Below are 53,585 nucleotides of genomic sequence, written 5' to 3' on the forward strand. Positions count from 1 at the left end.
GATCTTTTGATCTTAAAAACAAGATCAAAAGATCGCAGCCTTCGGCAGCTCCTACAGGGGGACAGCGCATAAAAAAACCCACTGACCGTCGCCGGTTCAGTGGGTTTTGTGTGTCAGGGGTCTAGTTACAGAGCCATGTCACGTGCAGCGTTTTCCTTCGGTGCTTCAGCTTTTTCAGCAGCAGGTGCGGCCGGAGCAGCTACCTGACCGATGACTGGAGGCGTCGGCAGTTCGAGGATCTTGGCGGTGTAAGCCCACTCTGCAGCCACTTTGGCTGGATCGCTGTTCAGCTGAGTGCCGTAGCTTGGCACGATCTGATGCAGCTTGGTTTGCCACTCTGGGCTAGCCACTTTGTCTTTGAAGACTTTCTGCAGCACGCTCAGCATGATCGGAGCAGCGGTCGACGCGCCTGGCGATGCGCCCAGCAGGCCGGCGATGGAGCCGTCTTGTGCAGCAACAATTTCGGTGCCCAGTTTCAGCACGCCGCCAGCGGCTTCATCACGCTTGATGATTTGCACGCGTTGGCCGGCTTGCCACAGGCGCCAGTCTTCGGCTTTGGCGTTCGGGAAGTATTCCTTCAGCGCGTTCATGCGGTCTTCATCCGACAGCATCAGTTGGCCAGCCAGGTACTCGACCAGCGGGTATTCCTTGATGCCGACCTTGGTCATAGGCCAGATGTTGTGGGTGGTGGTGCTGGTCAGCAGGTCCAGGTACGAACCTTCCTTGAGGAACTTGGTGCTGAAGGTCGCGAATGGGCCAAACAGGATCACGCGCTTGCCGTCCAGAACACGGGTGTCCAGGTGCGGAACGGACATCGGCGGTGCGCCAACCGAGGCTTTACCGTAGGCCTTGGCCAAGTGCTGTTCAGCGATGGTCGGGTTATCGGTCACCAGGAACGAGCCGCCTACCGGGAAGCCAGCGTATTCCTTGGCTTCAGGAATGCCCGACTTCTGCAGCAGGTGCAGTGCACCGCCGCCAGCGCCGATGAACACGAACTTGGCGTCGGTTTCGGTTTTAGTGCCGTCTTTCAGGTTTTTGTAGCTGACACGCCAAGTGCCATCGGCATTCTTGGTGATGTCCTCGACTTCGCTCGACAGTTTCAGATCGAAGTTAGGCTTGGTTTGCAGGTGGGCAGCGAACTGGCGGGTGATTTCGCCGAAGTTCATGTCGGTACCCAACGGGCTCCAGGTGGCCGCGATTTTCTGGTTCGGGTCACGCCCTTCCATCATCAGCGGAACCCACTTCTTGATCACAGCCGGGTCTTCGGAGTACTGCATGCCGGCGAACAGCGGGCTCGCTTGCAGGGCTTCGTAGCGCTTTTTCAGGAACTTGATGTTGTCATCACCCCACACGAAGCTCATGTGCGGCGTGGTGTTGATGAACGAGCGAGGGTTCTTCAGAACGCCTTGCTGAACCTGCCAGGCCCAGAACTGACGGGACACCTGGAACGCTTCGTTGATCTCGACGGCTTTCGGGATCGTCACGTTGCCTTTGTCGTCTTCCGGGGTGTAGTTCAGCTCAGCCAGAGCCGAGTGACCGGTACCGGCGTTGTTCCAGCCGTTGGAGCTTTCCAGGGCGACGCCATCAAGGCGCTCGACCATTTCCATCGACCAGCTTGGCTCCAGCTCATTGATCCACACACCCAGGGTGGTGCTCATGATGCCGCCGCCGATCAGCAGAACGTCGACTTTCTTTGCTTCGTCAGCATTGGCGGATGTCATCCCCATCGCCAAAGCCAGACCCAGCAGGGCTGTGTTCACTTTTTTAAACATCTGTTGCACCTATGATAAAACGCCTTCCGCCCGCCGCTGTTATCTGTATGCGATCCGCTTTGATGACGCTCAGGCTAGCGTCGCAGATTCCGGCACACTTCAATTTTGACGGGTGGGCACACAAGGCCGACGTGCTGCATCGACCTCAGTTAATGTCCCTTCTGAACTGACTTTTTATCATTATTGGCTTCAGCTACTTGAGCGACAGGGATTCCGTCAGCCCGCCCGAAGGCAAGCAAACTGAATTAGGTCAAACCAAGTTGGCGCGCAGAATATCACGTCAGGGCAAACCCGCGCGTCTGTTCCCGACTTGAGAGTCTTTTTCCGCTCAGGGGCTTATCGGCCGATAGCAGCTGAACATGACCGTGTGTTTTATCAATAGCGTCAGGGTGACTGGTCTGGCCTCATCGCGGGCAAGCCCGCTCCCACAAAGTTTGATGGTGTTACCAGGTTTGTATTTACACCGCAGAAACTGTGGGAGCGGGCTTGCCCGCGATGGCGTCAGGCCCGACACCATAGAACCGCCCTGCTGTCACAACCGAAACCGATCCACCGACTGCGCCAGCTGCCCTGCCAGGCTCGACAACTCATCGGTGGTTGTCGCCGTTTGCCCGATCACCCGGCTGTTGCCCTCCGACATTCCGGCAATCATTTCCACCTGGTGGGCAATCTCGTTACTGGCCTGACTCTGCTCGCCAATCGTGCGGGTGATGTCGTTGACCAGTTGCGTCGTGCTCAACGTGGCGTCGAGGATTTCGCGGATCGCCCGCTCGACATCCGCCGTCACCGCCATGCCTTTGTCGACCTGCGCCACCCCCGCTTCCATGCTGCTGACTGCCTCGCGCGTGCTGCTTTGAATACGCGCGACCATCGCGGCGATTTCCTGGGTAGAAGCACTGGTGCGCGCTGCCAGACTGCGCACTTCGTCGGCCACCACGGCAAAGCCCCGACCCTGTTCTCCCGCGCGAGCGGCTTCGATCGCGGCATTGAGCGCCAGCAGGTTGGTCTGGTCGGCAATGCTCTTGATCACCTGAATGATGTTGAAGATGCCTTCGGATTCCTGATCCAGCGTGCGGATCACCTGTGCCGACTGTTGCGCCGAACGGGCGATGTCATCCATGTCACTGACCACTTGATGAATCACCCCGCCGCCCTCCTTGGCAAGGTTTTCGGCCTGGCTGGCCATGCTCAAGGCACGTTCGGCGTGGCGGGTGATTTCCTCGATGCTCGCGGTCATCTGGCTGGCCGCGGCAGCCATGGTGCTGGCGGCGACACTTTGCTGCTGGCTGCTGTCGGCGACCTGATGGCAACCGTGACTGAGCTGCTCGCTCATGCCGCTGACGCCATGGGCATTGCTGCGCACCACGTCGATCATGTTGCGCAAATCCCGCTGCATGGTTGCCAGCGTGCGAATCAGGGCGCTGGCTTCATCCTTGCCGGTTGGCTCGTTGATCGGCTCGCTCAGATTACCGTGGGCGATGCTCTCGGCGATGCGGCTGGCGGTTTGCAACGGCCCCGTGATGCTGCGAATCACCCAGCGCCCTTCCACCATTAGCAGCAGCGAACCGGCGAGCAACACGACAGCGAGGGCGATGTTGGCATTGCGGATGGCAGCTTCAGTGGCTTCGCTGGTTTGCCGGGTATTGCTTTCAATCAACTCGCTCAACGCGGCCATCTGCGTTTCGAGCTGGCTGAAGGCGCCGTTGAACGTGCCAAGTTGCTCTTGCGCAGCCTGCGGATTGTCCAGCGCCAGACCGACAATCTGTTCACCGGCATTGATGTAGGTGTCGAGGCTCGGCTTGATCTGCTCCAACGCCGTGCGCAACGTCGGCTTGATCGGCAGCTTGAGATTCTCCTCCAGCACTTCACGGAAATGCCCCGCATGCTCGTCGATCGAGTCTCGCGCTTCGACTGCCGTGCTGGTGCTTTTGCCCAGCCCGACCAGCATTGCCGAGTAGACATCGGCGCGCAGGGCGTCGTGCATCATGTCGGCTTCCATGTGGTTGCGCAGCGCGCTCATGCTGACCGCGTTATCGCTGACTGCCGTGGCCATCCGCTGATTGCCGACATAGCTGACCAGACTGACCAGCAACGCCGTCAGCAGGCTAGTAACAATCAGCAACACTAAACGCAGTTTGATCGACACCGGGTTTTCCTCCTTGGTCACGCCCGTAAACGCTTGTCAGACCTTCAGTTAAGCCTATCTGCGCAGGTCTGCCGGGCCAGTGCGTGTCAGCAGGTGTCCGCGTGAGGGCTGAATGCCAGAAAACTTTCCGATTGCGTGACAAGTCACACTTTGCACGCAGGCGGCCGAGGCCTTCATCGCCGGTTAATGCCGGCCGGCTATTGAGTCCGTCATTGAAAAACCCTCATGCACAAGGAAACGCTTATGAAACGCGCTCTATGGTTAGGCTTGCTCGGCACCTTCGCCATCGGCACCGCGCAGGCAGCGACGGAAAAAGTCGCCATCAATCTGGTCAGCGCCGACGGTGCGCCGCAGGCGATCGGCTCGGTCACTGTCAGTGAAACGCCGTATGGCCTGTTGTTCACCCCTGATCTGAAATCCCTGCCGGCCGGCATCCATGGCTTTCATGTGCATGAAAACGGCAGTTGCGAGGCGGGTATGAAAGACGGTGTCAAAGGCGCGGCACTGGCGGCTGGCGGCCACTTCGACCCGCAGAAAACCGGCAAACACCTCGGCCCTTACGCCGATGGCCATCTCGGCGACTTGCCGGCGGTTTACGTGACAGCTGACGGCAGCGCCAACTATCCCGTACTGGCGCCACGCCTGAAAAAGATTTCCGAGATCAAGGGGCACGCGCTGATGATCCACGCCGGTGGCGACAACCACGCCGACATGCCCAAACCGCTGGGCGGTGGCGGTGATCGCATGGCGTGCGGGGTGATCTGACGCTTCTCCGTGGAAAAGACCGGGCAGCCCCGCCGTGGCGCTGCCTGCGTCTGCTTTGCAAAAACGCAGACTTTGCCCTGCCATGGAACTCCCGCCCACTAAGCCCCTCTCACATTATGTAGTCCTTCCCTTTTTGCTTCGCGCTTGTGGAGGAACACCGTCATGCGCAAGTTAGTGCTCGTTTCTTCTTTACTCCTATGCCTGCCCGTTGGCTCCGCTCTGGCCAAAGTCGATGCCGGAGATGTCGCTACCTCGGCCGGTGTCTCCGCGTCGCTGTACTCGACCTTCAAGGATCACAAAATGGTGATTCCGGCCCGTGACGACTTGTCTGCATTTGTCGCCAGTGGCGGGGCCATTCGTGGGGTTTATCTTGAATCCGTGCTGCAACAGGTTCGCCAGGACAACCCTGGCCTGAACGCCAGCGATGAAGACCTCGCCAATGCGATTCTGGTGCATTACGAAGGTTTGAATCAGTAGCGCTCACGGATCAGGCAGCCGATGGATGGCCGCTGAAGGCGCATAGGCAAAACTGTCCGACGGCCTCTATGATGGAGGCCATGACGACTTCCGTACCCTTGCGTTCACCCTGCCCGCCCGGCGCCTGCATCTGCGGGCGCGATCCGTTGCTGGAGCAACCCGGCGCGGATCTGCGCATCTTGCGTCTGACCCGCGAGGAAGAAAAAGTCTTGCTCGCGCGCTTGGAAAAACTGAAGAATCTCGATGATCTGAAGCATCTGCAAAAGCGCATGTTCGAGCAGTTGGGTATCCGCGTCGAGGTCGCGCCCGGCTTTCACGAAGTGCGCACCATGCTCGGTATCGAAATAGAGATCGACGAGTTGCCGGGGCTCTGCCGCAAGACGCGCAAGGCCATCCCCACCGCGATTCGTCGTGGCCTGAATAACAACCCCGAAATCGCCTTCGAACTGCTCAACGCCAACGACCTGTTGCGCGACACCTGATCACTTCTTCATGCCGACCCGTTTGCGCATCTCGGCGGTGATGCTCTGGCGGGTTTTCTTCAGATCCGCCCACGGTTCGTCGCCCACTTCGGCCAAGCGTTCGTGGACGTTGTGGATGTTCCACTGATTTCCGCCCTTGATCTCGGCAACCTCTTCGCGAAACAACGGCACCGACACTGGCAGACCTTCGCGAGTGCGCGCTGCGTAGGCGCAAATGGTGGTGGCGCCGAGGCCGTTGCGCAGGTAATCGATGAAGATTCTTCCGACGCGATTCTTCGGCCCCGATACCGCCGAAAAGCGGTCCGGCAACAGCTTGGCCATGTGACTGACAATCGCGTGGCTGAAGTCTTTCACCTCATCCCAGCCCAGCTTGCGCGTCAGCGGTACCACCAAGTGAATGCCCTTGCCGCCGCTGGTTTTCAGAAAGGCCTTGAGCCCCAGTTCATCGAGCACCGTCAAGGTCAGGGCCGTCGCTTCGACCATGCTTTTCCAGGGCAACGCCGGATCCGGGTCAAGGTCGAGGACGAAGCGGTCAGGCTTGTCCAGGTCAGTGGTGGTCGCGTTCCAGGTGTGCAGTTCGACTGTGCTCATCTGCACCGCGCCGATCAGCGCTTCAGCATTGTTGATAAGCATCACCGGTTGCCCGGTGACGTCTTTGTCCAGCGTGGTGATGCCGGGGATCGCCAGGCGCTCGGCGTTCTTCTGAAAGAACAGCTCGCCGGCAATGCCATCCGGCGCACGCACCAGGGCGACCGGGCGATCCTTGAGCTGCGGCAGGATCCACTGCGCAACGCTGGCGTAATACTCGGCCAGTTGCATCTTGGTGGTGCCGCTGACAGCGTCGATCACCCGATCCGGGTGGGTGATGCGCACTTTGCCGCTGGCCAGACCGAGTTGCGATGGCGCCGTGTCAGCTTTTTCCGCAGGCGCTTTTTTCGCCGGTTTCTTCGCAGCGGTTTTGCTCTCGGAAGTCTTCACGGGCTTCGCTCGCTCCTCGGTGATGTCCTTGGCCGGTTTGTCATTGCGCAGACCATGAAACACAGCATGGCGCACCGAGCCGTCCTTGGTCATCTCGGCAAAAGCCACTTCGGCCAAGAGTTTCGGTTTCAGCCAGTGCACGCCTTTGGCTTCGAATCCCGTGGGTGGATTGACCACGGCCGCGCTCTTTGTCTGCAGCGGTTTCAGTTGCGCAAGAATGCTTTTCAGCGTCGCTTCGTTGAACCCGGTGCCGACCTTGCCGGCGTAGCGCAATTCGCCGCTGTCGCGATCATGCAGGCCGAGCAACAATGCGCCGAAGGCACTGCGCGAGCCTTTCGGTTCGGTGTAGCCAACCACGACGAATTCCTGCCGATGTTTGCATTTGAGCTTGATCCAGTCGCCGCTGCGTCGGGACACGTAGGGCGAGCCGAGACGCTTGCCGATCAGCCCTTCCATCTGCATCTGGCAGGCGCTGTTGAGCAAGGCGTCCGGGGTTTCGTCAAACGCTTCGGAATAGCGCAACAGTGGATTTTTCTGGGCGCCGAGGATGGTCGACAGCGCAGCTCGCCGCTCCTCGACCGGCACTTCGCGCAAATCCACGCCGTTGAGGTACGGCAAATCAAACAAGTAGTAGAGGATGTTAGCGCTGCGCCCGACTTCGAAGGCATTTTGCAGTGCCTGAAAATCCGGCACACCGTGTTCGTTGGCGACGACCATTTCGCCGTCCAGCCAGGCCGATTCCAGCCCCAGCGCAGCCAGGGCTTCGGCCTGTTGCGGCAATTTGTGCGTCCAGTCGTGGCCGTTGCGGGTGAACAGTTGCACCTGGTCATGATCGATCCGCGCCATGATCCGGTAGCCGTCGAATTTTATTTCGTAGCTCCACTGGCCTTCCGGCGCACTGTCGACCAGCGTCGCCAGCTCGGGCTTGAGCTGCGCGGGCAGTTTGGCTTTGTGCGCCCCGGTCAGCGTGCCGGTGGCTTTTTTGCGCGCTTTGGCGGCGGGTTTCTTGACCGGTTTGCTTTGCTCGGCAGCGAGTTTGGGTTTGCCGACGATCGTGCGTTCGCTGAGCACACTGTCGGGCTCGGCGACCAGCACGTCGTAATCATCCTGCGGGCGCGCGGCGTTGTCCTGATGCTTGATCAGAAACCACTGCTCCTTTTTCCCCGGCATGTGCGTGCGCACCAGATTCCAGATGCCACCGAGTTTTTCGCCTTGCAGTTCGAACTTGAGTTTGCCCTTGGCGTAGGCCTTTTGCGGGTCCTCCAGCGGAATCCACACGCCGCGATCCCAGACGATCACGTCGCCGGCACCGTAATGCCCTTCTGGAATGCTGCCCTCGAACGTCGCGTAATCCAGCGGATGATCCTCGACATGCACCGCCAGACGCTTGACCTTGGGGTCGAGCGACGGCCCCTTCGGCACCGCCCAGCTCTTCAACGCGCCATCGAGTTCCAGGCGAAAGTCGTAATGCAGGTGCGAAGCGTCGTGCTTCTGGATGCAGAACTGCAGGGCGTGATCCGTGGCGGTTTTACCCCCCCGGCGCTTGGTCGCGGCCGGTTCCGACGTCGCCGAAAAATCGCGCATGCGGTTGTAGTCGTCGAGGTTCCTGTTCATCACACACCTGCCTTGTGTCAACCCAATCGGGTCACGGTCAGCGCCACCACGGCGATCCGGTCAACCCGCTGGTAACCGGGGTTGAGCAATTCCTCGCCGAAGACATCGGGGTCGAGTTCACGATACGTCCAGCCGAAGCGCTTTTCGTCCAGGCGTGGCAATACCGTGTCGAGAAACGGATCCCGACCGTCGACCATCGCCACACCGGTGTAGAGCAACAGCGAGCCACCGGGTGCCAGCCGATTCAGTGCCTGCTCGACAATCCGCAACGACAACCCGGCCCCCAGCGTGCCGCCGCCATGGCGATACGCGCGCCCCGCCGGATCGGCCATGTACGGTGGGTTGGCGACGATCAGATCGAACTCGCCATCGACACCTTGCAGCAGATCGCTGGCGCGTGCCTCGACGTTGGCCACTTCGGCCAGCGCGGCGTTGATCGTAGTCAGGCGCAGCGCAGCAGGGTTGATGTCCAGCGCCAGCACTTGCGCTTCTCGGCGAGCACGACCGATCACGATGGCGCCGACGCCAGCACCACAGCCAATGTCCACGGCGCGATGGATCGGCGCAAAATTCTGCTGCAGATGAGCGTGAATCACTTGGGCGAAACGATAGGTGTCGGGACCGAAAAACACCGCATCCGCCGCGTCAGTGGGAAACGATGAATGCACGAACGGCAAATCGTCGAGACTCGACCAACGCACCCGGCTTTTCAAATGGCCGTCGTATGCATCGATGATCTGCGCGTCTTGCAGTTGCCGTTGCTCATCGGCAGACAACAATCCCGGTTGGAACGGACGCGACCAGCCGAACACATCGCGCAGGCAATCGGCCGCTTGACCTTCGTCGCGCTGATTGACGCGCTGATGCGTGAGCGGCGTCGGGGTGATGAATCGATAACCGTCGGCCTGCAGCCGCCGACCGAGTTGCAGCAACGCCAAGTCGTTGCTGTCGAGTTGTTCTTCCTGAGTCATTGGCGGCTTCCTTAAGACAGGCGGGATTTGAGTTCGATAAAGCGCCGAGTGGCGAGCAACCCGGCCGGGTGTGCATGCCGCGCTGGCGCGAGCCAGGGCATGAGTGTCGCGATCTGCGTGAGGGCGTCCTGACCTTGCAGCGCCGCCATGAGTTGCTGCACATCCGGATCCTGTTCAGGGACCTCGATGGCTGCCGCCATCTGACTGTGCCGCCGCGGCGCTCGCGGTTTTTCCGACGACGTCCAGTCACCGGCAATCCAGTCGTGCACAAGTTGCTTTTCATAAGCATTGAACACGCCGAACATCGCCGCGCCGTCGCCCGCGATCAGTTGCCAGAAGCGACTTGCCTGCGGGTCTTCATGGCGTTTGATCCAGCCTTTGTTCTGCAAGGCCTCAAGGAACCCGGGCAATTGCTCAGGGGTTTGCAGCCATTGATTGACGGTCTGCCCTTCGAAGCGGCAGTAATCGGAATGCATGTGCTGGCCGAATGGGCGCTTGCGCTCAAGCATCGCCAGCAACGCTTGCTCCAGGTCGAAACCTTCGATGATCGCGCGACTGCCCTGCCCCAGATCATTGAGCCGATACCCCAGCGATACCCGGCGCAGAAACTCCGCGCGATCGGCCTCCAGCGGCATCAGGTCGAGGACCGCCTGCACGGCTTTTTGCGCATGGCCGGTGCTGGCATTGTCGATGGTCACGTGCAGGGTGAAGTAGTACGGATCGATCCCCAGTTCACTGAGTTCGTAACTGCTGATCAACAGGTGCAACGGCAGTTGTTCGTAGCCAAGGTTGTAGCCGATCACCTCAGGCAAGTAATCGACACCGGCGATGCCGAGGGCCAGTTGCAAAGCGCCTTGCAGATAGTGTTCATCAGCCGTTGCGCTGCTGTCTTGCAAGTCATGTTCAGCAAGGAGTTTGCGGTAGATCACCACATGGTTTTGCGCGGGGTTGCCGTCGCCGAGTTCTTCAAGATAGGTGGTCAGCAAGTCGCTGAAACGTGGATCCTGCCATTGCGGTAGCAGGCCGGCGAGCCAGGCGCCGTCAACCAGTTTGGTCGGCGCCACGGCTTGCAGAAAGTACAGCGCTTGCGCCTTGCAGGCGAAAAACTGGCGCGGCCCGCCAGCCTTGCGATGTTGCAGGTAATCGGCGTATTGGCGCCCGACGTCGGTGCAATGGTCGGCGACCCACGCGTGCCACGTCGTCGGGTCAGCCGGCAGCGGGTCGGTCAGTTGCGCAGCGTCTTGCAGTTGTTCCTGCAAGAACGCTTGCGCGAGGGCCTGAGGATCATCCTCGCGCAGTAGTGCTTCATATATTTGCCGAAGGTTCCCGGCAGGATTGATCGCTTGCGGCTGGGCCGGCGCAGAGTGCAGGCGTGTCAGGACAGTCATGGCAATGTTCTCGGTCGGTTTTGGCAGGGCGCTGTTTCACACGCCTCTACAGCAGCAGAGGGTGTGCGCCTGCGAAAAATTCAATCGACGTGAAATTTGCCCGGACGGACGGCGACCTACGGCGCTTTCGCAGCCTCAGAAACTGGCGGAACTGCTGGAACTGCTGGAACTGCTGAAACTGCTGAAACTCACTGTAGGAGCTGCCGAAGGCTGCGATCTTTTGATCTTAAAAAACAACGTCAAAAGATCGCAGCCTTCGGCAGCTCCTACATGGGTCAGATCGTGCAATTTGGTTAGATCGTGCAATGAGCTGCAATGGGGTTGGGTTGTGCAATAGGTTACATCGTGCAATGGGTTGGATTCGCGCAGGGGCCAGGGATGGCTAGGGTTTAGGGACGATCATTTTTGGAGGGCAAGGGAATGCCTGTTGCGGCAAAAGGATGTGGTTTGAGGAAGGGGCGGTATTCGGAGGTGGGTCAGGTTTATTTGTTAACGGTTGTCGTAGACCAGCGGGTGGCGGTTTTCGCTGATTGGAGATTGGGGCGGTTGTTAGTTGAGCAATTGCGCTTGGCAGAAGAATCAGGAATGGTGCGGTCGCTGGCCTTTGTGTTGATGCCCGATCACTTGCATTGGTTGGTTGAGCTGAAGCGAGGTTCTTTGGCAGAGCTGATGTGTCGAGTCAAATCTCGCAGTTGTCGTTCGATCAATCTCTGCCGCAGCAGCAATGGGCGGTTATGGCAGCGCGGGTATCACGATCGGGCTTTACGGCGCGATGAGAATCTTCAGGCGACAGCACGGTATATCGTGATGAACCCTCTGCGCGCGGGGTTGGTTCGGCGCTTGGGAGATTATCCGTTGTGGGCTGCGATCTTTTGACGTTGCTTCAGGCCTGACCTTTGGCCTGCTGCTCCAGGTGCACTTGCAAATCCGGATCAATCTGCAACGCCGCCGCCAGTTCATCGAGATAACTGCGTTCGGCGTCCTGCTGGTCATCCACCAGCATCACGCTGGCCAGATACATTTCAGCGGCAACCGCCGGATCACCTTGCGCCGACTGGGCAACTTCATTGGGGTCCAACGGTTTCGCCACTTCGGCGTCAAGCCATTGCTGCAACTGCGGATCATCGGTGTGTTTGCCGATTTCGCTGCTGATCAGGTGTTTTTCCGATTTATCAATCCGCCCGTCAGCCTTGGCTGCCGCGATCAGCGCGCGCAGCACCGCATGGCTGTGTTCTTCCACCTCGGGGCCTGCAAGCAGATTGGCGGTTTGCGGGATCTGTTGCGGCGCCGCGCTGGCCTGGCTGCGTTGCCAGGCTTGATACGCCTGATAGGCCATCATTCCCAGCGACGCGAGTGCCGCGTAATTGCTGCCGCCGGAACGGCTTTGCGTACCGCCCGCACCGCCACCACCGCCCAACGCCCCACCCAATGCGCCGCCCAGGCCACCGCCGGCCCCGCCGCCAAGCAACCCACCGAGCAAACCACCCAGGCCGCCAAGCCCACCAGCAGAGCCCGCGCCACTGGCAGCACCGGAACCGCCGCCGAGCAGGCCACCGAGCAAACCGCCGAGCCCGCCCAGCCCTCCGCCGGCCGAGGCGCTACCTTGTTGTCCAGCCGAGGCCTGGCCTCGCAGCAGTTGTTCGAGCAAATCGCTGGTGTTCATGACGTCATCCTCAGGCATTGGCAGTGACTGCGTCAGGCAACTCTAGACCTCTGCGGCCATAGCGCCAGCACCGTTTGGCCGACACTCAAGGCCTGGGCGGGTTTGGCCCGGGATTTTTTCCAGCCGCCAGCTAAGATTCAAGGGTGGTGAACCTTATCCCGGCCAGACCGGTCGATAGCTGCAACCCCGACCCGGTTTGCCGGCGCCCTTTGCCCAAGGGTGATAACCGGCTTGCTTCACTTTCTGGAGAACGCCCCCGTGATATCGACCGTACACATCGCCAGGCTCAAAGCATGGGGCGCCCATGGTTTTACCGCGACTGGCGTGGTCACAGCTTTCCTGGCCACCCTCGCCCTGCTGGAAAACCAACCGACCCACTGCCTGATGTGGCTGGGCGTGGCGCTGATCGTCGACGGCCTCGATGGTGCGCTGGCGCGCAAGGTCAATGTGCAATCGGTGCTGCCGAGCTTCGACGGTTCGATCCTCGATCTGGTGATCGATTACCTGACCTATGTGTTCATTCCGGCGCTGTTTATCTATCGCTACATTCCATTGCCTGACTACACCCTGCTGCTGACGGTGTCGCTGATTCTGGTGTCGTCGCTGTTCTGTTTCTGCAACGTCAATATGAAGAGCAAGGACAATTACTTTGTCGGCTTTCCGGCGGCGTGGAATGTGGTTGCGCTGTGCCTGTACATCATCGGCCCGGGACCATGGATTACCTTCCTGACGGTGATCGGCCTGGCGCTGTTGACGGTCACGCAGATGAAGTTCCTGCACCCGTTCCGCGTGCGCCGATTCATGCCGATCAATATTGCGGTGACGGCGATCTGGCTGCTGTGCAGCTTGTCGCTGGTGCTCAATCACCCGGTGATCAACCCGCTGGTGATGGGCTTGTGGTTATTGATGTCGGCGTACTTTCTGGGCATCTGCATCTGGCGCACGGCACTGGAGTGGTTTGATCGGCCGCATCTGAAATAAGCCCCTCGAACTCAATACAAAACCTGTGGGAGCTGGCTTGCCAGCGATGGCGGTACACCCGTCGGCAAATAAGTCGACTGAATGTCCGTCATCGCTGGCAAGCCAGCTCCCACAGGGATTTCATTGATCCGGGGAGCGGCTTCAACGTTTGTTGATGACGACTTCCAGGTATTCGCTCGGTACCACCAGCGAACCCTCCCCCGCCCGGTTCGAGCGATTGAGCAACTCCGCCAGATCACTTTCCAGTGCCTGCCCGCTCTCCGGCGGCAACGCTGCGAACGCTTTGTGCACCGGCCCGTACCAATGGCGGAAGATGTCGATGAAGTGCGCCGCCGAGCGATAACGGAAGTTGAATTCCCGCCGGCTGACCCGCACCAGAAATTCGCGATCATCGAAGTGCTTGTGCAGCCACGCGTCCGAGCCCCAGTTCGACGGTGGCTGCGCTCCCGCGGGTGGCGGCAGATGGCGGCCGAGGATTTTGAACATCTGCCCGACGAAGCCTTCCGGCGTCCAGTTCGCCAATCCGATCCGCCCTCCTCGACGACAGACCCTGCCCAACTCAGCGGCAGCCTTGTCCTGATCCGGTGCGAACATCACGCCGAAGGTCGAGAGCACCGCGTCATAACTGTCATCTGCGAACGGCAGCGCCTCGGCGTCGGCGACTTGAAACGTCACGTCCAGATGCTCGGCCCGCGCTCGGTCCTGTCCGCGTTCCAACAGCGCCGCGACGTAATCGGTCGATGTGACCAGACACCCGCGCCGCGCCGCCGCCAGCGTCGCATTGCCGTTGCCGGCGGCGACGTCCAGCACCTGCTCATCGCAACGCAGGTCACAGGCTTCGGCGAGGTTTTCGCCGACGATTTGCAAGGTGGTGCCGATCACGGCGTAGTCACCACTGGCCCAGGCGACTTTCTGGCGTTCCTTCAAGGCAGTCAGATCAATCGGGGTACTCATGAAGTCGAGCTCCGCTGCGTTCTTGTTATGGGTCACAGGGCTGTTCATGACCCTGCTCGGCCACTATCGCGCCGAGTCGTGCCGGCGTCCCTGTCAATCGTCCGGCAACCCTGTAAAACCGCGGCTTTGCCGATGAGTGGCGAGAATTTGTAAAGGCGCTGCAACACCTCCGGGATTGCCAGTGCCGACGGATTGGTTTCTGATGCACGCTCGCCTCTGCAACGGACTCACCTGATGTCACTGCACCTCGATTGGCTGGCTCATCACTTGCACCACAGCGACCACTATTCCCAATGGATTCACCGACAATTTCACTACGAATACGCCCACCAACCGTTAGCCGAATGGCAGCGCGAATTTGCCGAAGGGCAAAGCAACGGCGATTGGTCGTGCCTGATTGCCATGGACGGTGAACAGTTGGTCGGAGGCGCCGCGCTGGCCCGCGATGACTTGGCGCATCGGCCCGATCTGGGGCCGTGGCTGGCCTGCGTGTTCGTCGACCCCGAAGCGCGCGGCCAGGGTTTGGCGGAGCGACTGATTGAGGGGATTTGTCGGGAGGCGAAAGATCGTGGGATCGCGCGTCTGTACCTGCACACTCAGAACAAGCAGGACTACTACGCCAAGCGTGGCTGGCAGGTTCTGGAGCGGTTTCGCGCCTGGGACAACGAACAATGGCTGATGGTGCGCAACCTCTGAACCCGACACATTCCCCTGTAGGCGCAGCGTGCCGCAGCTCCTACAAGGGGGTTGTGACGGGGCGCAGTCGGGCTAGACTCATTCATGACCCAGTCGAGGGGGCCGCAGGGCGCAGCGTACGTCCTGCCCGTATCCCCGACCACCGCCCGGTGGCGCATGCCTCGACCCTCAACGCCGCCGGACTGTGATCCTGTTTCAGGAGCACACACAATGGACGAGGCCCGACTCAACGACTTCATGGGCAAACTGGTCAATGACATGGGCGGCGCGGCGATGCTGGCCAATGTCATCGTCGGCGAAGAACTCGGGCTGTACCGGGCGATGGCCGACAGCCAACCGATCAGCCCCGAAGCCCTCGCTGCAAAAACCACCTGCAACCCACGCCTGGTGCGTGAATGGCTCAGCGCCCATGCGGCGTCCGGCTACATGGAACACCACGACGGCCAGTTTCGCCTGCCGGAAGAACAGGCGCTGGCGCTGGCTGTGGAGGATTCGCCGGTGTACGTCGCCGGCGGGCTCGGCGTGGTGGCGTCGTTTTTCCATGACAAGGACAAACTGGTCAAAGCCATGCGCGGCAACGGCGCCCTGCCCTGGGGCGACCACCATCCGTGCATGTTCACCGGCACCGAACGGTTCTTTCGCCCCGGCTACAAAGGCCACCTGATCGCCGAATGGTTGCCGGCGCTGGACGGCGTTGTCGCCAAACTCGAAGACGGCGCCAAAGTTGCCGACGTCGGCTGCGGTCATGGCGCCTCGACGGTGATCATGGCCCAGGCGTTTCCCAACTCGCGTTTCGTCGGTTTCGACTACCACGCGCCGTCGATCACCGTGGCGACCCAACGTGCGGAAGAAGGCGGCGTCAGCAGTCGGGCGAAATTTTTCCAGGGCACAGCCAAAAGCTATCCGGGCGATGACTATGACCTGATCTGCTACTTCGACTGCCTGCACGACATGGGCGACCCGGTCGGTGCTGCGCGGCATGCCTACGATTCGCTGAAAGACGACGGCACGGTGCTGCTGGTCGAGCCTTTCGCCAACGACACGCTGGACGACAACATCAATCCGGTCGGTCGACTGTTCTATGCGGCGTCAACGTTTATCTGCACGCCAAACTCGCTGTCCCAGGAAGTCGGCCTCGGACTCGGCGCGCAGGCGGGGGAAATGCGCCTGCGCAAAGTCTTCACTGAAGCCGGGTTCAAACACTTCCGCCGAGCCACTCAAACACCCTTCAACCTGATCCTCGAGGCGCGTAAATAAAGGCATGACGACAACCCTTGTGGCGAGGGGATTTATCCCCGATCGGCGACAAAGTCGTCGCAAAACCCGTAACTCGCCGTGCCTGACACACATCATTAACCGATCCCGGGGTCGCTTGGCGATCCCGCAGGAGCAAGCTCCCTCGCCACAATCCGCCCCACCACAGAGGTTGGTGCTAACCTGCTGGCACTGTCCACTTCGGAGTGCTGAGCATGTTCGACAGCCCGACCCAAGAACACCTCGACACGCTGCAACAGGCGATGGCCGACGGCGACTTCCTGGTACTGACCGGGGCCGGCATCAGCACGCCCTCCGGCATTCCGGATTATCGCGACAGCGAGGGCGTACGCCGGGGCCGGCAACCCATGATGTATCAGGAATTCCTCGCCGCCCCCGAATCACGCCGCCGCTATTGGGCGCGGGCCATGCTCGGCTGGCCGCGTGTGCGACAGGCCCAGCCGAACGTCGCCCACGAGGCGTTGGCCACGATGCAGCGCCAAGGCCAGATCAGCGGACTGATCACGCAGAACGTCGATACCCTGCACGATCAGGCCGGCAGCCATGACGTGATTGAATTGCACGGCAGCCTGCACTGGGTGCTGTGCCTGGATTGCGCCCAGCGCAGCGAGCGCGATGCGATCCAGCAGTTGATGGAGGCGCAGAACCCGTACCTGGCCGGCGTCGATGCGGTGCAGGCGCCGGACGGCGATACCTTGCTCGATCCGGCCTTCGAAGCACGCTTTCAGACCCCGCGCTGCCCGCACTGCGCGGGTGAGCGGCTGAAACCGGATGTGGTGTTTTTTGGCGAGAATGTGGCGGCGCAGACGGCGGCGCGGGCCATGGCCGCGGCAGAGAATGCGGCAGGCCTTCTGGTGGTTGGCTCATCGTTGATGGCGTACTCGGCGTTTCGCCTGTGCCGGGTGATTGCCGATCGCGGTAAACCGTTGATTGCGATCAATCTGGGCAAGACCCGCGCAGACGATTTGCTTGACCTGAAAATCGAAGCATCCTGCGAACAGCTCCTGCCCCTGCTCGCCCACCACCTGAATACCCCCCTGTAGGAGCCGCCGAAGGCTGCGATCTTTTGATCTTTAAAACCAACATCAAAAGATCGCAGCCTTCGGCAGCTCCTACAGGGGATATGTGTTTCAGGCGTAGTGTTCCTGCTGAAGAATATCGAACAGTGCCTGCGCCGCCGCCGACAGTTCATTGCCCGGCTCGGTCAGCACGCCGATGGCCCGCTCGACCGAATCAATCAGTGTCAGGCAATGCGCGCCGAGTTCTTGCATCTGCTCGGCGCACAACGCCGGCACTGCGCTCACTCCCAACCCACTGGCGACCATGCGCCCGACCGTTGCCAGTTGGTGGCTTTCGAACTCTACCGGCAACTTCATGCCCCGCGCCTGCAAGTGCTCCTCCAGCATCACCCGCACTGTTGAGGGTCGTTGCAGGGTGATAAAGGGTTCCAGCAACAACGTCTGCCAGTCGATCTCGTTGCGGGCGGCCAAAGGCGAATCCTTCGGCACTACTGCGACGAAGCGATCCATGTACAGCGGCGTAAAGGTCATCGAGGTGTTCTGCATCGGCTCGAAGGCCACGCCCAGTTCAACCTGGCGATCGCGGACCATTTCCAGCACCTGCTCGTTGATCACATCGTTGACCGTGACGTTGACGTTGGGATAGCGCGCCCGAAAAGTCTTGAGGATCGGCGGCAGCAGATTGCCGGCAAACGACGGCATCGCCGCCAGCGTCACACGCCCGCGTTGCAGGCTGAAGCGCTGGCGCATTTCATCTTCGGCGTTGTCCCAGTCAGCGATCAGGCGGCGGGCCAGTGGCAGCAGCGATTCGCCTTCCGGGGTCAATGCGACGTTGCGCGTGTTACGGCTGAACAAACGCCCGCCCAGGCCCTCTTCCAACGCCTTGATGGTCAGGCTGAGCGCCGATTGCGACAGGTGCAGGCGCTCGCAGGCCACGGCGAAGCTCAGGCTTTGCGCGACGGCGAGGAAAGCGCGGATCTGTTTGATGGTCATACTCAAGCCTCAGAATTCTCGATGCATGATCGTTCCCTCGCTCCGCGTGGGAATGCAGCCCGTGACGCTCTGCGTCACTGGACGCGGAGCGTCCATGGAGGCGTTACCACGCGGAGCGTGGGAACGATCAGCCACAGGTATTCGACGATTTCGGTGATTGTTGAGCTTTATTAATCAATTAACCTTAAAAATCAACTTAACAAATATATCCCCCAGCGCGACACTCCAACCATTCGGCTAGCCAGCCGCCCGCAAATAATAAAAGAGGTGCATATGGCAGGTTTCGACAAGCGCGTGAGTTCCTACGAGGAAGCCCTCGCCGGGCTTGAGGACGGCATGACCGTCATCGCCGGCGGCTTTGGTCTGTGCGGCATTCCGGAAAACCTGATCGCCGAGATCAAGCGCAAAGGCACCCGCGACCTCACCGTCGTCTCCAACAACTGCGGCGTCGACGGCTTTGGCCTTGGCGTGCTGCTCACCGATCGCCAGATCAGCAAAGTCATCGCCTCCTACGTCGGCGAAAACAAACTGTTCGAAGAGCAACTGCTCAAAGGCGACATCGAAGTCATCCTGACCCCGCAAGGCACCCTCGCTGAAAAAATGCGCGCGGGCGGCGCCGGCATTCCGGCCTTCTTCACCGCCACCGGCGTCGGCACCCCGGTCGCCGAAGGCAAGGAAGTGCGTGAGTTCAAGGGTCGCAAGTACCTGATGGAAGAATCCATCACCGGCGACTTCGCCATCGTCAAAGGCTGGAAAGCCGACCATTTCGGTAACGTCGTCTACCGTCACACCGCGCAGAACTTCAACCCGCTGGCCGCCACCGCCGGCAAGATCACCGTGGTCGAAGTCGAAGAAATCGTCGAACCCGGCGAGCTGGATCCGACGCAGATTCACACCCCGGGCATCTACGTCGATCGGGTCATTTGCGGCACGTTCGAAAAACGCATCGAACAGCGCACCATCCGCAAATAATTCAGGCTGACGGAGAATAACAACATGGCACTTTCCCGCGAACAAATGGCTCAGCGCGTCGCCCGCGAAATGCAGGACGGCTTCTACGTGAACCTCGGCATCGGCATTCCGACCCTGGTCGCCAACTACATTCCTGAAGGCATGGAAGTCATGCTGCAATCGGAAAACGGCCTGCTCGGCATGGGCCCGTTTCCGACTGAAGAAACCATCGATGCCGACATGATCAACGCCGGCAAACAGACCGTGACCGCACGCATCGGCGCGTCGATTTTCAACTCCGCCGAATCCTTCGCGATGATCCGCGGTGGCCACGTCGACCTGACCGTGCTTGGCGCGTTCGAAGTCGACGTTGAAGGCAACATCGCTTCGTGGATGATCCCCGGCAAACTGGTCAAGGGCATGGGCGGCGCGATGGATCTGGTGGCGGGCGCCGACAACATCATCGTGATCATGACCCACGCATCGAAAGATGGTGAGTCCAAGCTGCTGTCCAAATGCAGCTTGCCGCTGACTGGCGCCGGTTGCATCAAGCGTGTGCTGACCGACCTCGCCTACCTGGAAATCGAAAATGGCGCTTTTGTCCTCAAGGAACGCGCACCTGGCGTCAGCGTCGAGGAAATCGTCGCCAAAACCGCTGGTAAACTGATCGTCCCGGATCACGTACCGGAAATGCAGTTCGCTGCCGAGTGAGGAATTCGAAAATGCAAGACGTCGTCATTGTTGCCGCCACGCGTACCGCGATCGGCAGTTTCCAGGGTGCCCTGGCCAGCGTTTCTGCGGTGGATCTGGGCGCGGCGGTGATCCGCCAGTTGCTCGAACAAACCGGTCTGGACGGTGCGCAGGTTGATGAAGTAATCATGGGCCAGGTGTTGACCGCCGGCGCAGGTCAAAACCCGGCGCGTCAGTCGGCGATCAAGGCTGGCCTGCCGCACGCGGTACCGGCGCTGACCCTGAACAAAGTCTGTGGCTCTGGCCTCAAGGCGCTGCACCTGGGTGCGCAAGCAATCCGTTGCGGCGACGCCGAGGTGATCATCGCCGGCGGCCAGGAAAACATGAGCTTGGCCAACTATGTGATGCCGGGCGCACGCACCGGTCTGCGCATGGGTCACGCGCAAATCGTCGACACCATGATCAGCGATGGTCTGTGGGATGCGTTCAACGATTACCACATGGGCATCACCGCCGAAAATCTGGTCGACAAATACGATATCAGCCGTGAGCAACAGGACGCCTTCGCTGCTGCGTCGCAGCAGAAAGCCGCCGCTGCCATCGAGGCCGGCCGCTTTGTCGATGAAATCACCCCGATCCTGATCCCGCAGCGCAAAGGCGATCCTATTGCATTCAAGGTCGACGAGCAGCCACGCGGCGACACCACCGCTGAATCGCTGGGGAAACTGCGTGCAGCGTTCAAGAAGGACGGCAGCGTCACCGCTGGCAATGCTTCGTCGCTGAATGACGGCGCCGCCGCAGTCATCCTGATGAGCGCAGAAAAAGCCAAAGCCTTGGGTTTGCCAGTGCTGGCGAAAATCGCTGCTTATGCCAACGCGGGCGTTGACCCGGCAATCATGGGCATCGGCCCGGTGTCGGCAACCCGCCGCTGCCTGGACAAGGCGGGCTGGAACATCGAGCAACTCGACCTGATCGAGGCCAACGAAGCCTTCGCTGCGCAATCGCTGGCGGTGGCCAAGGATCTGCAATGGGATCTGAGCAAGGTCAACGTCAACGGCGGCGCCATTGCGCTGGGCCACCCGATCGGCGCATCGGGCTGCCGCGTGCTGGTGACGCTGTTGCATGAAATGATCAAGCGCGATGCGAAAAAGGGTCTGGCGACCCTGTGCATTGGCGGCGGCCAGGGTGTAGCGCTGGCGCTGGAGCGCGCGTAAGCAAGAGTTCAACGGCGGGCGGCGGATCCACGACATCCGCTGGTTGCCGGCAACAAAAAACCCGGTGCAGCTTCGGTTGCACCGGGTGTTTTTTTGTCTGGATTTTGTGTTGTGCTTTAAGGCCCCATCAGTTGTTTGTCATTGGTCATGCGAATCAGCGGGTACAACGCAAACGGCAGTTGCAGACTCAACACCACCTGACTCATCACCAGCAACTTGCCCACCGCGTTATCGCCCATCAACCACACGCCGATAAACGCCGGAATCAGCGCCAGCCCGCGCGTAATCAAACGGCGCTGCCAGCACGGAATCCGCAGATTGAGATAACCCTCCATGATCACCTGCCCGGCGATGGTGCCGGTGAAGGTCGAACTCTGCCCCGACGCCAGCAACGCCACGCCGAATAACACGCTGGCCAGCGCGCCACCGACCAGCGGATCGAGCAAGTGATAGGCGTCCTGAATATCGACCACGTCGGTATGCCCCGACTGGTGAAACGCCGCTGCCGCGAGTATCAGAATCGCCGCGTTGACCAACAACGCCAGCGCCAGCGAGCCGATGGTGTCGATGCGCGCCAGTTTCACTGCGTCCTGTTTGCTCGCCAGATCCTTGCCGATCATCCGGGTCTGCACGATCGAAGTGTGCAGGTAGAGGTTATGCGGCATCACCGTCGCACCGAGAATGCCGATTGCCAGGTACAGCGGCGCCGCGTCGCTGATCGCCGACAGCGAAGGTTTGAAACCCTGGAAGACGTCCGGCCAGTACGGTTTGATCAGCACCAGTTCAACGAAGAAACACACGCCGATAGTCGCGACCAGCACCAACATGATCGCTTCCAGTCGGCGGAATCCACGGTTCTGCAGAGCCAGCACCAGCAGCGTGTCGAATGCAGTCAGGGCAATGCCGAAGGTCAGCGAACAACCGAGCAACAGGTGAAACGCCAACGCACAGCCAAGTACTTCGGCGAGGTCGGTGGCGATTATCGAGATTTCCGCCAACACCCACTGCAAGCGTGCGGTCGGCGTGCTGTAGCGTTCGCGCGACAGTTGCGCCAGATCGCGGCCGGTGGCGATGCCCAGCCGCGAACACAAACATTGCACAACCATGCCCGCCAGACTCGCCAGCAACACCACGAACAACAGGCTGTAGCCAAACCGCGAACCGGCCTCGATCGCAGTCGCCCAGTTGCCCGGATCCATGTAGCCGATCGACACCAGCAAACCGGGGCCGGCGAAACGCAGCGCACGTTTGAAGAAGGGGGCGTTGGGGTCGACCGCGACACTGCCGGCCACCTCTGGTGGGCAAAACGGCGCGGTGGCGATTTTGGGCAAACTGAATTTCACGCACACATCCAGAAACAAGTCGGAAAGACGCAGCTTAGACGTTTCAGCGGTTACGTTGAAGATCAAAAGATCGCACCTGTAGGAGTTGCCGCAGGCTGCGATCTTTTGATCTTATCGGCTCGCGCCCAACAATTGCTCGCGCAATTCGGGGCTACGGGTGCGCGGATCCAGCCAGATGTCGAAAAACGCCCTGGCGAACTGTGGATCATCGATTTCATGCTGCAATTGCTGCCCGACGAAAAACCGTGCGCCCTGCCCCGGCAGATAGACGCCGGTGATGCGCGTACCGGCCTGCACGTCGACGAAGGATTGCTGCATCTGAATCTGCCAACCGGCCAGTTGCGCCGGGCTGACGCGAGGGCCGGCCAGGCGCTTGATTTCATCGAGGCTGGCCTTGACCAGATCATCGCGAGAAATGTTGCGGCGGTAGATCAGTTCCAGCGCAAAGGGCTGCCCCTCCGCCAATGGCCGCGCCGCACTCCAAAGCCGGGCGTTGTAGACATCGAAACCGAATACGCTGAAATCGCCGGTGCCGATGATTTGCGCGCCGGGCACGGCGTCCTGCCAATTGGCCCAGGTCGGCGTCAACAACAGGGCCCACAAGCCTATGCCGCAGCATCCCCGCAACACCTTCGGTGTTCTGTTCATCGCGGCATCGACTCCGGCAAGCCCTGATAATCAGAGCATAGTCGGCTATCCGCCCGAGCACTTTGTATACAATTTTTGTACAACGATGCAGCAATCCACGATCGACGATGCTAACGTGAGCGTCTCTCACTCGACGGAGCCACCTGCGTGCTGATCCTCAAACTGCTGCTGATTCCCGGATTTCTCTTGCTGATTTCTTTGGCGGGCAAGCGTTGGGGGCCGAGTGTGGCCGGGTGGCTGTCGGGGTTGCCGGTGGTGGTCGGGCCGATTCTGTTTTTCCTCGCCATCGAACAGGGGCCGCAGTTTGCCGCGCATTCAGCAGTGGCGGCGTTGTCGGCGATGTTCGCGATGATTGCCTTCTGCATCACCTATGCGCAGGTCGCACAACGGGCGAACTGGCCGTGGGCGCTGGCGATATCGATGACGGTCTGGGCTGTGTTGGCGCTGGTGCTGTCGCTGATTCCACCGTCGCTGCCGTTTTCGGTGGTGGCGGCGGCGGTTGCCCTGCTCGCCTCGCCGTATCTGTTTCCGGATGTGCAACCGGTGCTGAATGGTACGGCACCGAAGTCGGACAAACTGATCTGGCGGATGATTGCAGGAGCGGCTTTGACGTTGCTGGTGACGATGCTCGCCAGCACCGTCGGCGAACGCTGGAGCGGTTTGCTCGCGGTGTTCCCGGTGCTCGGCAGTGTGATGGCGGTATTTTCCCAGCAGACACGCGGCCCGGCGTTTACCGCAGCATTGCTGCGCGCGACGGCGACGGGGATGTATTCGTTTTCGGCGTTTTGCCTGGTGTCGGCGCTGACGTTGCCGAGCATGGGGCTGAGTGGGTTTGCGGTGGGTGTCGCGGTATCGGTGGCGATGCTTGGCGTTACCCGCAAGCTGCTGGCAAAACCTCCTTCCTCTAAAACGCCCCAACCTCAAAGTTGAAACCGTCCCCTGTGGCGAGGGGATTTATCCCCGCTCGGCTGCGCAGCAGTCGTAAAAAAGATGGGCGCGCTGCGCACGCCAGCGGGGATAAATCCCCTCGCCACAGGTAAGTCGCCAACTCAAAACCATGTTCAGACGAGCCGGGCTGGAGTGCCAGTCCTCTGCATGGGATGATCGCCCGCCCAAGCGCGACCATCCCCTGGAGATTCGAATGTCACTGTTGAGCAAAAAAGCCGTTGTCCTTTTACTCGCGGCAGTCGCCGGCCTCGGCGCCATCAATGCTCAGGCGGCCAAGGCCAAGGACACGGGCAGCGAGAAGGTCTCGATGCTCGATGGCAAGTTCACCTTCGTCCTGCCCAAAGGCTTCGTCGCCGACCCGCTGCCGGCCGGCCCAACGGGCGCCAAAGGCACGATGTACACCAACCAGACCACCAAAACCGTGGTCATCGCCGCCGAGAACGTGATTCCCGAAGGCAACAACGTCAAGGACAACGACAGTGCGTTCCTCGACGGCACCGTGTCGGACTTCATCGACGCCCAACGTAAGGCGCTGCCGGACTTCAACAAACTCACCGAGAAAAGTCTGACGCAGAAAAGCAGCGGCCTCGGCCTGCGCCAAGTCGACAGCACCGCGACCCAAGGTGGCGGCCAGACCCTCAACACTACGTTGATGGCCGGCTCCGGCACGCACATGGCCTTGGTTCAGGTGATTTCCCGGGCCAGCGACAAGGCCGGCCACGATAAGCTGGTGAAAACCATCCTCAAGGATTGAGCTGCTGCAACCAACCGTTCAAATCCCGCAGTTCGGCCGCACTGATGCTGTGGCCGACGCCGGGATAAGCGTGAAATTGTGGTTTGTAGTCGAGCTTCTCCAGCATGGCTTTGGCTTCGGTGCCGTCGTGGTACGGCACTCGATCATCGGCAGTACCGTGGCCGATGAAGATGCTCAGCGGCAGCGGTTGTTGTTCGGCCTTCAGCTCGGTTTTTAACACCGGCAACAAGCGCCCGCTCAACGCCGCGATACCGCCAACAGCTGCCGGCGGTCGCAAGCCCACTTCGTAGGTCATCATCGCGCCCTGACTGAAACCGATCAGGTACACCTTGTCCGGGGTGGTGTGATATTTCTTCGCCGCTTGCGCGACAAAATCCCGCAGTTTCTGGCCGCTGACCTTCAGATCATCGGTCTCGCCGTTGTAGGCACCTTCGCCTTTCTTGCGAAACCATTGATAACGTCCTTCGCCCAACGACAACGGTGCCTGCACTGACAGGTAATTGTACTGCGCTGGCAGCTGGAATTTCATGCCGATCAGATCAGCTTCGTTACTGCCGTAACCGTGCAGGAAAATCACCAGCGGACGCGGATCGGCGTCCGCGTGAACTTGCTCGATGTACTTGAGCGGCAGATCGGATTGCAGTGTGGTTTGAGCCTGAACGGCGGTGGACGCCAACAGGGTCAACAGGGCAAACGCCTTCAACATAGAGCCTTCCTTCACAGAGTGTCGGGTTTGCGGGTGAGCCTAACATTCCCCGGCAAAGATCCATATGCGGCGGTGCTTTCGATGCCGACATCGCTGGCAAGCCAGCTCCCACAGGATTTGTGTGAACACCTTCATTCACTGTGGGAGCTGGCTTGCCAGCGATGAGGCCAGCGGATTCAGCGTAAACCCTCAGTCGTTAGTCAGCTTCCCGGTACGAAACGCTACCCGCCCCGCCACTTTCGCCTGCCAGATCCCAGGCTCCGTATAACGCCCACGATCAATCGCAAACAGCACGCCGCTAGTGCCGGCGCGCACGGTGCTTACGCGATCCTGCAACGGATCAACCACTTCGAACAGCGCATCGCCCTTCTCCACCCACTCGCCGGCATTGCGCAGGAAACTCACCACACCATGATGCGGGGCGAACAGGTATTCAGTGCCCTCGAACGGCAAGCCCTCGCAGCAGTCGGCCGGTGCCGCCGGCCATTCGCCGTCGATGAAGCCCTGCTCGGCGAGGAAGCCCAGAATCGCCTCGCAATTGGCCTGCGCCTGATCGACCCGGGTATCGCCCATGCTGCCCAGCTCCAGCGTGGTTGCCAGGTTCGCCGGGGGAATTGCCGCGTCAGGAAAGGTGCGCGCCAGACGCAGCCATGGCGAAGAACAGGATTCATCAAACGAGCTGCCGCCGGAGTCTTCACACAACAGCGCCACACCGGCCTTCAGGCGTGCGGCCAGCGATTGCCATTGTGGCCAGTGTTGCGGCAACGCATACAAGTGAATCGCAGCGTCAAAATCGCAGTGCAGGTCGAGGGTGATGTCAGCGTCGCAGGCATGACGCAGCAGCAGACGATGCAGCGCCTCCAGTTGCGAGGCCGGGGCTGGCAAGTCATCGAAAACCTGGAGCATCGTTTGGCGGATCAGTGCGATGTTGGCGGCGGCATCCGCGCCCAGGCGCTCACCGACCAACGCCGCCACCGGGGTGCTCAGTTCGACGAAAGCGCGATTGAAATTCTTGCCGCTGGCCAGCTCGAAGCGCCCCATGTGCGCGCCCTGCAGATGCTGATCGAGACCAATCGGGTTGGCCACCGGCACCAGCTCGATCACGCCGTGCAAACGCCCTTGCTGCTCAAGTTCGTTTAGGCGCTGCTTGAGTTCCCACGCGGTGCGCATGCCCGGCAACTCATCGGCGTGCAGGCTGGCCTGGATGTACACCTTGCGCGCGCCGGCGCCATAACGAAACACGCTGAGGGAGCGCTCGCTGCCCAAGTGGCTCCAAGGCAGGACATGATCGATACGTTGCATGGGAAGACTCCTCAATAGCTGGATCACACAGATCCGCTGTAGGAGTGAGCCTGCTCGCGATAGCGGTTTTACATTCAGCACCGATGGCACCTGACATACCGCTATCGCGAGCAGGCTCACTCCTACAGGGTCTGGTCACAATTAAAACGCAAAAAAAGTGGCCACCGCGCAAACGGGGCCACTTTTTTCCTACGGCGTATTAATGGCCGTAAACGTCAAAGTCGAAGTACTTGTCCTGCACTTGCTTGTACTTGCCATTGGCGCGGATTTCGGTGATTGCCTTGTTGAATTGCTCGGCCAGCGCGGTATCGCCCTTGCGCACAGCAATGCCGGCGCCGCCGCCGAAGTACTTGGCGTCTTCGTAGGTCGGGCCAACGAATTCGAAACCTTTGCCGGCGTCGGTTTTCAGGAAACCGTCGCTGAGGTTGACCGAGTCGGCCAGCATCGCGTCAAGACGACCCGAAGTCATGTCGAGGTTGGCTTCCTGCTGCGAACCGTAACGTACCAGGTCGATCCCGGCTGGAACCAGTACTTCGGTGGCGAAACGGTCGTGGGTACTGGCACGCAGCACGCCGACTTTCTTGCCTTTGAGCTGGGTCAGCGGGTCGGTGATGTTCGAGCCTGCCTTCATCACGAAGCGGGCCGGGGTGTGGTAGTACTTGATGGTGAAATCGACGTTTTTCTTACGGTCATCAGTGATGGTCATCGAGGACAGGATCGCGTCGATTTTTTTCACTTTCAGTGCCGGGATCAGGCCATCGAACTCTTGCTCGACCCAGGTACATTTGACTTTCATCTGCTCGCACAGCGCATCGCCGATGTCCACATCGAAACCGGCGAGTTTGCCGTCAGGGGTTTTCATCGAGAATGGCGGGTAACCGGCTTCAATACCGATGCGGATCGGCTTGGCGTCTTCGGCCACAGCGGTCAGGGACAACATCGACAGTGCCAGGGCACCGAACATCACTAGCTTCTTCATTTATTACTCCTGTGTGCGGAGGCTTTTATTGGCAGCTTTCGATTCAGCGTTCAGTCATGGCCATTTGGCGGCAAATACTGAAGTGGCCGGCAGTCTATGGCGGCGCGCACAGGGTAAATTGTGTTGATGCGACAAATACTTACAAAAAACCGGCGAGACAATTCAGCAACATCAAAGGCTGTAGGAAAAACACCAATCCCCCTGTAGGAGCTGCCGCAGGCTGCGATCTGTTGATCTTTTTAACGACACGGATCAAAAGATCGCAGCCTGCGGCAGCTCCTACAAGGTTCAGCATTCGCAGGGGAATGCGCTGCGGGCGGGTTGCGCCACGCTCAGTTGGAATCCTTCATCCAGCCACCCGGTCACGCCACCGAGCATCTCTTTGACCGGGTAACCCAGCGCCGCCAGTTTTACCGCCGCCTTGTTCGCGCCGTTACAGTGCGGGCCGGCGCAATAGACCACGAACAGCGTGGTTTTCGGGTAATTCGCCAACCCTTCAGCCGTGAGCAATCGCGTCGGAATATTGATGGCCCCGGGCACATGGCCGCGCTCAAAGGCCAGCGGCCCGCGCACGTCGACCAACACGAAGTCGACCTCGGCGGCCTCTTGGCTGCTGTGGACGTCGGAACAATCGGTTTCGAAGGTCAGACGGTTGCTGAAATGCATCAGGGCGATGGCCGAAGGGGCGGCGGGAATGTCGCGAACCAGGCTAGGCATGAGGGGTTGCTCCTGTGTCTCGTTGGGGATGAACAGACTTTATCCAGCCGCCGCGAATCGCTACAGTGGCGCACAAGACACTCACCGGGAATTTTCCGCCAAATGCCGATATCACCAGGTCTGGTTGCGATTCTGGCCTACGACGGCCTCTGCACGTTCGAGTTCGGCATTGCCGTGGAGATCTTCGGCCTGGCGCGTCCCGAGTTCGAGTTTCCGTGGTACGAACACGCGATTGCGGCGGTCGATCCAGGCCCGATGCGCGCCATGGGCGGGATTCAGGTGTTGGCCGATGGCGGTCTGGAACTGCTGGCCGAAGCCCGCACGATCATCATCCCCGGCTGGCGCGACCGAAACGCCACGGTGCCGCCGGCACTGATCGACGCACTGCGTCAGGCCCACGCCCGAGGGGCGCGGCTGTTGTCGATCTGCTCCGGGGTGTTCGTGCTGGCGGCCAGCGGTTTGCTCGACGGCCATGGCGCGACGACGCACTGGCGCTACACCACGGAACTGGCGCAGCGCTTTCCGGCCATCGCGGTCGATCCAGATGTGCTGTACGTCGACTCTGGCCAGTTGATTACTTCCGCTGGCAGCGCTGCCGGGATTGATGCCTGCCTGCATCTGGTGGCGCGGGACTTCGGTACTCAAGTGGCCAACGCCGTGGCCCGCCGACTGGTGATGTCGCCGCAACGCACCGGCGGCCAGGTGCAGTTCATTCCGACGCCCGTGAGCCCGACGCCGCGCAACGATCTGTCACGCGTCATGCAATGGGCCCGCGAGCGTCTGCATGAGCCGCTGGAGGTGCGCGACCTGGCCAGCGAGGCGGCGATGAGCGAACGGACCTTTCTGCGGCGATTTACCGAGGCCAGTGGCCAATCACCCAAGGCGTGGCTGCAGCACGAACGACTGGCGCGAGCGCGGGAGCTGCTGGAGAGCACGCCGCAGAACACCGAGCAGATTGCTCAGCGTTGCGGGTATCGCTCGGTGGAGAGTTTTCGGGTGGCGTTTCGCACGGTGGTCGGCGTGCCGCCCTCGGTGTATCGCGAGCGGTTCGGGCGAGGGGTCAATGCCGATTCCTGAGGTGTGGTCGATGGCCCAATCGCTGGCAAGCCAGCTCCCACAGGGTTTGCGCTGACTGAAGATGTGTGAACAACCCAAATACCTGTAGGAGCAAGGCTTGCCCGCGATGGCGGTGGATCAGATGGCATCAATTCAAGCTATGCCGACGCCTTTTCCACAATGATCAGCACTGTTGCCACTGTCTCTGCTCAAAACATATCCCTGCAGGAGTGAGCCTGCTCGCGATGAGGCCTGCCCAGCCAACATCCTCATTGACTGAACCAACGCCATCGCGAGCAGGCTCACTCCTACACCGTTCGGCGGTAGATCCATAATCCCCAGCGACACAAAAACCTGTGGGAGCTGGCTTGCCGGCGATTGGGCCCGCCCGGCCAGCAAAAATCTAAGGCCTGCGCAGCAAATACGTATCCATGATCCACCCATGCTCAGCCCGTGCCGCCTTGCGCACCCGCTCGATTTCATCGGCAACATCCGCCAGTCGCCCGCTGATCAGTATTTCATCCGGCGTACCCAGATAAGCCCCCCAGTAAATCTCCGTCTGCTGATCCTTCACCGTGTGATAGGAATCTTCAGCGTCGAGCATCACCACCACGCTGTCCGCGTCACTCACCTGCCCCGCCGCCAAACGCCGCCCGGTGGTGATTTCAACTGAGCGGCCAATCGTGTTCAACGGCACCTTGTGCTGTGCCGCCAGCGCCTGGACGCTGGTAATTCCCGGGATCACTTCAAACTCAAAGGCACACCGCCCTGACGCCAGAATCGCCTGCAGGATACGAATCGTGCTGTCGTACAACGCCGGATCGCCCCAGACCAGGAAACCACCGCACTCACCGTCAGACAATTGGTCATTGATCAGCCTTTCGAAGGTGCGTTGCTTGGCGTGGTTGAGGTCAGCGACGCTGGCGGCGTAGTCGACGTCGCCGCGTTCACGCTCGGGGCTGTGGGCTTCAGCGAAACGGTAAGCGCGATCGGTGATGTAGCGTTCACAGATCTCGCGGCGCAGGTCAATCAACGCGTCCTTGCTCTGACCTTTATCCATGAGGAAGAACACATCGACCTGATTCAGCGCCTTCACCGCCTGCATCGTGATGTAGTCCGGATTACCGGCGCCGATGCCGATCACCAGCAGCTTTTTCATCAGCGCGTCTCCTTGATGTCGATACCCGGCAAGCGTAGCCGCCAGATACCGTTGAAGCGTAACTCGAGGATGGCCAGCGGCTCGACATCGACTGCGTTGAAGGCCGCGCCCTGCACCACCTGCATCAACGCGGCGCGCACAATGTAAGGATGGGTAACGGCGACGACATGCCCGGGTGTTGCGGTCAGCCCTTCGAGCCAGGCGGCGACCCGCTCGCCCACTTGCGCCACTGACTCACCGCCATGCGGTGCCGCGTGAGGATCGGCCAGCCAGGCTTGCAATGCGTGTGCATCGGTCTGCTGCAGATCCTTGATCGACTGCCCGTGCCAATGCCCCCAGTCGCAGTCGCGCAAGGCCGGGACCACTTCAGCGTCCGTGCCGAACCACTCAGCCGTTTGCCGGGTGCGCAATTCCGGACCACACAACAGACGGAACGGTGAATCGAGCCGTGTCGCCCAAAAGTCAGACGCTAATTGCTCATTTTCAACAGGCTCGTTTGTAGGAAAACGCGACAATTTCTGTGCGACGGTTCGGGCATGGCAAATCAGAGTCAAACGGGTGGTACGCACAAGCAGTCACTCATTCGAAGGTCGGGAAAAATCGGCGCAGCCGTCGGCAATAACCGCCATTGTGCCGTATGACGGAGGGTTGCAGCCAACTCGACGGCGCTGACGGCAACCTTTTGCGAAGTGCCGAATCGGCAATTTCTGACGTCGTTCCGGGCAATGGACTACAAGACAGAGCGACTACCGTGTAGCCCTTGTTACACGGGCGTCTTGCCCCATTTTGGGGCTTTTGCTCCACGGTAAAAAATTCACTAGACATGTAGCGTCAGTTACATAAATACTGTTTTAACGGATTATGAAGCGAATTCAACACCCCTCCATCCAGCAGGAGCCCGGATGCCCCCTCTCAGAGACCTGATCACCGACCCCGGCCTTGATCTTACGCCGTCGGAGCGCAAAGTCGTTCGCGCCTTGCTTGATCAGTACCCGCGCAACGGCCTGGGGCCGATGGCACGTCTGGCCGAACATGCCGGTGTCAGCGACCCGACGATCGTGCGGCTGGTAAAGAAGCTCGGTTTTGGTGGTTATGCCGAATTCCAGGATGCCCTGCTCAGTGACATGGACCATCGCCTGCGCTCGCCAAGCACCCTGTTGCAGCCTCGCTCGCATCAGAACAAGGACGATGCCTGGAGCCACTACCTTGCTGACAGCCATCGTCTGTTACTTGAAACCCAGGCGCTGACGCAACCCGAAGACATACGAATCCTCGTCGACTGGCTGCTGGATGCACGCCATCAGGTGTACTGCTTCGGCGGCCGTTTCAGCAGCCTGATGGCCACGTACCTGCTCAATCATTTACGCCTGTTGCGTCCCGGCTGTTTTGCCCTGGAAGACAATGCGCTGCTGCCCGACCGGTTGTTCGACCTGCAACGTCAGGACGTGGTGCTGGTGTTCGACTATCGCCGTTATCAGACCCAGGCCCTGCGCGTCGCCAGCGCGGCAAAAAACAACAACGCCCGGGTGGTGTTGTTTACCGATATCTACGCGTCGCCGCTGCGCGAGATGGCTGATCTGATCATCAGCGCCCCGGTCGAATCGGCCTCACCGTTCGACACCATGGTGCCGGCGCTGGCCCAGGTCGAGGCATTGATTGCCTGCCTGACCCTGCGCGGCCCGGAACTGGCCGATCGCCTGGAAGGCATCGACGCCCTGCGCAACGAATTCGCCACTCATCTGCTGGAGGAAAAATAAGGATGTTCAGCCTTCCCCACCGCTCGCCACGGGACCAGCCGTTTGTCACCGACCACACGGCGTTGCTGCTGGTCGACATGCAGCGCGCCTGGCTCGAACCGCAGTTCGACCCGCACCTCAGTGGCCCGGACGCCGAGTACTTCCTCAACCGCGCCCGCACGCAGGTGGTGCCCAACCAGCAGCGGTTGCTCGGCGCCTTTCGCCAGGCCCGGCAGAATGTGTTGCACACGATCATTGAAAGCCTGACCGCCGATGGTCGCGACCGCTCGCTCGATCACAAGCTGTCAGACATGCACCTGCCCAAGGGCAGCCCGCAGGCGCAGGTCATTGCTGAACTGACCCCGCAGGAAAACGAAATCGTCCTGCCAAAAACCTCGTCCGGCGTGTTCAACTCGACCGCCATCGACTACGTGCTGCGCAACCTCGAAACCCGCCACTTGATCATCGCCGGCATCGTCACCGACCAGTGCGTGGACATGGCCGTGCGCGATGCTGCCGATCGCGGTTATCTGGTGACGCTGGTGGAGGATGCCTGTGCCACCTACAGCGCCGAACGCCATCACGCCTGCCTGAACGCAATCAAGGGTTATTGCTGGATCACCAACACCGACACCGTGCTCGGCCGCCTGCAGGAGATGCAGCCATGAGCGCACGCCTGACGCCGCTGCCGATGACCACCATCGTCACCACCGACCTGATCGGCATCACCCGTGGCCGCTCGTTTCCCACCGATGAGCTTGAGCATTACCAGGCCGCCGGTTGCGGCTGGGTGCCGGCCAATAGCGCGCTGACGCCACAGGACATCATCGCCTCGGCTAATCCGTGGGGCGCTTATGGCGACTTGCGGTTGATTCCCGATCTGAGCAGTCGCGTCACCGTTGGCAATGGCCCGGATGCCGATGCGCCGGCGCTGGACTTCATCCACGGCGATATCCGCGAGACCGATGGTCGCGCGTGGGGCGCCTGCCCGCGCACACTGCTGCGTGATGAGATCGAGCGCTATCGCGATGCGTTGGGCTTGCAAGTCAACGCCGCGTTCGAACACGAATTCAACCTGCACGCCGGGTTTGTCGAGCATCTGGCGTTTTCCCTCGAAGCCCAGCGTCAGGGCGCCGAATTCGGTGGCTGGCTGCTCAGCGCCCTGCGCGCGGGGGGTGTCGAGCCGGAAATGTTCCTGCCTGAGTACGGCAAGCATCAATACGAAATCACCTGTCGGCCGACACTGGGCGTCGCCGCGGCAGACCGCGCGGTCAACGTGCGCGAAATCACCCGCGAGATCGCCCGGCAAATGGGCCTGGACCTGAGCTTCGCACCGAAAACCGCCGAGCATGCGGTGTGCAACGGCGTGCACTTGCACGTCAGCCTGCTGGATCTGGCCGGTCAGCCGATGCTCTACGACGCGGGCACCAGCAACGGTCTGTCGAGTCTTGGCCAGCACTGGGCAGCGGGCGTCCTGCATTACTTGCCGGCCCTGTGTGCGTTCACTGCGCCGACGCCGGTGTCGTACCAACGCTTGCAGCCGCACCACTGGAGCGCGTCCTACGCCTGCCTCGGTCAACAGAACCGTGAAGCGGCGCTGCGCATCTGCCCGACCGTGACCCTGGGTGGCAAATCCGTGGCCCAGCAGTTCAACCTCGAATTTCGCGCCATGGACGCCACGGCGTCGCCGCACCTGGCCATGGCGGCACTGCTGATTGCCGGGCGACTGGGCATTGAACAGCGTCTGGCCCTGAACGCGATCACCGACGAAGTGCCCGATTCACTCAACGACGAGCAACGCCAGGCCCGGGGCATCGTTGCCCTGCCCGCCTCGCTCGCCCAGGCGCTGGATTGCCTGCGCGACAGTGCAGCCTTCAATGAATGGCTGCCCAAGCCGTTGCTCGACACGTATCACGCCCTTAAAACCGAGGAACTGGCGCTGACGGAACAGCTCTCGCCTGCTGACCTGTGTGAGCACTATGCACGCCTGTACTGAATCCGCCGAGCTTGGGTTGTACACCCGCCCGGCCTACAACCTGAGCCGCGAGGACTCGACACATCCGTTGATTCTGGTGTGCGAACACGCGAGCCGCTACATCCCCGATGCCCTGAACAATCTGGGCCTGGATGAGGCCGCCGCCCGTGAACACATCGCCTGGGACATCGGCGCACTGCAACTGGCCGAGCAATTATCGGAAAAACTTGGCGCCACACTGTTGAGCGCCAATTATTCGCGACTGCTGATCGACCTGAACCGTCCACGGCATGCGCCCGACAGCATTCCGGCACAGAGCGAGATCTATCAGATCCCGGGCAACCGTGAGCTGGACGAAGCCACGCGCGAATACCGACGCCAGGCCCTGTTCAAGCCGTTTCACACACGCTTGCAGACGCTGATCGACGAACGCATCGCTAAAGGGCAACCGGTACGGGTGGTGGGGATTCACAGTTTTACCCCGGTGTATTACGGCCAGCCACGACCGCTGGAAGTCGGCGTGCTGTTTGGTCAGGCGAAGGACTACGCACAACGCCTGCTCGACGGGCTCGCTGAGCATCTGCTGAAAGTGGCGGGCAACCAGCCGTACAAGATTGATCCGCTGGGCGACATGACCGTGCCGGTACACGGTGATGCCCGGGGCCTGGATTCGGTGCTGATCGAGGTGCGCAACGACTTGTTGCGCAGCCCCGAAGCGGTATCGCGCTGGGCCGGATACCTCGCGCCATTGCTGTAACGCAAGACTGCTGACGCTGTAAACGATGGACCGACATAACAACTAAAAAACGACCGATCTGGCTGACAAGGAGTTGCGCTTCATGGAAATTGAAGAATTCGGCTACAAGCAAGAGTTGAAACGTAGCCTGACCCTCACGGACCTGGTGGTGTACGGGATGATCTTCATGATCCCCATCGCCCCGTTCGGTGTGTATGGCTACGTTAACGCCGAGGCGCCGGGGATGGTGCCGCTGGCCTACATCATCGGCATGGTGGCGATGCTGTTTACCGCGCTCAGCTACGGCAGCATGGCCAAGGCATTTCCGATCGCAGGCTCGGTGTATTCCTACGCGCAACGTGGCTTGAACCAGCATGTCGGTTTTATCGCTGGCTGGTTGATGCTGCTCGACTACCTGCTGATTCCACCGCTGCTGTATGTGTATGCGGCGATGGCGCTCAACCATTTGTACCCGGACATTCCAAAAGTCGGCTTTATTCTGGCGTTCCTCGTCAGCGCAACATTCGTCAACCTGCGCGGCATCACGTTCACCGCGCGGATGAACATCATCTTCCTGCTGGCCCAACTGGTCGTGCTGGGGATCTTCCTGTTTTACGCCTGGACGGCCCTGCATAACGGTGGCGGTCACGGCGAGCTGACATTGGCGCCGTTGTACAACCCCGAGACGTTCAATTTCGCCCTGTTGATGCAAGCGGTGTCGATTGCGGTGCTGTCGTTCCTCGGCTTCGATGCAATCTCGACGCTCGCCGAAGAAATCAAAGGCGATCCGGGCAAGAGTGTTGGCAAAGCGGCGCTGATTACCTTGTTGGTCATGGGCGTGATTTTCGTCGCGCAAACCTGGATCGCCACCGATCTGGCGGCCGGCATGGGCTTCACCTCCGCCGACACCGCGTTCTATGAAATCGCCGAAATTGCTGCCGGCAGCTGGCTGGCGACGCTGACCGGCGTAGCCACCGCGCTGGCCTGGGGCGTGGCCGTGGCGATCACCTCGCAAGCCGCGGTATCGCGCCTGCTGTTCGGCATGGCCCGCGACGGCAAATTGCCGAAAGTGCTGGCCAAAGTACATCCGAAACACAACACGCCGTACCTGAGCATTTATCTGGTGGCGGTACTGTCGCTGTTGATCTGCTACCTGTTCATCAACTCGGTCGACACCCTGACCTCCCTCGTCAACTTTGGCGCCCTCAGCGGCTTCATGCTGTTGCACCTGACAGTGATCAACTACTACTGGCGTCGGCAGAAGTCCGGAAAGGTCGTGCGCCACCTGATCTGCCCGGTGATCGGCTTCATCATCGTCGCGGCCATCATGTACAACATGGGCGTCGATGCGCAGAAACTCGGGCTGATCTGGATCGCGCTGGGCCTGGTGTATCTGTTCTTCCTGAACAAGCTCGGCGCCAGTACCGCGCTGCCCGACCCGAGCAATGGCTGACAAGAAAAAGGGCGGCGTCTGACAACAAATCAGGCGACCGCTGATTTAACGCGTGGAACCCGACAGTGATAGTCAGGTGCGGTGAACTCACCGGACCTTTTGATACAGGAGTACATCCATGCTGGTCTTACGCCCAGTCGAGCTAACCGACCTGCCTCAGTTACAACAATTGGCCCGCGATAGCCTGGTGGGCGTGACCTCTCTGCCGGATGACAGCGAACGCTTGCGCGAGAAAATCACCGCCTCCTGTGCCTCATTCGAAAGCGCAGCGGCGGCGCAGGGCCCGGAGAATTACTTCTTCGTGCTCGAAGACCTTGAAACCCAGCGTCTGTCGGGTTGCTCGGAAATTGTTGCCACCGCCGGCTTCAACGAGCCGTTCTACAGCCTGCGCAACCGCCATTTCACCAGCGCCTCGCGGGAGTTGAACATCGAGCACGGCGTGCCGGCGCTGTCGCTGTGCCATGACCTCAACGATCACACGCTGCTGCGCGGTTTTCACATTGACGCAGGGCTGGTGCGTACAGCTTTTTCCGAATTGCTTTCGCGGGCGCGCCTGCTGTTTATCGCCGCTCATGCGCCGCGTTTCGCCGAAGCGGTGATTACTGAAATCGTCGGCTACAGCGACGAGAACGGCCAATCGCCCTTCTGGGATGCGCTGGGCAAACACTTCTTCGATCTGCCTTACGTCGAAGCCGAAAGGTTGTGTGGGTTGCAGAGCCGCTCGTTCCTTGCCGAACTGATGCCGCAATACCCGATCTACGTGCCGATGCTGCCGCTGGCGGCGCAGGAATGCATCGGGCGCATTCACCCTGACGGGCAGGAAGCGTTCGACATTCTTGAGCGTGAGGGCTTTGAAACCAACAGCTACATCGACCTGTTCGACGCCGGCCCGACGCTCTATGCGCGCACCGCAAACATTCGGTCGATCGTTCGCAGCCAGATCCTCCCGGTGCAGCAGCAGTCGCGGATCGATGCCCGTGGCCGCTACCTGCTGAGCAACGATGCGCTGCAGGGTTTCCGGGCCATCGTCGCCGAACTGGATGTCCACGCCGATCAACCGCTGGCCCTCACCCCGGCCATGTGTGCGGCGCTGAACGTGACCGATGGCAGCCCGATCCGGCTGATTGCCCTGTGAACCACGCCCGGTGCCGCAGCCAACGACAGTGCCCGAACAGGCGCGCAAAAGGAGTTACAGCATGATTGTCCGCCCGGTCAATGTCAGCGACCTGCCAGCGTTGATGACGCTGGTTCAACAGGCCGGCCCGGGGTTCACCACCCTGCCGGCCAACGAAGATCGCCTGGCCCATCGGGTACGCTGGGCGCAACGGGCATTCGCCGAGCAGGTAGAACGTGCCGACGCGGATTATTTGTTCGTGCTCGAAGACGATGACATGCGCGTGGTCGGCGTCAGCGCGCTGTCCGGGGCGGTCGGCTTGCGCGAGCCCTGGTACAACTATCGAGTGGGGCTGACGGTGAGTTCGGCGCCGGATCTGGGCATACAACGGCAAATCCCGACACTGTTTCTCAACAACGAACTGACCGGCCAATCGGAACTGTGCTCGCTGTTTCTCGGCCATGCTCAACGTCATGGCAGCAATGGCCGGTTGTTGTCACTGGGGCGGCTGTTGTTCGTCGCCGAGTTTCCACACCTGTTTGGCGAAAAGATGATCGCCGAACTGCGCGGCAGTGCCGATGAACTGGGCTGTTCGCCGTTCTGGGACAGTCTGGGCCGACACTTCTTCCAGATGGATTTCAGCCACGCCGATCACCTGTCCGGACTGGGCAACAAATCGTTCATCGCCGAACTGATGCCGCGCCAGCCGCTGTACACCTGCCTGCTCACCGAAGAGGCTCAGGCGGCCATCGGCCAGGCGCACCCCAATACCGAGCCGGCGCTGAAAATCCTTCAGGCCGAGGGTTTTTCTCACAAGGGTTATATCGACATTTTCGACGGTGGACCGGTGATTGAAGCCCCCGTGCGCAGTATCCGTACCGTGCGCGACAGCGTGGAACTGACCCTGAGCCTCGGCACCCCGGATGACCAGGCGCCACTGTGGCTGATCCACAACCGCCGCCTGGAGAACTGCCGCATCACCGTCGCCCGCGCCCGTCGAGTTGGCAGCAGCCTGGTGATTGATCGCCTGACGGCCAAACGCCTGCAACTGCAGCCAGGCAACTCGGTGCGCGCGGTCATGTTGCCCAATCAACAACAGCAGGCCGTTGCGGCCTGATTACTGTATATCGCACATCGTCTTGCGCCTCGCGCCCCTTCATAATCTTTACTTCAAACTTCCCGACGGTCACCACTAACGGCCGTCATCACCGGACGTTTTACTCTCCAACAACTATCTCGCAAGCCAATATCGGCAGCATCAACCGAACTAACACCCCTCCAAAAAAAACACTCCAATTAAAACCCGAAACACAACAACTTACACACCTCAACTTGCCCAAACCAACTCCGGACTATAAATTTAACTCAAGCCCACTTACTCAACAGCAAGCAACCATGATTACTGAATTATTAGACACTGACTTAGAACCAAAACTAATCCTCGACACCCTTAACAAAAACAACATGACATCCGAAGTAAACACACTTTGCAACCTGCTTGACACTCGCATTAAAACGCTCGGCATCCAGCACTACAAAGCTCAAGCCCTTAACAGCACCAACCCTTACACCCGCACATTGACCTTGTACTATAATGCAGCGGGCAACATCAGTATCAAAGCGCCTGACAGCACCACAGCTTCACCTTATTTTTATTCTGTTCCCGGCAAAACATTTTTATTTTCGATCAACAACACTCCCTTTAACGTCCAGCGCTACACGATCGAAGACGACCAACTGAGTCTGGGTGACAACACTACAGTCGATGACGGTCAGGCGTTGTACATCGACGGCACCAAAGAGTTGTTCGAATGCGACCAGGAGGTTCTCAGCGCCAGTATCAACCTGATCGACCGGCGTGCCGACATTGCGGTATTCGACCGTCGCACACTGAAAAAAGTAGCCTGGCTTCCGAACGATGAAAGCGCAGCGCGCTTCCTTGTCAGCCTCGAACTGCTTGAGGCCGCGGCGGATCCACACGCCCGCAAAGTCGCTGAAGAGCTGATTTACCACCAACACCCGGCGGTCACCTGGAAGGCTTTCAATGTTATCGCCCAAGAGGATAAAGCGGCAGCCCTTGCGTATGCGCCGGTGATGAGATTGCTGCAAAACGAGCAATTGAATCGTTATCTTGATGCTCATATGGACAGTGCACCATGAATTTAGCGAACTTCATCCAACGCATGGACAACTACAACTTCAATACAGATCAGAACTCGATCATTGAAGACTTGAAAGACCTTGCCAAGAACAGAACATTACTGAGCGAGCATTTGTACGAGGGCATTCAAGCGCACGGTTTCAGTACGGCGCACTATCGTTATAACGCTTACGCTTTCGTCCTGCACTCTTGTGATACTTACACTGTCCGCTTGGGGTTCTGGGCGCCTGTCGACTCACAAGATGAAGGCGAAACTTTTATTTATCACCTTAATCATACGCACGACTTCGAAATGTACTGCGTAGGTTATGCGGGAGACGGTTACGTCACCATAAAGCGCGAAATCTTCGACCGCACTCCACTCCTTGCGGGGGTCCGCCCTCGTCTAGGAAAGGAAACCGAACTGAAACTGGCGCCAGGTACAGTGCTTCACATGAAACCACTTCATGAGATTCATCGACAACTGCCGCCAAAACAAATGTCTGCTTCGCTGAGCGTGCTTATTCACGCGCCGCTTGCGCAGACAAGCGAAGAAGCATGGTGCTTCGACGAAAACTACTTGCCGACTCATCCCGGCATTGCAATGCAAGAGATCGATTTTTATGAAAAAACGATCGCACTTTTAAATCGGGGTCAGTATTGACTGCCCACTTAATCAAAAAGGAAATTGATATGAACACTACCCAAAACAACTGGAACAACGCGCCACTCCTGCGTGCAGGCTCCAACGTCATCAATACCGCCGTCAAAACCGCCGCTGCAGCCCCTTGCGCCGGCCTGGGCATTCCGCGCTACAACGTGGGAAACATCCATGAAATCAAAAAAATCTGGGGAGACATCAATAAAGTCTGACCCCTCGCCCTCGAGTTGAGTCATCCGGTTGCAGACGTTTAGACGTCTGCAACCTTTTCTGTTTTACCGTTACCGAAAAAATCGTCATGAACCTGACCATCCCAGCGTGATAGCCTTTTAGACCTTCGGCGTTGACACATTTGCTCAAGCCTTTCCATTCCTTTGTATTGGTGGAACTCGTATGACCAGGCTTTCTCATCAAGATTTGCGCCGTAATTTCCGACAGTTGCTGGCCTCCGACACCTGCTACCACACGGCCTCGGTGTTCGACCCGATGTCCGCGCGGATCGCCGCTGACCTGGGTTTTGAAGTGGGAATTCTCGGTGGTTCGGTGGCGTCGTTGCAGGTGCTGGGTGCACCGGACTTTGCCCTGATCACCCTCAGCGAGTTCGCCGAACAGGCCACGCGCATTGGCCGCGTCGCGCAATTGCCGGTGATCGCCGACGCCGACCACGGCTACGGCAACGCCCTCAACGTGATGCGCACCATCGTTGAACTGGAACGCGCCGGCGTCGCGGCCCTGACCATCGAAGACACTCTGCTGCCCGCGCAATTCGGGCGCAAATCCACCGACCTGATCACCGTCGCCGAAGGCGTCGGCAAGATCCGCGCAGCGCTGGAAGCTCGAGTCGATACGGAAATGGCGATCATCGCCCGTACCAACGCCGGCATCCTGCCCAACCAGGAAATCATCAGCCGCACCCGGCAGTACCAAGCGGCGGGCGCCGACGGGATCTGCATGGTCGGGATTCAGGACTTCGATCAGCTCGAACAAATCGCCGAGCATTTGACCGTACCGCTGATGCTGGTCACCTACGGCAACCCGGCGCTGCGCGACGACAAGCGTCTGGCTGAACTCGGTGTGCGCGTGACCATCGACGGCCACGGCGCCTACTTTGCCGCTATCAAGGCAACGTACGACAGCCTGCGCGAACAGCGACAAATCTTCACCCAGGCCTCCGACCTGAGCGCAACCGAACTGACGCACACCTATACCCAGCCCGAGGAATACATCCTGTGGGCCAAGGAATACATGAGCGTCAAGGAATGATGGATTGGTCGGGCTGACGCCATCGCTGGCAAGCCAGCTCCCACAGGTTATGCGGCCAACCATGGCTTAATGGCTCATACCAAATCCTTTGGGCTGAGTGATGGATTGGCCGAGCTGGCGCCATCGCTGGCAAGCCAGGCTCCCACAGGTTTTGCGGTTCGACATCGCTTGATGGTTCAGCACCAAACCCTGTGGGAGGAGTGATGGATTGGCCGGGCTGACGCTATCGCTGGCAAGCCAGGCTCCTACAGGTTATGCGGTTCGACATCGATTGATGGTTCAGCACCAAACCTTGTGGGAGCTGGCTTGCCAGCGATGAGGCCAGCGGCTGCACCGCTAATCTCACGACGATTTGGACAACTCCATGATCATCCGCGACAACAGATAGATCCGCGGCGCCACGCTCGCCACTTCGGCGTATTCCTCAGGCGTATGGATATTGCCACCGACAATCCCGAACCCATCCAGCGTCGGCGTGCCTACTCCAGCGGACAGACTGGCATCCGCCGCACCACCACTGCCCTCCTCGGTCAACTTGCGGCCGATCTCGCCGTAAATCCCTTGGGCCATGGCCATCAGGCGATCCGACTCGGGGGTCTGCGGCATCGGTGGCAAACCTCGCTGCAACGAAGTCTTCACTTCTGTCTCAGCAATCAGCTTGTCCTGCGACACCCGCGCCAGATCTTTCTCGATCCGATCAAACTCTTCCGGCACCGCCGCGCGCACATCAGCTTTGGCCGTGGCCTGGTCGGGAATCACGTTGGTGCGGTCGCCGGCCTTGAGCACGGTGAAGTTGATGGTGGTTTTCTTCGCTTCATCCCCGAGCTTGCCCAGTTGCAGAATCTGGTGCGCCACCTCCATCGCGGCGTTGCGTCCCAGTTCTGGCGCGACACCGGCGTGCGCCGCCTTGCCCTTGACCTCGACCAGCGCCGTCGCGCTACCCTTGCGCCACACCACCAGGCCATCGGCCGGGCGCCCCGGCTCCAGATTGAGAGTCACGTCGTGCTGTTTGGCGGTTTTCTTGATCAGGTCGGTGGCGACGTCCGAACCGGTTTCCTCGCTGGCGTCGAGCAGGAAGGTGATTTGTGCGTAGTCTTTGAAGTCGAGGTTTTTCAGGACTTTCAGCGCGTAGATCCCGGCAACGATGCCGCCCTTGTCGTCCATCACCCCCGGACCGTAGGCGCGGCCGTCCTTGATATGAAACGGTCGCTCGGCGGCGGAGCCCTCCTTGAACACCGTGTCCATGTGCGCCATCAGCAGGATTTTCGCCTTGCCGGTGCCTTTGAACGTGGCCAGCACATGGTTGGATTTTTCCGGCGTATTCGGTACCAGCTCGATCGTCGCGCCAAGCTTTTTCAGCTCATCGATGGCGATCTCGCTGACTTGCTTGAGGCCCGGTTCATACCCGGAGCCGGAGTCGATATTGACCAGCCGTTCCAGCAGTTTCAGTGCATCAGGCTGATATTGCTCAGCATCGGCCAGGACTTGTTTATGCGGTTCGGCAAAGGCACTGGCCGCAGAGAATGCGAGGGACAGACCCAGGCTTGCGGCCAACAGAGAGCGGGAAAAGGAGAACGTCATGAAGCGATCCTTGTTTCGCGTCGGGGGGATTTAACCGTACCCGACATCGGCGCGACGCTCTACTCCCAATACGACATCACCCTGACCCACACCGAACACCTGCTCCCAAACACCTGTTCCCGAACACCTGTAGGAGCTGCCGAAGGCTGCGATCTTTTGATCTTGCTGTTAAAAAATCAGGATCAAAAGATCGCAGCCTTCGGCAGCTCCTACAGGGGATTTGTGGGGTCAGACTGAGTCGAGCAGTTCGCGCCTGGGCTTGTTGTCGCAGTTGCAGATCACCCGATTGCGTCCATTGGCCTTGGCTTCGTACAGCGCCTGATCGGCGTCATTGAGCCAGCGCGTCGCATCGACGTGAGACGGATCCCACGCCGCCAGGCCAATGCTCAGACTGACTTTCAACGCCGGATTCTGCTCATACCCCAACGTGATAAAACGCTCGCGCAACGCTTCCATGGCCTGAGCAGCGTTGAACAGCGGCAGCTCCGGCAGAATCACGCAAAACTCATCGCCGCCGTACCGCCCGGCAATGTCGGTGGCGCGCAGGTTCTGCTTGAGCAACTTGCTCAGTTGGCGCAGCACAATGTCACCGGCGACATGGCCGTAGGTGTCATTGATCGCTTTGAAATGGTCGATGTCGATCAAGGCAATCGCCGCGCCCTGCTTCTGCCGTTTGCAGCGCTGAAAAGCGATCTCCAGTTGATCCTTCCACGCACCGTGGTTGAGCAGACCGGTGAGGCTGTCGGTGCGGCTCAGGGCCAGCAACTCACGTTTGTGTCGGCCCAGGGTGTGGGCCTGACGAAAGCACAACAAGCCCAATGCCAGCGGATACAACATCAACATCGGCAGGCACGCATACAGTTGCAGCGGCGAGGTTGACGGAATGAACGCCGGGGCGAAGACCACCAGACCGACGCCCACCCCGAGAATCTGCGCAGCCGCACCGGCCAGCAGAAACCGTACGCCGCCGATGGCAACATTGTTCATCGCCATCATTGAAATCGTCGTGGCGCTGGGCAGCGGATTGAAATGCATGGCGGCGACCCAGAAGCCGCCGAGAAAAGCGTCGATCAGCAGGTTTCGATGTTCGGCGTGATAAGGCGTCGGCGAGCGGCGCGCCCATTGAAAGGCCAGATGCGGCCAGAGCAGGCCGTTGAACAGCATCAGCGCCCAGACCCACAGCGGCGGATCGAGCGGGTACATCGCCACGCTGACGCACACAAGCCCGAGCAGCAGCCCGAGGGTTCGCGACGTATAAAGCCTCCTGGCCAATGAAAGTCCCTTTCCTCCCGTGTTTCCCATAAGGGCCTCGATTACTCGACGTAACCTGCACACCGTAGGACGGCTGTGTTGGGAGTTTATCAGGGCGACGTTAAATAGCCATCACTGCGCAAGCCATGCAGGAGCTGACGAGTGAAACGAGGCTGCGATCTTTTGATCTTGATCCTGGTAAAAAAGATCAAAAGATCGCAGCCTCGTTTCACTCGTCAGCTCCTACACCCCCGCCAAGCGAATATTTGGCTATACATGAAAGGAGCAAAACGGAAAAAAAACTATAAGGAGGCCCATGCAGACTTACCAAGTGTTGATTATCGGCAGCGGCTTTGGCGGCCAATGTGCGGCGGTCAATTTGCTCAAGGCCGGGATCGATGATTTTCGCCTGTTGGAGCGAAGGGATTTCTGCGGCGGCACCTGGTGCCAGAACACCTACCCCGGTGCCGCGGTCGACGTGCCGTCGCCCCTGTATTCGCTATCGTTTGCGCCCTATCGCTGGTCGCAGATGTTCGCCGCACAAGCTGAACTGCAGCGTTACACCGAGCAGGTGATCGAGCAGTTCGGCCTGCGTGAGCGCGTAGAGTTGCAGGCCGATGTCTTGCGCATCGAGTGGGATGACACAGAAAAGCGCTGGGCCGTGCACACCGCCAGCAAAGGCACTTTCCATGCGCAATTCGTCATCAATGCCAGCGGGCCGTTGAGCCAGCCGGTCATCCCACAAATCCCCGGGCAGGATCGCTTTCAGGGCAAGACATTTCATACAAACAATTGGGATCACAGCTACGACTATCGCGGTAAACGTGTGGCCATTGTGGGCAGCGGCGCCAGCGCCGTGCAGGTGATTCCGACGATTGCGCCGCAGGTCGAGCAACTGCATGTGTTTCAGCGCACGCCACACTGGGTGTTGCCGCGTGCTGATCGCGTCTTCGGGCGGTTCCAGCGCTGGCTGCTCGGATTGAAACCGGCCTACAAGCTGCTGCGCTGGCTGATCTACTGGCAATTCGAAACGCGGGTGATCGCTTTCAAGTATTCAAAACCGGCGATCCGCATGGTTCAGCGTCAGGCCTTGCGCTTGCTTGAACGTCAGGTACACAACCCGCTGCTGCGGGAAAAACTCACGCCCGACTTCACCATCGGCTGCAAACGGGTGTTGCTCTCTAACACCTATTACCCGGCGCTGACCCGACCCAATGTGACGCTGCACACCCGCGAGCAAGGCATCGCCTCAATCGATGAAAGCGGGATCAATACGCAGGACGGGCAACACCTGGAGGTTGATCTGATCATCTGGTCGACCGGTTACGACGCCACCGACGGGGTAATTTCCTACCCGGTCAGCGGAAAAAACGCCGTGCAGCTCAGAGATGTCTGGGCCGAGTACCCGCGCGCCTACCTCGGCACCAGCCTGCCGGACTTCCCCAACCTGTTTATCGTCACCGGGCCCAACACCGGAATTGGCCACACCTCGGCGCTGTTCATCATCGAATCGCAGATGAACTACATCATCGACTGCATTCGTACCCTCAAAACCCAGGGCCTGCGCAGCATCGAAGTGCGTCGCGAGGCGGAACGTACCTACACTGCAATGATCCACCGTGAGATGGAACGCACGGTGTGGAAGTCCGGCGGCTGCCACAGTTGGTATCAAAGCAAGAGCGGTCATGTGATCGCGATGTTTCCCGGCTTCAGTTTCAGCTATTACCGGTTGACCCGGGCGCTGAAACCGGCCGACCACATTCTGTCCTGAACACGTAAAAGGAAGACGTCGATGCTTTTGCTGTTTGTCGCCCTCGCGGTTTTCGTGGCCTGGAGCTGGTTGAGTTACCCAGCGGTCGGCCATTGGCTATATGACCTGAACATGGCCATCGAGGCCAAGTTGTACAAATTGCACAAGATCGAAGTGCCGATCGCCGAGCTGAGTGTTTCGACCTGGCAAGGCGGGCCTTATGAAGCGTCGAGCGCGATTCTGATGCTGCACGGCTACAGCGCCGACAAGAACCTTTGGCTGCGCTGCGCCCGCCATTTCGTCCGCCAGTACCGGGTGATCATTCCGGACCTGCCCGGCCATGGCGAAACCGGCTTCAAGGCCGGCGGTGGCTATGACATCCCGCTGCAGGCCAAGCGCATGATCCAGTTGCTCGACGTGTGTGGCGTGGAGAAAGTCCATGTGATCGGCAACTCCATGGGCGGTTACATCGCGGCATGGCTGGCGGCGACGTATCCGGAGCGGATTGCCTCGGTGGCGCTGATCGACCCGGCGGGCGTCACGGCCCCCGAAGTCAGTGACATGGAGCGTCATCTGGCGCGCGGGCATAACCCGTTCCTGATCAATTCCCGCGAGGAGTTTCGCCAGTTTTACGCAATGACCATGGAGTCACCACCGTGGGTGCCGAGCCTGGTGCTGGACGCCATTGCGCAGCGCTACGAACAGCAGCGTGATGAACTGGAAGAAATCTTCCGCGACTTCCGCGCCAGCCCGCCGATGGAGCCGAAACTGGCCGAAATCAAATGCCCGGCGCTGCTGTTGTGGGGACGCAAGGATCGCTTGATCGACGTCAGCAGCGTACCGGTCTGGAGCAAGGGCATCGCCAATCTGCAGGTCGATGTATGGGATCACGTCGGGCACATGCCGATGGTCGAACAACCGTCGAACACCGCGCGGTTATACCGGCAATTCCTCGGCAACCAACGCTGACCTAAATCCCCTGTAGGAGCTGCCGAAGGCTGCGATCTTTTGATCTTAAAAGCACAATCAAAAGATCGCAGCCTTCGGCAGCTCCTACAGGGACAGAATTCAGTGGTCGGGATTTTGGGGGTGAAATGAACATTTTGTATGACGAACGCCTCGACGGCCCATTGCCGCAGGTAAACAAAGCCGAACTGTTGAAAACCCTGCAGCAGGCCCTCCCGGATCTCGACATCCTCTGGCGCGAGGAGGAACTCAAACCCTACGAATGCGACGGCCTCTCGGCCTACCGCACCACACCGATGCTGGTCGCCCTGCCCCGGCGGCTGGAGCAAGTGCAAACCCTGCTTACGCTCTGCCACCAGCACCACGTCCCGGTGGTCGCCCGTGGTGCCGGCACCGGGCTGTCCGGCGGCGCCTTACCGTTGGAACAAGGCCTGCTGCTGGTGATGGCGCGCTTCAACAATATTCTGCACATCGACCCCGCTGCCCGCACCGCGCGGGTCCAGCCGGGCGTGCGCAACCTGGCGATCTCCCAGGCGGCGGCCGCTTTCGGGCTGTATTACGCGCCGGACCCATCGTCGCAAATCGCCTGCTCGATTGGCGGCAACGTCGCGGAGAACGCCGGCGGCGTGCATTGCCTGAAATACGGCCTGACCGTGCACAACCTGCTGAAAATCGAAGTGCTGACCATCGAAGGCGAACGCCTGACGCTGGGTTCCGACGCTCTCGATTCAGCAGGTTTCGATTTACTGGCGTTGTTCACCGGTTCCGAAGGGTTGCTGGGAATCATCACCGAAGTCACGGTCAAACTGCTGCCCAAACCGCAGGTGGCAAAAGTGCTGCTGGCCAGTTTCGATTCGGTGGAAAAGGCTGGCCGCGCGGTCGCCGAAATCATCGCCGCCGGGATCATTCCCGGTGGCCTGGAGATGATGGACAACCTCGCCATCCGTGCCGCCGAAGACTTTATCCACGCCGGTTACCCGGTCGATGCCGAGGCGATTCTGCTGTGCGAACTCGATGGCGTCGAAGCCGATGTCCACGATGATTGTCAGCGGGTACGCGAAGTGATGAACCTCGCCGGCGCCACTGAAGTGCGCCAGGCTCGCGACGAGGCCGAGCGCGTGCGCTTCTGGGCCGGCCGCAAAAACGCCTTCCCGGCCATCGGGCGTCTGTCGCCGGACTATTACTGCATGGACGGCACCATCCCGCGCCGCGAATTGCCCGGCGTCCTGCAAGGCATCGCTCGCCTCGGTGAGGAATACGGTTTGCGCGTGGCCAATGTGTTCCATGCCGGTGACGGCAACATGCACCCGCTGATTCTGTTCGACGCCAACCAACCAGGCGAACTGCAGCGCGCCGAAGCCTTGGGCGGCAAGATTCTTGAGTTGTGCGTGCAGGTGGGTGGCAGCATTACCGGCGAGCACGGTGTGGGACGGGAGAAAATCAATCAGATGTGCGCGCAGTTCAACAGCGACGAACTGAGCCTGTTCCATGCGGTAAAAGCCGCCTTCGATCCGCAGGGCTTGCTCAACCCCGGCAAAAACATTCCGACCCTGCACCGCTGCGCCGAATTCGGCGCCATGCACATTCATGCCGGGCAACTGCCCTTCCCCGAATTGGAGCGTTTCTGATGGCTGACGTCGATGCCGCCGACGCCCTGCTCGACCAGGTCAACGAGGCGCGGGCCAATGCCACGCCGCTGAAGATCCAGGGCGGTAACAGCAAAGCGTTCCTCGGCCGCGAGGTGGCCGGTGAAGTGCTCGACCTCCGAGCCCATCGCGGCATCGTCCGGTATGAACCGACCGAACTGGTGGTCAGCGTGCGCGCCGGCACGCCGTTGTCAGAGCTGCTCGCGGCATTGGACGCCAGCGGGCAGATGCTGCCGTGCGAACCGCCGTCGTTTGCCGATGGCGCCACGGTCGGCGGCATGATCGCCACGGGGTTGTCCGGGCCGCGCCGGCCATGGTCGGGTTCGGTTCGCGATTTCGTCCTCGGCACACGGGTGATCACCGGCCTCGGCCAGCATTTGCGTTTCGGCGGTGAGGTGATGAAAAACGTTGCCGGTTATGACCTGTCGCGACTGCTCGCCGGCAGCTTCGGCTGTCTCGGCGTGCTCACCGAAGTCTCGTTGAAAGTCCTGCCCAAACCCCGTCAGTGCCTGAGCATTCGCCTGGACATCGATTGCGCACGGGCGCTGGCCAAACTGGCCGAGTGGGGCCAGCAACCATTGCCAATCAGCGCGGCGTGCCACGATGGCAACAGCCTGTATCTGCGTCTTGAGGGCGGCGAAGGCTCAGTCACAGCGGCGCATCAACGGCTCGGCGGTGAGCCACTCGATTCAGGGTTCTGGCGCGATTTGAATGAGCACCGCCTGAGCTTTTTCGATGAAGGCCTGCCGCTCTGGCGCCTGTCGCTGCCAAACAATCTCGGGCCACTGGATCTGCCCGGCGAGCAGTTGATCGACTGGGCCGGTGCGCAACGCTGGCTGAAATCCTCCAGCGACGATATTCATACCCTCGCCCAGTCTTTCGGCGGCCATGCCACCTGCTTCACTCACGGCGCGAGCGAACACCCGTTTCAGCCATTGCCCGCGACGCTGTTGCGCTACCACCGGCAACTCAAGGCGCAACTCGACCCACAAGGGCTGTTCAACCCCGGCCGGATGTACGCGGAGTTCTAGCCATGCAAACCACCCTCAGCGAGCAATCCCGCCAATTGCCCCGCGCCGCCGAGGCGGAAAAGATCCTGCGCACTTGTGTGCATTGCGGCTTTTGCAACGCAACGTGCCCGACCTATCAATTGCTCGGCGACGAACTCGACGGCCCGCGCGGGCGCATCTATCTGATCAAGCAAGTGCTCGAAGGCGCACCGGCCACTGTGCAGACCCAACTGCATCTGGATCGCTGCCTGTCGTGTCGCAATTGCGAAACCACCTGCCCGTCCGGCGTCGATTACCACAACCTGCTCGACATTGGCCGCGCGGTGGTCGATCAGGCGGTGCCGCGCCCGGCCGCCCAGCGCCTGCTGCGTGAAGGCTTACGCGCGTTGGCGCCGAATCCGCAGTTGTTCAAAGGTTTGCTGCGTATCGGCAGCACGTTTCGGCCGCTGCTGCCACGATTGATAGAAAGCAAACTGCCGCAGCACTTGCCGGCTAACGGTTCTCGCCCCGCCCCTCGGCATGCGCGCCGGGTATTGCTGCTCGAAGGTTGCGTGCAGCCCGGTTTGTCACCGAACACCAATGACGCGACCGCGCGTGTTCTTGATCGTCTGGGCATCAGCGTCACGCCAGTGGCCGAGGCTGGCTGTTGCGGTGCGCTCGATTATCACCTCGACGCGCAAGCCAAAGGCCTCGACCGCGCTCGGCAGAACATCGACGCCTGGTGGCCGCACCTGCAAAACGGCGCCGAGGCCATTGTGCAAACGGCCAGCGGCTGTGGCGCGTTCATCAAGGATTACGGGCATTTGCTGGCGGACGATCCGGCCTACGCATCGAAAGCCCAGCGCATCAGCGCAATGACCCTGGATCTGGTGCAAATACTCGCCCGCGAGCCGCTGGAACAGGTGTGCGCCGCCAGTCAACGGCGCATCGCTGTGCATTGCCCGTGCACCTTGCAGCACGCGTTGAAACTCGGCGGCGCCGTCGAAGCGCTGCTGAGCCGAATCGGCTTCAACCTCACCGCCGTGCCCGACGGGCATTTGTGTTGCGGCTCGGCGGGCACCTATTCGCTGACGCAACCGGTGCTGGCCCGACAACTGCGCGACAACCGCCTCAATGCGCTGGAAAGCGGCGGGCCGCAATTGATCGTCACCTCCAATATCGGATGCCAGAGTCATCTGGCCAGCGCCGGACGAACGCCCGTGGTGCACTGGATCGAACTGGTGGATCAGTCGTTGGCAGAATGAAGTCCGTAGGATTCTTCGTTTGCCGGCGTGGGCGAAGGCTGCGATCTTTTCTGCCATCCCATACGTGACCGTGGCAGGAATTTTTTTCATGAGCGTGCAGCCTTTCGTCAGCCCCGACCTGATCCGTCAACGCTTCTCCAAAGCGATGTCCGACATGTACCGCGAAGAAGTGCCGCTGTACGGCGCGCTGATGGCGCTGGTGGAGCAGACCAATCGCCAGGTTCTCGACCGTGAGCCACAGATCGCCCGGCAGTTGCACAGCACGGGAGAAATCGAGCGGCTGGACATGGAGCGCCATGGCGCAATCCGCGTCGGCACCGCGAGCGAACTCGCCACCCTCGCCCGCCTGTTTGCGGTGATGGGCATGCAACCGGTGGGTTATTACGACCTGACACCGGCAGGTGTGCCGGTGCACTCCACAGCGTTTCGCGCCGTGCATGAGCAGGCGTTGCAGGTCAGTCCGTTCCGGGTGTTTACCTCGCTGTTGCGTCTGGAGCTGATTGAAGATCCGCAACTGCGCGCATTTGCTGAATCGGTGTTGGCCAAGCGGTCGATCTTCACCCCGGCAGCGCTGCGCCTGATCGCCCAGGCCGAAACGGCCGGTGGCCTGAATGAAACCGAAGCCGGGGAGTTTGTCCTGCAGGCACTGGAGACTTTTCGCTGGCACCACGGCGCCACCGTCACCGCCGCGCAATACCAGACGCTCAGTGCCCAGCACCGCTTGATCGCCGACGTGGTGGCGTTCAAAGGCCCACACATCAATCACCTGACGCCGCGCACGCTGGACATCGACAGCGTTCAGGAGCAGATGCCGGCCCATGGCATCACGCCGAAAGCAGTCATCGAAGGCCCGCCACGGCGACAATTCCCCATCCTGCTGCGCCAGACCAGTTTCAAGGCACTGGACGAGCCGATCGCGTTCACCGATCAAGAGGTCGATCAAGGTAAAAACCGTGGCAGCCACAGCGCGCGTTTCGGTGAAATCGAACAACGTGGCGCGGCGCTGACGCCCAAGGGCCGTGCGCTGTACGACCTGTTATTGAATGCCGCCCGCGAAGCGCTGGGCGCATTTCCCAACGAAGCAAACGCCGCACACTACAACGCGCTGATGGCTGAGCACTTTGGCGAATTCCCTGACAGCATCGAAGGCATGCGTGAACAAGGACTGGCGTATTTTCGCTATTTCGTTGCGGAAAAAGGCCTGGCCGCAGGCAGTCTGGGCGAGGTGTCGCTGGAAGATTTATTGCGCGATGGCTACGTGAAAGCTGAACCGCTGGTGTACGAAGATTTCCTGCCGGTGAGTGCGGCGGGGATTTTTCAGTCAAACCTTGGGGACGCTGCGCAGACCCACTATGGCGAACACTCCAACCGACAGGCGTTCGAACAGGCGCTGGGCCGCTCGACCATTGATGAGCTGGGCTTGTACGCCGAAACGCAGCAACGCTCCCTCGAAGAGTGCGCCAAAACCCTGTCTGCTCAACTGACCTGAAAACCAACAAATATCCCTGTGGTGAGGGGATTTATCCCATCACCACAAATCTCCTCAGCACAGAGATTATTCAGCGCAATCTCGAAAGCAGCGCAAACGCCGTCTCTTCCGACGAGGCCGGATTTTGCCCCGTCAGCAGCAAACCATCCTCGCGGGTATAACTCGACCAATCCGCACCTTTCGAGAATATCCCGCCCTTGGCCTTGAGCTCGTCCTCGACCAGAAACGGCACCACATTCGTCAACTGCACCGCCTCTTCCTCGCTGTTGGTAAACCCGGTCACCTGCTTACCCTTGACCAGCGGCTGACCATCGGCGCCTTTGGCATGGCGCAGCACACCCGGCGCATGACACACCGCCGCCACCGGTTTGCCCGCGTTGTAAAACGCTTCGATCAGCGCAATCGAATGGCGATCCTCGGCCAGATCCCACAACGGCCCGTGGCCGCCCGGATAGAACACTGCGTCGAAATCTGCAGCCTTCACCGTCTCCAGCTTGACTGTCGAAGCCAGCGCCGACTGCGCGGCAGAATCCTTGCGAAAACGCTCGGTCGCAGCAGTCTGCGCATCCGGCTCGTCACTTTTCGGGTCCAGTGGCGGCTGACCGCCCTTGGGCGACGCCAACGTCAGTTGTGCGCCAGCATCCTTGAACACGTAGTACGGGGCGGCGAACTCCTCCAGCCAGAAGCCGGTTTTCTTGCCGGTGTCGCCCAATTGATCGTGGGAGGTCAGAACCATCAGAATTTTCATGTCGGTCTCACTCGGTTTGAGGAAAGGTCAGACGCACTTTTACAGATGTCAGTGATTGACCTTGATCGACGACGAATCGTTTCAATTTGCCGAATGATGGCACACAGCCATTGTGCGCAAGAACTTGCGCACTTGTTTTCGTTTTTCACCCATCAATTCCTCTACAGCCCACGTCCCACGT

The 53,585-nt window shown here is 60.1% G+C and carries 51 protein-coding genes and 1 pseudogene; 32 read left to right on the plus strand and 20 right to left on the minus strand.

Going from position 1 to position 53,585, the window contains the following annotated elements:
* Positions 1 to 125: 125 nt before the first annotated feature.
* The 3 genes and pseudogenes from mqo to PMI37_RS32530 form a co-directional block, all read right to left on the minus strand.
* The gene (gene mqo, locus PMI37_RS15460; protein WP_008082399.1) at positions 126 to 1,772 is read right to left on the minus strand and encodes a malate dehydrogenase (quinone); all 1,647 of its coding nucleotides are present in this window, start codon (positions 1,770 to 1,772) and stop codon (positions 126 to 128) included.
* A 532-nt stretch (positions 1,773 to 2,304) separates the two neighbouring features.
* Positions 2,305 to 3,168 (minus strand): methyl-accepting chemotaxis protein, encoded by an 864-nt coding sequence (locus PMI37_RS32525; RefSeq protein ID WP_440096247.1) that lies wholly within the window; start codon positions 3,166 to 3,168, stop codon positions 2,305 to 2,307.
* Positions 3,163 to 3,939, minus strand: a pseudogene (locus PMI37_RS32530) (MCP four helix bundle domain-containing protein); the annotation flags it as partial. The gene PMI37_RS32525 and the pseudogene PMI37_RS32530, both read right to left, overlap by 6 nt.
* 222 nt (positions 3,940 to 4,161) lie before the next feature.
* Between PMI37_RS32530 and sodC the strand changes: the two are divergent.
* The 3 genes from sodC to PMI37_RS15480 all read left to right on the plus strand — a co-directional run bounded on the left by sodC (position 4,162) and on the right by PMI37_RS15480 (position 5,642).
* Positions 4,162 to 4,683 carry a superoxide dismutase family protein gene (sodC, locus tag PMI37_RS15470; protein WP_008082401.1) on the plus strand — a complete coding sequence of 174 codons (522 nt, stop codon included), beginning with the start codon at positions 4,162 to 4,164 and terminating at the stop codon, positions 4,681 to 4,683.
* 162 nt (positions 4,684 to 4,845) lie between these two features.
* Positions 4,846 to 5,160 carry a DUF2388 domain-containing protein gene (locus tag PMI37_RS15475; RefSeq protein ID WP_008082402.1) on the plus strand — a complete coding sequence of 105 codons (315 nt, stop codon included), beginning with the start codon at positions 4,846 to 4,848 and terminating at the stop codon, positions 5,158 to 5,160.
* A gap of 80 nt (positions 5,161 to 5,240) precedes the next feature.
* Positions 5,241 to 5,642 (plus strand): hypothetical protein, encoded by a 402-nt coding sequence (locus tag PMI37_RS15480; RefSeq protein ID WP_177323315.1) that lies wholly within the window; start codon positions 5,241 to 5,243, stop codon positions 5,640 to 5,642.
* On the opposite strand, the gene ligD is transcribed toward PMI37_RS15480, so the two are convergent.
* The 3 genes from ligD to PMI37_RS15495 are packed head-to-tail and all read right to left on the minus strand — an operon-like array spanning position 5,643 to position 10,593.
* Positions 5,643 to 8,234, minus strand: a complete 2,592-nt coding sequence (ligD, locus tag PMI37_RS15485; protein WP_008082404.1) for a DNA ligase D — start codon at positions 8,232 to 8,234, stop codon at positions 5,643 to 5,645.
* Between the two features lie 17 nt (positions 8,235 to 8,251).
* Positions 8,252 to 9,205 carry a methyltransferase gene (locus tag PMI37_RS15490; protein WP_008082405.1) on the minus strand — a complete coding sequence of 318 codons (954 nt, stop codon included), beginning with the start codon at positions 9,203 to 9,205 and terminating at the stop codon, positions 8,252 to 8,254.
* A gap of 11 nt (positions 9,206 to 9,216) precedes the next feature.
* A complete protein-coding gene (locus PMI37_RS15495; RefSeq protein WP_008082406.1) occupies positions 9,217 to 10,593 on the minus strand; it encodes an iron-containing redox enzyme family protein in 1,377 nt (458 codons plus the stop codon).
* Here PMI37_RS15495 and PMI37_RS15500 point away from each other — a divergent pair.
* Both PMI37_RS15500 and PMI37_RS15505 read left to right on the plus strand, forming a co-directional pair.
* Complete coding sequence (locus tag PMI37_RS15500; RefSeq protein WP_045123158.1) at positions 10,592 to 10,930, plus strand: hypothetical protein; 339 nt, start codon at positions 10,592 to 10,594, stop codon at positions 10,928 to 10,930. The two genes, PMI37_RS15495 and PMI37_RS15500, sit on opposite strands and share 2 nt — an antisense overlap.
* A gap of 83 nt (positions 10,931 to 11,013) precedes the next feature.
* Entirely contained in the window at positions 11,014 to 11,469 is a 456-nt protein-coding gene (locus tag PMI37_RS15505) for an REP-associated tyrosine transposase (protein ID WP_045123159.1), read from the plus strand.
* A 7-nt stretch (positions 11,470 to 11,476) separates the two neighbouring features.
* On the opposite strand, the gene PMI37_RS15510 is transcribed toward PMI37_RS15505, so the two are convergent.
* Positions 11,477 to 12,256 carry a tellurite resistance TerB family protein gene (locus tag PMI37_RS15510; protein WP_008082410.1) on the minus strand — a complete coding sequence of 260 codons (780 nt, stop codon included), beginning with the start codon at positions 12,254 to 12,256 and terminating at the stop codon, positions 11,477 to 11,479.
* A gap of 258 nt (positions 12,257 to 12,514) precedes the next feature.
* Here PMI37_RS15510 and pcsA point away from each other — a divergent pair, with 258 nt between their 5' ends.
* Entirely contained in the window at positions 12,515 to 13,237 is a 723-nt protein-coding gene (pcsA, locus tag PMI37_RS15515; RefSeq protein ID WP_008082412.1) for a phosphatidylcholine synthase, read from the plus strand.
* Between the two features lie 141 nt (positions 13,238 to 13,378).
* On the opposite strand, the gene PMI37_RS15520 is transcribed toward pcsA, so the two are convergent.
* Positions 13,379 to 14,191, minus strand: coding sequence for a class I SAM-dependent methyltransferase (locus tag PMI37_RS15520; protein ID WP_045123160.1), 813 nt, complete (start codon positions 14,189 to 14,191; stop codon positions 13,379 to 13,381).
* 234 nt (positions 14,192 to 14,425) lie between these two features.
* Between PMI37_RS15520 and PMI37_RS15525 the strand changes: the two genes are divergently transcribed.
* The 3 genes from PMI37_RS15525 (at position 14,426) to PMI37_RS15535 (ending at position 17,205) form a co-directional block, all read left to right on the plus strand.
* A complete protein-coding gene (locus tag PMI37_RS15525) occupies positions 14,426 to 14,887 on the plus strand; it encodes a GNAT family N-acetyltransferase (RefSeq protein WP_008082415.1) in 462 nt (153 codons plus the stop codon).
* A gap of 210 nt (positions 14,888 to 15,097) precedes the next feature.
* On the plus strand, positions 15,098 to 16,144 hold the full coding sequence (locus tag PMI37_RS15530) for a class I SAM-dependent methyltransferase (RefSeq protein ID WP_008082417.1): 1,047 nt from the start codon (positions 15,098 to 15,100) through the stop codon (positions 16,142 to 16,144).
* 212 nt (positions 16,145 to 16,356) lie between these two features.
* A complete protein-coding gene (locus tag PMI37_RS15535) occupies positions 16,357 to 17,205 on the plus strand; it encodes an NAD-dependent protein deacetylase (RefSeq protein ID WP_008082418.1) in 849 nt (282 codons plus the stop codon).
* 87 nt (positions 17,206 to 17,292) lie between these two features.
* On the opposite strand, the gene PMI37_RS15540 is transcribed toward PMI37_RS15535, so the two are convergent.
* A complete protein-coding gene (locus PMI37_RS15540) occupies positions 17,293 to 18,174 on the minus strand; it encodes a LysR family transcriptional regulator (protein ID WP_008082421.1) in 882 nt (293 codons plus the stop codon).
* A 273-nt stretch (positions 18,175 to 18,447) separates the two neighbouring features.
* Between PMI37_RS15540 and PMI37_RS15545 the strand changes: the two genes are divergently transcribed.
* The 3 genes from PMI37_RS15545 to PMI37_RS15555 are packed head-to-tail and all read left to right on the plus strand — an operon-like array spanning position 18,448 to position 21,029.
* Complete coding sequence (locus tag PMI37_RS15545; RefSeq protein WP_008082423.1) at positions 18,448 to 19,146, plus strand: CoA transferase subunit A; 699 nt, start codon at positions 18,448 to 18,450, stop codon at positions 19,144 to 19,146.
* A gap of 24 nt (positions 19,147 to 19,170) precedes the next feature.
* Entirely contained in the window at positions 19,171 to 19,836 is a 666-nt protein-coding gene (locus tag PMI37_RS15550; RefSeq protein ID WP_008082425.1) for a CoA transferase subunit B, read from the plus strand.
* A gap of 11 nt (positions 19,837 to 19,847) precedes the next feature.
* Positions 19,848 to 21,029 (plus strand): acetyl-CoA C-acetyltransferase, encoded by a 1,182-nt coding sequence (locus tag PMI37_RS15555; protein WP_008082427.1) that lies wholly within the window; start codon positions 19,848 to 19,850, stop codon positions 21,027 to 21,029.
* Positions 21,030 to 21,145: 116 nt separating this feature from the next.
* Here the strand turns inward: PMI37_RS15555 and PMI37_RS15560 are convergent, their stop codons facing one another.
* Positions 21,146 to 22,351, minus strand: a complete 1,206-nt coding sequence (locus PMI37_RS15560) for an Nramp family divalent metal transporter (protein WP_443216818.1) — start codon at positions 22,349 to 22,351, stop codon at positions 21,146 to 21,148.
* Positions 22,352 to 22,483: 132 nt separating this feature from the next.
* Positions 22,484 to 23,020: a chalcone isomerase family protein gene (locus PMI37_RS15565; RefSeq protein ID WP_008082442.1), complete on the minus strand. Its 537-nt coding sequence runs from the start codon at positions 23,018 to 23,020 to the stop codon at positions 22,484 to 22,486.
* A gap of 147 nt (positions 23,021 to 23,167) precedes the next feature.
* Here PMI37_RS15565 and PMI37_RS15570 point away from each other — a divergent pair, with 147 nt between their 5' ends.
* Complete coding sequence (locus tag PMI37_RS15570) at positions 23,168 to 23,950, plus strand: hypothetical protein (RefSeq protein WP_008082443.1); 783 nt, start codon at positions 23,168 to 23,170, stop codon at positions 23,948 to 23,950.
* 211 nt (positions 23,951 to 24,161) lie between these two features.
* Positions 24,162 to 24,722 carry a hypothetical protein gene (locus PMI37_RS15575; RefSeq protein ID WP_008082444.1) on the plus strand — a complete coding sequence of 187 codons (561 nt, stop codon included), beginning with the start codon at positions 24,162 to 24,164 and terminating at the stop codon, positions 24,720 to 24,722.
* Here PMI37_RS15575 and PMI37_RS15580 read toward each other — a convergent pair.
* From PMI37_RS15580 to PMI37_RS15595, 4 genes are all read right to left on the minus strand, one after another.
* The gene (locus PMI37_RS15580) at positions 24,712 to 25,428 is read right to left on the minus strand and encodes an alpha/beta hydrolase (protein WP_008082445.1); all 717 of its coding nucleotides are present in this window, start codon (positions 25,426 to 25,428) and stop codon (positions 24,712 to 24,714) included. The two genes, PMI37_RS15575 and PMI37_RS15580, sit on opposite strands and share 11 nt — an antisense overlap.
* 189 nt (positions 25,429 to 25,617) lie before the next feature.
* Complete coding sequence (locus PMI37_RS15585) at positions 25,618 to 26,730, minus strand: succinylglutamate desuccinylase/aspartoacylase family protein (protein WP_008082446.1); 1,113 nt, start codon at positions 26,728 to 26,730, stop codon at positions 25,618 to 25,620.
* 199 nt (positions 26,731 to 26,929) lie between these two features.
* Complete coding sequence (locus PMI37_RS15590; protein ID WP_008082447.1) at positions 26,930 to 27,709, minus strand: ABC transporter substrate-binding protein; 780 nt, start codon at positions 27,707 to 27,709, stop codon at positions 26,930 to 26,932.
* Between the two features lie 288 nt (positions 27,710 to 27,997).
* Positions 27,998 to 28,426, minus strand: a complete 429-nt coding sequence (locus PMI37_RS15595; RefSeq protein WP_008082448.1) for a rhodanese-like domain-containing protein — start codon at positions 28,424 to 28,426, stop codon at positions 27,998 to 28,000.
* A 102-nt stretch (positions 28,427 to 28,528) separates the two neighbouring features.
* Between PMI37_RS15595 and ftrA the strand changes: the two genes are divergently transcribed.
* Positions 28,529 to 29,503: a transcriptional regulator FtrA gene (gene ftrA / locus PMI37_RS15600; RefSeq protein ID WP_008082449.1), complete on the plus strand. Its 975-nt coding sequence runs from the start codon at positions 28,529 to 28,531 to the stop codon at positions 29,501 to 29,503.
* Between the two features lie 382 nt (positions 29,504 to 29,885).
* Here ftrA and cobF read toward each other — a convergent pair whose 3' ends face one another.
* Positions 29,886 to 30,641 (minus strand): precorrin-6A synthase (deacetylating), encoded by a 756-nt coding sequence (cobF, locus tag PMI37_RS15605; RefSeq protein ID WP_008082450.1) that lies wholly within the window; start codon positions 30,639 to 30,641, stop codon positions 29,886 to 29,888.
* Positions 30,641 to 31,210, minus strand: a complete 570-nt coding sequence (locus tag PMI37_RS15610; protein ID WP_008082451.1) for a histidine phosphatase family protein — start codon at positions 31,208 to 31,210, stop codon at positions 30,641 to 30,643. Before PMI37_RS15610 ends, cobF begins: the two co-directional genes overlap by 1 nt.
* A 333-nt stretch (positions 31,211 to 31,543) precedes the next feature.
* Between PMI37_RS15610 and PMI37_RS15615 the strand changes: the two genes are divergently transcribed.
* From PMI37_RS15615 to PMI37_RS15665, 11 genes are all read left to right on the plus strand, one after another.
* A complete protein-coding gene (locus tag PMI37_RS15615) occupies positions 31,544 to 32,398 on the plus strand; it encodes a MurR/RpiR family transcriptional regulator (RefSeq protein WP_008082452.1) in 855 nt (284 codons plus the stop codon).
* 2 nt (positions 32,399 to 32,400) lie between these two features.
* Positions 32,401 to 33,045 (plus strand): isochorismatase family cysteine hydrolase, encoded by a 645-nt coding sequence (locus PMI37_RS15620; protein WP_008082453.1) that lies wholly within the window; start codon positions 32,401 to 32,403, stop codon positions 33,043 to 33,045.
* Positions 33,042 to 34,373 (plus strand): glutamine synthetase, encoded by a 1,332-nt coding sequence (locus tag PMI37_RS15625; protein WP_008082454.1) that lies wholly within the window; start codon positions 33,042 to 33,044, stop codon positions 34,371 to 34,373. The genes PMI37_RS15620 and PMI37_RS15625 overlap by 4 nt, the downstream gene beginning before the upstream one ends.
* Positions 34,357 to 35,109: an N-formylglutamate amidohydrolase gene (locus PMI37_RS15630; protein ID WP_008082457.1), complete on the plus strand. Its 753-nt coding sequence runs from the start codon at positions 34,357 to 34,359 to the stop codon at positions 35,107 to 35,109. The genes PMI37_RS15625 and PMI37_RS15630 overlap by 17 nt, the downstream gene beginning before the upstream one ends.
* 82 nt (positions 35,110 to 35,191) lie before the next feature.
* A complete protein-coding gene (locus tag PMI37_RS15635) occupies positions 35,192 to 36,541 on the plus strand; it encodes an APC family permease (protein ID WP_008082459.1) in 1,350 nt (449 codons plus the stop codon).
* 118 nt (positions 36,542 to 36,659) lie between these two features.
* Positions 36,660 to 37,676 carry an arginine N-succinyltransferase gene (locus tag PMI37_RS15640; protein ID WP_008082461.1) on the plus strand — a complete coding sequence of 339 codons (1,017 nt, stop codon included), beginning with the start codon at positions 36,660 to 36,662 and terminating at the stop codon, positions 37,674 to 37,676.
* A gap of 61 nt (positions 37,677 to 37,737) precedes the next feature.
* Positions 37,738 to 38,772, plus strand: coding sequence for an arginine N-succinyltransferase (gene astA, locus PMI37_RS15645; protein WP_008082462.1), 1,035 nt, complete (start codon positions 37,738 to 37,740; stop codon positions 38,770 to 38,772).
* 278 nt (positions 38,773 to 39,050) lie between these two features.
* On the plus strand, positions 39,051 to 39,815 hold the full coding sequence (locus PMI37_RS15650; protein ID WP_008082464.1) for a hypothetical protein: 765 nt from the start codon (positions 39,051 to 39,053) through the stop codon (positions 39,813 to 39,815).
* Positions 39,812 to 40,459 (plus strand): hypothetical protein, encoded by a 648-nt coding sequence (locus PMI37_RS15655; protein ID WP_008082466.1) that lies wholly within the window; start codon positions 39,812 to 39,814, stop codon positions 40,457 to 40,459. The genes PMI37_RS15650 and PMI37_RS15655 overlap by 4 nt, the downstream gene beginning before the upstream one ends.
* 29 nt (positions 40,460 to 40,488) lie before the next feature.
* Entirely contained in the window at positions 40,489 to 40,668 is a 180-nt protein-coding gene (locus tag PMI37_RS15660; protein ID WP_008082468.1) for a hypothetical protein, read from the plus strand.
* A gap of 181 nt (positions 40,669 to 40,849) precedes the next feature.
* On the plus strand, positions 40,850 to 41,719 hold the full coding sequence (locus PMI37_RS15665) for an isocitrate lyase/PEP mutase family protein (protein WP_007919546.1): 870 nt from the start codon (positions 40,850 to 40,852) through the stop codon (positions 41,717 to 41,719).
* A 342-nt stretch (positions 41,720 to 42,061) separates the two neighbouring features.
* Here the strand turns inward: PMI37_RS15665 and PMI37_RS15670 are convergent, their stop codons facing one another.
* Positions 42,062 to 43,300 carry a M20/M25/M40 family metallo-hydrolase gene (locus tag PMI37_RS15670; RefSeq protein ID WP_008082469.1) on the minus strand — a complete coding sequence of 413 codons (1,239 nt, stop codon included), beginning with the start codon at positions 43,298 to 43,300 and terminating at the stop codon, positions 42,062 to 42,064.
* A gap of 228 nt (positions 43,301 to 43,528) precedes the next feature.
* Positions 43,529 to 44,602 (minus strand): diguanylate cyclase, encoded by a 1,074-nt coding sequence (locus tag PMI37_RS15675; protein ID WP_008082470.1) that lies wholly within the window; start codon positions 44,600 to 44,602, stop codon positions 43,529 to 43,531.
* A 265-nt stretch (positions 44,603 to 44,867) separates the two neighbouring features.
* Between PMI37_RS15675 and PMI37_RS15680 the strand changes: the two genes are divergently transcribed.
* The 6 genes from PMI37_RS15680 (at position 44,868) to hglS (ending at position 52,656) form a co-directional block, all read left to right on the plus strand.
* A complete protein-coding gene (locus PMI37_RS15680) occupies positions 44,868 to 46,322 on the plus strand; it encodes a flavin-containing monooxygenase (RefSeq protein WP_008082471.1) in 1,455 nt (484 codons plus the stop codon).
* A gap of 21 nt (positions 46,323 to 46,343) precedes the next feature.
* The gene (locus PMI37_RS15685; protein WP_008082472.1) at positions 46,344 to 47,270 is read left to right on the plus strand and encodes an alpha/beta fold hydrolase; all 927 of its coding nucleotides are present in this window, start codon (positions 46,344 to 46,346) and stop codon (positions 47,268 to 47,270) included.
* 125 nt (positions 47,271 to 47,395) lie between these two features.
* Positions 47,396 to 48,895, plus strand: a complete 1,500-nt coding sequence (gene glcD, locus PMI37_RS15690) for a glycolate oxidase subunit GlcD (RefSeq protein WP_008082474.1) — start codon at positions 47,396 to 47,398, stop codon at positions 48,893 to 48,895.
* The gene (glcE, locus tag PMI37_RS15695; RefSeq protein WP_008082475.1) at positions 48,895 to 49,944 is read left to right on the plus strand and encodes a glycolate oxidase subunit GlcE; all 1,050 of its coding nucleotides are present in this window, start codon (positions 48,895 to 48,897) and stop codon (positions 49,942 to 49,944) included. Before glcD ends, glcE begins: the two co-directional genes overlap by 1 nt.
* Positions 49,945 to 49,946: 2 nt before the next feature.
* Positions 49,947 to 51,167, plus strand: a complete 1,221-nt coding sequence (gene glcF, locus PMI37_RS15700; RefSeq protein WP_008082476.1) for a glycolate oxidase subunit GlcF — start codon at positions 49,947 to 49,949, stop codon at positions 51,165 to 51,167.
* An 88-nt stretch (positions 51,168 to 51,255) separates the two neighbouring features.
* Complete coding sequence (gene hglS / locus PMI37_RS15705) at positions 51,256 to 52,656, plus strand: 2-oxoadipate dioxygenase/decarboxylase HglS (protein ID WP_008082477.1); 1,401 nt, start codon at positions 51,256 to 51,258, stop codon at positions 52,654 to 52,656.
* Positions 52,657 to 52,726: 70 nt separating this feature from the next.
* Here the strand turns inward: hglS and PMI37_RS15710 are convergent, their stop codons facing one another.
* The gene (locus PMI37_RS15710; protein ID WP_008082478.1) at positions 52,727 to 53,404 is read right to left on the minus strand and encodes a type 1 glutamine amidotransferase domain-containing protein; all 678 of its coding nucleotides are present in this window, start codon (positions 53,402 to 53,404) and stop codon (positions 52,727 to 52,729) included.
* Positions 53,405 to 53,585 lie beyond the last annotated feature (181 nt).

The sequence above is a fragment of the Pseudomonas sp. GM80 genome (assembly GCF_000282515.1).
In the GTDB taxonomy this organism is placed as follows: domain Bacteria; phylum Pseudomonadota; class Gammaproteobacteria; order Pseudomonadales; family Pseudomonadaceae; genus Aquipseudomonas.

Excerpts from the sequence above, each read along its gene's own strand:
- glcF (WP_008082476.1), top strand. The coding sequence starts at position 49,947 with ATGCAAACCACCCTCAGCGAGCAATCCCGCCAATTGCCCCGCGCCGCC.
- PMI37_RS15505 (WP_045123159.1), top strand. The coding sequence starts at position 11,014 with ATGCCTGTTGCGGCAAAAGGATGTGGTTTGAGGAAGGGGCGGTATTCG.
- PMI37_RS15530 (WP_008082417.1), top strand. The coding sequence starts at position 15,098 with ATGGACGAGGCCCGACTCAACGACTTCATGGGCAAACTGGTCAATGAC.
- glcD (WP_008082474.1), top strand. The coding sequence starts at position 47,396 with ATGAACATTTTGTATGACGAACGCCTCGACGGCCCATTGCCGCAGGTA.
- PMI37_RS15550 (WP_008082425.1), top strand. The coding sequence starts at position 19,171 with ATGGCACTTTCCCGCGAACAAATGGCTCAGCGCGTCGCCCGCGAAATG.
- PMI37_RS15665 (WP_007919546.1), top strand. The coding sequence starts at position 40,850 with ATGACCAGGCTTTCTCATCAAGATTTGCGCCGTAATTTCCGACAGTTG.
- PMI37_RS15660 (WP_008082468.1), top strand. The coding sequence starts at position 40,489 with ATGAACACTACCCAAAACAACTGGAACAACGCGCCACTCCTGCGTGCA.
- hglS (WP_008082477.1), top strand. The coding sequence starts at position 51,256 with ATGAGCGTGCAGCCTTTCGTCAGCCCCGACCTGATCCGTCAACGCTTC.
- PMI37_RS15555 (WP_008082427.1), top strand. The coding sequence starts at position 19,848 with ATGCAAGACGTCGTCATTGTTGCCGCCACGCGTACCGCGATCGGCAGT.
- PMI37_RS15585 (WP_008082446.1), bottom strand. The coding sequence starts at position 26,730 with ATGCAACGTATCGATCATGTCCTGCCTTGGAGCCACTTGGGCAGCGAG.
- PMI37_RS15580 (WP_008082445.1), bottom strand. The coding sequence starts at position 25,428 with ATGTTGAAGGCGTTTGCCCTGTTGACCCTGTTGGCGTCCACCGCCGTT.
- PMI37_RS15535 (WP_008082418.1), top strand. The coding sequence starts at position 16,357 with ATGTTCGACAGCCCGACCCAAGAACACCTCGACACGCTGCAACAGGCG.
- PMI37_RS15630 (WP_008082457.1), top strand. The coding sequence starts at position 34,357 with ATGCACGCCTGTACTGAATCCGCCGAGCTTGGGTTGTACACCCGCCCG.
- PMI37_RS15680 (WP_008082471.1), top strand. The coding sequence starts at position 44,868 with ATGCAGACTTACCAAGTGTTGATTATCGGCAGCGGCTTTGGCGGCCAA.
- PMI37_RS15615 (WP_008082452.1), top strand. The coding sequence starts at position 31,544 with ATGCCCCCTCTCAGAGACCTGATCACCGACCCCGGCCTTGATCTTACG.
- PMI37_RS15655 (WP_008082466.1), top strand. The coding sequence starts at position 39,812 with ATGAATTTAGCGAACTTCATCCAACGCATGGACAACTACAACTTCAAT.
- ligD (WP_008082404.1), bottom strand. The coding sequence starts at position 8,234 with ATGAACAGGAACCTCGACGACTACAACCGCATGCGCGATTTTTCGGCG.
- PMI37_RS15490 (WP_008082405.1), bottom strand. The coding sequence starts at position 9,205 with ATGACTCAGGAAGAACAACTCGACAGCAACGACTTGGCGTTGCTGCAA.
- PMI37_RS15510 (WP_008082410.1), bottom strand. The coding sequence starts at position 12,256 with ATGAACACCAGCGATTTGCTCGAACAACTGCTGCGAGGCCAGGCCTCG.
- PMI37_RS15575 (WP_008082444.1), top strand. The coding sequence starts at position 24,162 with ATGTCACTGTTGAGCAAAAAAGCCGTTGTCCTTTTACTCGCGGCAGTC.
- PMI37_RS15620 (WP_008082453.1), top strand. The coding sequence starts at position 32,401 with ATGTTCAGCCTTCCCCACCGCTCGCCACGGGACCAGCCGTTTGTCACC.
- PMI37_RS15545 (WP_008082423.1), top strand. The coding sequence starts at position 18,448 with ATGGCAGGTTTCGACAAGCGCGTGAGTTCCTACGAGGAAGCCCTCGCC.
- PMI37_RS15480 (WP_177323315.1), top strand. The coding sequence starts at position 5,241 with ATGACGACTTCCGTACCCTTGCGTTCACCCTGCCCGCCCGGCGCCTGC.
- PMI37_RS15500 (WP_045123158.1), top strand. The coding sequence starts at position 10,592 with ATGGCAATGTTCTCGGTCGGTTTTGGCAGGGCGCTGTTTCACACGCCT.
- sodC (WP_008082401.1), top strand. The coding sequence starts at position 4,162 with ATGAAACGCGCTCTATGGTTAGGCTTGCTCGGCACCTTCGCCATCGGC.
- PMI37_RS15650 (WP_008082464.1), top strand. The coding sequence starts at position 39,051 with ATGATTACTGAATTATTAGACACTGACTTAGAACCAAAACTAATCCTC.
- PMI37_RS15635 (WP_008082459.1), top strand. The coding sequence starts at position 35,192 with ATGGAAATTGAAGAATTCGGCTACAAGCAAGAGTTGAAACGTAGCCTG.
- PMI37_RS15475 (WP_008082402.1), top strand. The coding sequence starts at position 4,846 with ATGCGCAAGTTAGTGCTCGTTTCTTCTTTACTCCTATGCCTGCCCGTT.
- PMI37_RS15640 (WP_008082461.1), top strand. The coding sequence starts at position 36,660 with ATGCTGGTCTTACGCCCAGTCGAGCTAACCGACCTGCCTCAGTTACAA.
- PMI37_RS32525 (WP_440096247.1), bottom strand. The coding sequence starts at position 3,168 with ATGCAGCGGGATTTGCGCAACATGATCGACGTGGTGCGCAGCAATGCC.
- astA (WP_008082462.1), top strand. The coding sequence starts at position 37,738 with ATGATTGTCCGCCCGGTCAATGTCAGCGACCTGCCAGCGTTGATGACG.
- glcE (WP_008082475.1), top strand. The coding sequence starts at position 48,895 with ATGGCTGACGTCGATGCCGCCGACGCCCTGCTCGACCAGGTCAACGAG.
- PMI37_RS15495 (WP_008082406.1), bottom strand. The coding sequence starts at position 10,593 with ATGACTGTCCTGACACGCCTGCACTCTGCGCCGGCCCAGCCGCAAGCG.
- PMI37_RS15685 (WP_008082472.1), top strand. The coding sequence starts at position 46,344 with ATGCTTTTGCTGTTTGTCGCCCTCGCGGTTTTCGTGGCCTGGAGCTGG.
- PMI37_RS15710 (WP_008082478.1), bottom strand. The coding sequence starts at position 53,404 with ATGAAAATTCTGATGGTTCTGACCTCCCACGATCAATTGGGCGACACC.
- PMI37_RS15675 (WP_008082470.1), bottom strand. The coding sequence starts at position 44,602 with ATGGGAAACACGGGAGGAAAGGGACTTTCATTGGCCAGGAGGCTTTAT.
- ftrA (WP_008082449.1), top strand. The coding sequence starts at position 28,529 with ATGCCGATATCACCAGGTCTGGTTGCGATTCTGGCCTACGACGGCCTC.
- PMI37_RS15590 (WP_008082447.1), bottom strand. The coding sequence starts at position 27,709 with ATGAAGAAGCTAGTGATGTTCGGTGCCCTGGCACTGTCGATGTTGTCC.
- PMI37_RS15540 (WP_008082421.1), bottom strand. The coding sequence starts at position 18,174 with ATGACCATCAAACAGATCCGCGCTTTCCTCGCCGTCGCGCAAAGCCTG.
- PMI37_RS15670 (WP_008082469.1), bottom strand. The coding sequence starts at position 43,300 with ATGACGTTCTCCTTTTCCCGCTCTCTGTTGGCCGCAAGCCTGGGTCTG.
- PMI37_RS15520 (WP_045123160.1), bottom strand. The coding sequence starts at position 14,191 with ATGAGTACCCCGATTGATCTGACTGCCTTGAAGGAACGCCAGAAAGTC.
- mqo (WP_008082399.1), bottom strand. The coding sequence starts at position 1,772 with ATGTTTAAAAAAGTGAACACAGCCCTGCTGGGTCTGGCTTTGGCGATG.
- PMI37_RS15625 (WP_008082454.1), top strand. The coding sequence starts at position 33,042 with ATGAGCGCACGCCTGACGCCGCTGCCGATGACCACCATCGTCACCACC.
- PMI37_RS15565 (WP_008082442.1), bottom strand. The coding sequence starts at position 23,020 with ATGAACAGAACACCGAAGGTGTTGCGGGGATGCTGCGGCATAGGCTTG.
- PMI37_RS15595 (WP_008082448.1), bottom strand. The coding sequence starts at position 28,426 with ATGCCTAGCCTGGTTCGCGACATTCCCGCCGCCCCTTCGGCCATCGCC.
- PMI37_RS15525 (WP_008082415.1), top strand. The coding sequence starts at position 14,426 with ATGTCACTGCACCTCGATTGGCTGGCTCATCACTTGCACCACAGCGAC.
- cobF (WP_008082450.1), bottom strand. The coding sequence starts at position 30,641 with ATGAAAAAGCTGCTGGTGATCGGCATCGGCGCCGGTAATCCGGACTAC.